This window comes from Streptomyces sp. NPDC002588 (assembly GCF_040295925.1).
Lineage (GTDB): Bacteria > Actinomycetota > Actinomycetes > Streptomycetales > Streptomycetaceae > Streptomyces.
This window is the reverse complement of sequence record NZ_JBEOWF010000018.1, coordinates 77300-134970: the sequence shown is the minus strand read 5'-3', so window position 1 is coordinate 134970 and position 57671 is coordinate 77300. Positions and strand designations below refer to the sequence as shown.

The following is a 57671-nucleotide window of genomic DNA, read 5'->3' as shown; positions in this document are numbered from 1 at the left end:
TCCGGCGGGGCTCGCCGTCCGGGCCGAGTCCGTCCGGGCCGAGTCCGTCTGCGCCGGGTGCGCGAGCCGTCCCGCCGCGGTCCCGGCGCCGGACCCCAGACCGAGGGCCGGCAAGGTGTCCGGGCGGACGCTGACGGCACGAGGCCACCCACGGCCGATCCACCGCTCGCCCTCGTGACGGACGCTCAGGTCGTCGTTGGCGACGAAGGCCGCGCCGTCCAGCATCGCCGCCAGCACGGTGGAGGTCTTGCCCGCCCGTTTGTCGCCCAGGACCGCGACGCCTCGGCCGTACCCGTGGCTCCCGGCGGCCACCAGGCCGCCGTGCAGGAAGAGCTCCTCGGCGCCGGCCGCGTGCGCCAGCCGCAGCAGGATCCGAACGTACCGGGCGACCAGGTGGACGGCGAGACCGGCCGGCGTGGCCGGGTCGATGTTCAGTTCGCGCCGGTCCCGGTCCAGCCACAGAGTACTTCGCGGCTCACCGGGAGAAACGGGTTCGATTCTCTCGTGGCCGGGTGGGTACGGGCTGTCCCCGGGGTCGTAGCGGATCGACCAGGCGACCCGCGGGAACCCGCTTTCGGGTGCGGGCAGGGTGGAGACGAACGGGGTGAGGAGCCTGGAGAGCCTCACCGAGGTGTCCGGTGTGACGGACACGCTCACCCGGTGGCGGCCGGTCCGGCAGGAGTACGGACGGACCGGGGAGTTCCCGGGCGGGTCCACCGCGACGAGAGGACTGGTCATGTCGTCACCGGCGACCGCAGCAGGTCGAGCACCGGCGCCAGCGTCGCCCGCACCCGGGAGGCCCCTCGGACGGTCCAGCCGACGTACCACTCCAGATGTTCCGGACCGTGCTCTGCCAGCTGCGAGAGATAGAGCGGGGTGGGGACGAAGTACAGTTCCAGAATCGGTGCCAGCGCGGCCGTTTCCGATGGGAGAAGCCGTCGCGCGGTCGTGGCCCGCCGCAGCACCCGGGCCGCCCGGCCGGCGTCCAGGTCGAAGCTCCCCCGCGCCTTGCGGCCCAGGAAGAGACAGGCCCTCGCGAGATCGTACGCCCGCGGCCGCAATTGCACTGCGTCCCAGTCCAGGACACAGCTCAGCGTGCCGTCCACCGGGTCGAACAGCAGGTTCGACCCGGCGATCTCCCCGTGCGTCAGGACCGGCTCCCAGCCGGGGTATCCCAGAGCCATGAGTTCCGCGCGGGCACGGTGACACGCTCCTCTGTAAGCGGACAGCGCCAGGTCCCGTTCGGCGGCCGGCACCACCCCGGTGAGCAGGCGGTGGAGCCGCTCGAGCTTCTCCTCGGAGTCGTCCTCCGCGGAGAGCCAGACCTCCAGATCCGGGGCCGGGCTGAGCACCGGGGACAAGCCGTCGGTGCTCAGGGCGTGCAGCGAGGCCAGGCAGTCGCCGACGCGGTCGAGGTCGGCGTCGGCCCCCGCAGCGAAGGCGCGCCCCTGGACGTAGGGACGCAGTTGCCATTGCCGGCCGTCCTCGAACAGCGTGGTGCTGCCGTCGGCGGCGGCGACCGGTTCCTGGACGGGTATGCCGGCGTCGGCGGCCAGCCGGACGGCGGCGGCCTGGAAGCCGAGCCACGGCCGGCCGGCGGTACGGCCCAGCTGTTTGAGGGTGTAGACGCCCTGGTCGGTTGTCAGCCGTCTGACGACGTTCACGCTCTCCCGGACCAGTCGTTCGCTCCTGCTCACCTTCAGGCCGTAGTGCTGCCCGAGCAAGCCGGCCACGAGGTCGTCCTGGCACTCCTGCCAGCCGGTCCGCGCGCTCACCGCGCGCACCCTCGACAGCCGTGCCGCGGACCGCCGCCGTGCCTATCCATCGCCGAGCTTCCGGTGAACCAGATCGACGATGCCGCTGACGGTGACGAAGTTCTCGAAGGCGAGTTCCTCGTCCTCGAAGACGATGCCGAAACGGTCCTCCAGAGTGAGGGTCAGTTCCACGCTCCTCAGCGAGTCCAGACCGTGGTCCGGCAGTAGATCGGTGTCCGTGAAGGAGGCGTCCGGGCCGAGCGCCGCGGTCACCTGGTCCCTGACGTCCTTGGCCACCTGGTCCCTGTCCATTCAGTTCTCGTTTCCGGTGGAAAGGCCGGCGGGTTCGTCCACCGCGGCCGACGGCGCCGGTTCTCCGGAGAGGGGCTGGGCCTTGGCGGCGAACTCCCGGAAGCTCTGCAGGCCTTCGGACTCTGGCATTCCGGTGCGCGGACTCTTGAACAGGAACCCGCACACGGGGTCGATCACCCCGTGCAGTCCCTGATCGGCGGCGGCACGGGCGGCCCTGACGGCGTTGGCCACCACCGCCGCGGCGTTGGGGCTGTCCTCGACCTCCAGCCGGATCTCCATCGCCACCGGGGCCCCGAGAAGGGAGTCCGCCTCGATCCGCAGGAAGCAGACCTTGCGGTCACCCAGGTACCTGACGTAACCGTTGGGACCGGCCGACACCTCGCTCGCGTCGATGCCCGCACTGGCCAGGGCCCGGCGCTTGGACTTCTGCTTGCTGGCCGAACGGACCGGATCGGAGAGATTGAGGAAGTCGGTGTTTCCGCCGACGTTCAGCTGATACGTGTCCTTGATGCGCAGGTTCCGGCTGAGCAGCAGTTCGAGCAGCGCGGTGTGCAGGGTGGTGGCGCCCAGGTGGCTCCGCAGGTCGTCGCCGAGCAGCGGAACACCACGCTCGGCGAAGAGGCGGGCGAGTCCGGGGTCGTTCGCCACCGCCTCGGGGGTGGCGTTCACAAAGGCCACCCCGGCTTCGGCGCAGGCCCTGGCATAGGCCTGCACGGCCATGACCGAGCCGGTGGGCAGGAAGCACACCAGTACCTGGGCGCCCGACCGGCGCAACGCCTCGACGAGGTCGTCGGTGGTGACGTGCGCACAGTCCGGATGCACCCGGACCACGTCCGCCAGCCGGCCGGCCACACCGTCCAGAGCCGGACCGGCCTCGACCACCACACCTGTCGGCGGGACCACGACGTGCCGCACGGCCACGGTGACGGGGGCGGCCAGCGCGTCGGCCAGATCCCGGCCGACCTTGTCGGCGTCGGCCTCGAAGACCTGCACGAACTCGATGTCGGCCAACGCGTATCCGCCGATCCGCTCGTGCGTGACACCGGTCAACGGCAGGCCTGGTCTCTGACGGGCCAGGACCACGGCCTGTACGAAACTCGACGCGCACGATCCCGCGCCGGCCAGGGCGACCCGGATTGACTGATTTTCCACTTCGTACCTCGTCGGAATGTCGTCAGGAGGAAAGGAGCGCGCAGGGGTGTGAGCGCGTCACAGCGGCACCTTGCGGGGTCTGCGTCGCTCGAAGACGTACCACTCGCGATAACCGAGTCCCCGAAGGTGCGCTCTGACCTCTTCGTGTTCCTCGCCGACCCGTTCGGGATCGTGCGCGTCGGAACCGAAGGTCATCCGGATGCCGAGGCGCCGCGCCCGGTCCAGTACGTCGTCCGCGGGATACCAGCCACCGCAGTCCTTGGTGCGGCCGGAGGTGTTCACTTCGACCACGACATCGGCGTCGGCCACGGCGCGCAGCATCCGGTCCACGGCAGGCGTGTCCACGGCCTCGAGACGCGGACAGTTGCCGCGCAGGGCATCGATGTGGCCGAGAACGTCGAAGAGCCCGGAACGGGCCGACTGCGCCACCAGATCGCAGTACCGCTCCTTCTCCCGCAGGAGGAACTCCTCCGTGGCGCCGGTCCAGCGGTCGCGGTGGAAGATGTCCGACTCACCGACCACGTGCACCGAACCGATGACGTAGTCCAGGTCGAGACCGGCGTAGACCGAGCGGTACAGTTCCGCGTGCTCGGGGAAGAAGTCCGACTCCACCCCGAGCAGGATGTCGATCCGGCCTCGGTACTCCGCACGGAGCGAGGCAGCCTCGGCGAGGTAGCCGGCGAACTGCGATCTGGCCATCGCGACCCATGGCCTGTGGTGGTCCTCCGTCTCGGCGAAGAACGGCGAGTGGTCGGAGAATCCGATGGTGTCCAGGCCGGCGGCCAGGGCCGCCTCGACGTAGTCCCGCAGTGTGCCGCGCGCGTGACCGCAGCGGTCGTGATGGGTGTGGAGATCGAATTTCATACCAGCTCTCACATCGCCGTGTAGCCGGCGTCGACCATCAGGTTCTCGCCGGTGATGTAACCGGCGTCGTCGGACAGCAGGAAGACCACCGTCGAAGCGATCTCCTCCGGGTCCGCGACTCTGCCGAGCATGTGCCGGCCGCCGATGTCCGCGTGGTTGTCGGCCTGTTCACGGGTGAGACCGAGTTCCTCACGGTGGTACCGCTCGTTGTTCTTGTTCCACACGGTTCCCGGGTTGACGGCGTTGACCCGGATACCGCTCCTGGCGAGGTCCATGGCCATACAGCGCGTCATGTTGGCGACGGCCGCCTTGGTGGCGTTGTACGTCAGGTAGCCGGGCTGGGCGATGTGACCGGAGATGGAGGCGATGTTCACGATGGATCCGCCCCGGGGCGAGGTCATCCGGGGAGCCGCGTGCTTGACGCACAGTGCCTGGCCCATGATGTTGACGTCCATGATGCGGCGCCACTCCTCGACGGTGGCCTCCAGTCCGCGCATGATGAACACAGCGGCGCAGTTGACCAGGAAGTCCAGCCCGCCGAGGGTCTCGACCGTCGTGTCGACAGCCCGTATCACCGATGCCTCGTCGGAGATGTCCGCCACGAAGTGACGGGCCGCCGCTCGGCCGGCGGTCGCGTTGATCTCCGTGACCGCGCTCTCGGCGTGCTCGGCACTGACGTCCACGATCATCACCGAGCCTCCCTCGGCCACGATCCGGTCCGCCGTGGCGCGTCCGATTCCCTGTGCCCCGCCGACGACGATCGCCCGCCGGCCGCTGATCCCACGCATGTGTCAGTGCCCTGTCTTCCAAGTCCTGGCCGCAGAACGGCTCACCACCCCGGACCGTCTTCCGAATGACCTTCCCGAACCTATGCGGCGCCGGCCGCACCTCCATCTGTCAGCTGACTGGCCGGTGACCGGCGCGGGGCGTCCACCGGTCAGGCGGCCCCCGCCGTCTCTCCCTCCAGCAGGCCCCGCAGCTGCGACCGAGCGGTGATGCCGAGTTTCGGAAACACCTGGTAGAGGTGGAACCCGACGGTTCGGGGGGACAGGAAGAGCCGGTTTCCGATCTGGCGGTTGGTCATCCCCTGGGCCGCCAGCCCGACGATCTCCCGCTGCTGCGCGGTCAACTGGCTCAGCCGCCCGCCGTCGGCCGGTAAGGCGCCCAGTCCCGAGGCTCGCAGTTCCGCGCGGGCCCGCTCCGTCCAGGGCCGGCTGCCCAGCCGCTCGAAGACCTCGAGAGCCTGGGCGAGACAGGGTCGCGCTTCGCCGATACGCCGCCGTCTGCGCAACCACTCGCCGTATTCGAGTCTGGTCTGGGCGAGTTCGAAGGGCCAGCGTTCGTTCGCGGGATCATCCAGTACGGCGCGGAAGGCGGACTCGGCGGTCGAGGGGTCGGCAGGATCCGCCAGCAGAGCGCCGGCGCGGAGCGTCACCAGTCGCAGTCTGGTGGACGCGGCGCCCGCCAGCCGGTCCTCGGCCAGCGACAGAATCTCCCGCGCCTCGTCCGTGCGGCCGGTCCGTACCGCGGCCGTGGCCAGTTCCGCCAGTCCGTAGTCGGACGCATGATGATGGATCGGTGCTCCCTCTTCGGTGAACAGCAGCCGGAAGGAGCGGTACGCCTCGTCATGGTTGCCCTCGGCGGCGGCAGCGGCTCCCGCGGCCCGTCTGGCCCACACCGCCACGGAGCGGACCCCTTGCGTCTCAGCCAGAGCCAGCGCGCGCCCCGCCCGATTCCGGGCCGCCGCTGTCTCCCCGCGCAGCGCCGCCAGGGTGGCGCTGAGGGCCAGAACCCACGCGTCGGACAGCTGAGCCTCGCCGTCGCGCACGTCTCCGCACGCCGACGAGGTGGTCTCCTCCGCCGCCGTCCAGCGGCCCAGTTGGAACTGGGCCCAGCCGAGCATGGTGGCGACCTCGTTGGGGGGCCGCGCACCGGCATCCCCGGACGGCGGGTCGGACAGCCGGCCCAGCAGGCGCACCGCCAGGTGGGGTTCGTCGAGAATGAGGGCCGCCGTGCCCAGACACAGGGTGCCGAGATGGCCGTGGTCGGACCTTTCGGCGGCTTCCCGCAGCGCCGTCAGCACCGGGGCATCCAGGGTGTGGGCCTCGGTGGCCGCCCGCGTCAGCAGATCGAAGGGCCTCAGATCCTCGCTGTGCGTGGACATCCGGCGCCGGAGCCCGATGATGTGTTCGCGGTCGGACGGGTGACCGGAGTGGTAGGCGGCGCCGGCGCCGACAGCCAGGGCCAGGTGAGCGACCTCGGGCGCCGTGTGACTCATCGACATCGCGATCGGTGCGAGCAGGGCGACGGCGTCGTGGTGCCGGTTCGCGGTCGACGCGGCCCAGCCCTCGAGGATCGAAGCCTGCGCCAGGACGACGGGGTCATCGGTCAGCGCGGAGAGTCGGGAGGCGAGTTCGACGGCACGCGCGGTGCCGCTCGCGAGCATGGCGACATGGACGGCTCTGACGTATCGCCCCGCCTTGGCGGCACCGTCGGGGGTGAGCTCGGCCGCTCGTTCCATCGCCGCCAGGGCCTCGACGTGGGCCTGGCGTTGCAGAGCGCGATCGGCCGTGGACTCGAGGGCTTGTGCCACGTCCTCGTCGGGAGCCAGGGCCGCGGCGGAAAGGTGCCAGGCCCGCCGGTCCGCGGGGCAGGCCGGGACCGCGGCCAGGGCAAGGTGGACGTCACGGCGCCGGCGCGGGGGCGCGGCCTGGTACACGGCCGCACCCACCAGCGGATGCCGGAAGTGGATCCGGCCTGCGCGCAGTCGCACCAGTCCTGCCTCTTCGACGGACCGCCAGGCTGCCAGGTCGTTCGCGGCGGCGGGGAGTGCGGTGAGGTCGGTGGTCCCCGAAGCGGCCGCGCACAGCAGCACCCGTCTGCTGTCGTCCGGGAGCTTGTCGAGCAAGGGGGCGAAGAGGCTTTCCAAGCGGTCGGTCAGCAGCAGTGTGCCCGCCGCCGAGTCCTGGTAGTGGCCCAGGGCGGCTGACTTCGTGAGCTCGATCAGCGCGAGCGGATTGCCGGCCGCCTGGTCGAGTACGCGCCGCCGGGCCTCTCCCGTGGGCGGGAGGGGCTGGGCGTCCAGCAGAGCCTGCGCGGCGGCGGGGTCCAGCGGTTCGAGGTGCAGTTCCTCCACGTGGTCGGCGGGCCCCATCGGGTTTCCGCCGCGGGCCGCGACGATCAGGGCGATCGGCTCCCCCTCGATCCGGCGGCCGATGAACGTCAGCACATCCAGTGAGGACCGGTCCATCTCATGGGCGTCATCGACCACCAACAGCAGGGGACCTCCGTCGGCGTGGTCGACCAGCAGGGCGAGCGTGGCAAGGCACAGGAGAAACCTGTCCACCGGTGCCGGATCGTCCTCGATCCCGAACACCCGCAGCAGGCAGGCCCGTTGCCGATCGGGAAGGCGGTCCGCCCCGGGCAGGGCGGTGCGCAGCAACTGGTGCAGTCCGGCGAAGGCCAGGTCGCGTTCGTCGGCGCTGCCCCGCGCTCGCAGGACCGTCGCGCCGCGCTCCAGGGCGAGGGAGGTCACGGCGTCCAGCAACGCGGTCTTGCCCACGCCGAGTTCCCCGTGCACCGACACCATGTGGGGATCGGACCGGGCGGGAGCGATGAGGCGGCCGAGCCGGGCGAGGGCTTCGGCCCGCCCGATGACCGTCTCCGCGGTCTGCGCGGTGCTCTCGTCGGCAGCGTCCGGCTGTGAGCAGTTGTTCACGTCGCCCCATATCTCTTTCGTGCGCGGTGCTGGGAGGCCCGGTGCACGAGTGGGAGGGTGTGCGGCACCGGGCGGAAACGGCGCCGGCCGCCGCCTGACCAAGAAAACCGGCGAGGTGTGGACGGCCTGTTGACGGCCACTTCACGGATCGTTTACGCCCGCTTCGACACGTATCCCGCGATACGGGCGGCAGGGTCAGGGACCGCGGGTCCCTGGGGTCAGACGGCCGTGCGGGCCTCGGCCGGGGGCGGCCGTACCGAGGTGAGCGGCACGAGCCGCCGCCACGCAGGCCGAGGAAGACGAAGCGCCGGCCGGGCCGGGCACGGTGACTGAGGTCGGACCGGTGACAAGTGTTGGTGTTGACATGAGGGCGGAACTCCAGCGCAGTTGCTGTTCGACATTCGACCGGACCAGGGGGCGGCGGAGTTGGCTTCTGTCCGTGGTGCCGCCCACGAGCGACATCCGGTGCCGGTCACCGCCTTACACCGCCGAGACGGTGAAGGCACCTTGGCGGGCATGCCCGTCGGACATGCCGGTTCCTGCGACCGCAGATGCCTGTGTGTCAGTGTCGACGCGTGACAAAGCCATGTGCAACGTGCACAGGACCAACATGATCACCATTCTTTGGGCACCCGCACAACGACCTTGCCGGTAGCGTGCGATCACCGATCACGGGCCCTGCATGCAGGGGACACACACTGTGCCGCCCCGAGTCGTCCGACATCCCGAACGCAAGGGGGTTCTTCCGTGCCGCTCCCCCTGACGCGGAACCTCTCGCCGCCCTGGCCGCAGGTGGAGACCCGGCTTCGCTGAACGCCCTGCTGCAGGCGATCCGTCCCGAAGTACTGCGTCGCTGCGGACGGTTCCTGCCCAACCGCGAGGACGCCGAGGAAGCCGCGCAGGACGTGCTTTCTGCAAGTGGCCCAGAACATCACCTCGTTCGAGAGGCGCAGCCTCTTCAGCACCTGGCTGCACACCGTGGTCACCAACTGTGCTCGTCAGAAGTGACTATCCTTCTCTGGCTCTGCCGCTGGTCTACCGGGACATCTGCCACATGAGCTACGCGGAGATCGCCGAGCGCGTCCAGCTGCCGTTGGGCACCGTCAAGTCCCGTATCAGCGCCGCGCGCCGCCATGTGCGCCACCACCGACCCGGTGTCCCGGCGGTGAACATGACCACGCGACCGCCGGGAGAACGCGGCTCAAGACCCCGCCGCGAACCCCACGAACCGCGTCCAACCATCGCGGCCGACCGCGAAGTGAGGACGCGTCACGTCCTTGGAGTCCCTTACGCAGATGGCCTGTTCAGTGACGGCGACCTCAACACAGTCGTCGCCCTGGGTGCCGCTGTAGCTGGACTTGTACCAGGTGAGTTCCGTCGTGCTCATAGCTCTCCTCGTAGTCGCTCCAGCAGGCCCCGGGAGTCTTGGGGGTTCAGAGCCTGCGAGCGCAGTGTGTCATAGCACTGGTAGAGGAGGCTCACCTCTTTGCGTCGCTGATCAGACGCCCGTTCTGCTGTCCTTCCGAGTACGCGAGCCGCCGACGCTCCGGCGTCTCCAGAAGCCGTACAGGGCCATCCAGGCACGCATGGAACTCAGCATCCAGAGGCACGATCTGAAGTGTCACGTTGCGCGGAGCGGTGAGTCCCAGCACGTGGTCGAGCAGACCCTGCGTGACCTTGGTCCCGCCGAGCCGCCGCCGGAAGATGTGCTCCTCCAGGATGAAGCTGAACGGGACATTCGGCCGCTTGCGCAACAACTGCTGCCGCTCCAGTCGCGCAGAGACCTGGGCCTCCAACTGCTCGTTCGACAACGGCGGAATGCTGTTGTCGAACACCGCCCGCGCATACCCCTCCGACTGCAACAACCCCGGCACCAGCCGACACTCATACGTACACAGACTGACCGCCACCTTCTCCAGCTTCGCCCACCTCCGGAACCAAGCCGCCAGCCCCGCCTCCCCCCGTGTCAGGAACTTCGCCGACCTCCGCAACGCCCCGGTGTTACCCGTCGCCTCCTCCCCCAGCTCCACGAAGGACTCGTCCGGCATGCGGCGTCCCAACTCCACGGACTGCACCGTGTGTTTGGAGAACCGGACCAGCTCCCCGAACTCGGCCCGGCTCAGCCCGGCATGCTCGCGCAAGGCCTGGACGACAGCCCCGAACGTCCGCAGACTGTCGGAGGGGTCGGGCTCGCGCTCCTCCTCGTACCCCGTCAGCTCGTCACTGCTGTCCGTCGTCATGCCCGGCCACCTCCAGGTGCGTACGTGCGGCTGCTCCCCGCGATCGACTCACCCAGAGTGATGGCAAGATCGGCGTACCGTCCACAGAACGTCCCCGTACGCTGACGCACCGTACGGACCGTACCCTGGAGCGCGCCCCCGCGCGCCCGCCACGGTGGCCCCATGAACGCCCCCACGCCCCAAATCCCTATGATCGTACGTACTTTCGCCCAGCGACTGTCGTCCACCCGCCGAGGGGCCCGCCTCGCCCGGTTGCTCGCCTTCGAGCGGCTCCAGGCCTGGCAGGTGTCACCCGCCGTAACCGAACGCGTCGAACAGGTCGTCGCCGAACTTGCCGCCAACGCGGCGCTCCACGGCCGCGTACAGGGCCGCGACTTCCTGGTCGCCCTCACGTTCGACGAGGCGACCGGCACCGTACGCGTCTCGGTCACCGACGCACGCGGCGAGCAACTCCCCACCCCGCGTGAGGACCCGGCGCACAGCGAGTCGGGCCGCGGCCTGCTCCTGGTCACCGCCCTCGCCGACCGCTGGGGCACGGAGCCCTACCCACCGAGCGGCAAGACGGTTTGGGCGGAGGTGAGTCCATCGTCCGGCTGACGCCCCCTCCTCCACAAGGCAGTTGAGGCCTCTTCCTCATTCCGCCCATCCCGCGCGTCCTCCCCGCGATACGGTCCCGACCAGGGGACACAAGTGCGACACGACGGGGGCACCAGTGGCGGACAACTCGACGACCGGCGCGGACAACCGAGGCCTCTTCGATGACTTCGGAACCTTCCGGACCCCGACGCACACGGACTTCAGTACCGTACTGACCCGCGGTCTCGTCGCCCCCGACGCCAACGTACTGCTGAACCTTTACCGATACACCGAGCAGGCGCGCGGCGACCTGCTGCGCGCCCTCGGCGGGCTGGAGAACCGGCTGTGGGTGCCGCACCAGGTCCTCCTGGAGTTCTGGCGGAACCGTGAGGGCACCCTCAGCGAAGCGCGGTCGTCTGGTGCGCAGGCCGCCGAGGACATGGCCGGTCATGCGGCGCAGGCTGAGCGGACCCTGCGTACCTGGGCCAATCGTGTCGCCCTCCCCGAGAACGAGACCGACCGTCTCCGGGACCAGCTGAACAAGGTCTTCGGCGACGTGCAGGAGGCGATCGTCAAGGTCGGCAAGGGCGAGTGGCAGAACATCACCCAGGACACGAGCACCGACCCGGTCATCGCGAAGCTGGAACCCGCTCTCGTCGGCCGGGTCGGTGCGCCCCTGAGCCCGGAGGACTACGGCAAGGCGGTCGCGGAGGGAATGCGTCGCGTCGAGAAGCGTCTGCCTCCCGGCTACATGGACAAGCCGAAGGACGGTGTGGGGGCGGCCGGCGACTACCTCGTCTGGGAGCAGATCCTGCGGGAGGCCGCCCGCCGCCAGTGCGACGTGCTGTTCGTGACGGCGGACGGCAAGGAGGACTGGTGGCGCAAGGAGCAGGGCTTCAACCGCGGTCCCCGACCGGAACTGACCGAGGAACTGAGGACCCGCGGCGGCGGCCGGCTCTTCATGCTCACGCCCAAGCAGTTCCTCAAAGTCGCCGCGTCGATCCTCAAGTTCAACCTCCAGGAGGGGTCCGTCGAGGACATCGAACGGGTCGAGCGGATCGAGACCGACGAGGAGACGTACGGGGGCTGGACGGCCGGCGCGCTCCGGGAACTCTTCGACCGGCTGGCCTACGAGGGCTACGCGGACCGCGTCGCCGTGATCAGGTACGCCGCCGAAAGGGATGGCGTCGCGGACGCCGCCGGTATCTACGGCATCTGCAAGTACCCCGAGGACCGCTCGCTCAGGGGCTTCACCAAACCAGTCACCCGTCTCGCGGGCCAGCTCAGGGATCTGGGGAAGATTCCGGAGTCGGCCGTCTATGTCCTGAAGGCCAAGTACGACGCGGGCCCGGGTCCCGCCTCCGGGTTCTCCGTTCACCCGCTCCTCGTCCCGCTGATCAACGACCTGCCGGACAAGGACGAGCTTTAGCGCAGCAGGTCCTCCGGTCTGTCCGGAACGCCTCGCAGGTGGCGGCCGGTCTGTTCCATCTCCAGGAGGAGGCTGTGCCCTGCGTCCGCCAGGACCAAGCCGTCCACGACGGCTTCGCGCATGATGTCGACCGTGTCCTTGACGCTGATGCCCTTGCGGCGCGCGTACCGGCCCGCTTCGCCGTCGTCCGTGATCCACACCGAGCTTGCGAATCCGTCGCGATGCTCAATGATCACAAGTGTCTCCGCCTCACCCAGGTGTTGCAGGGGCCGGGACGAGGCGCCACCGAAGACGACACGGCGGATCCGGTCCACGAGGGCGGTCTCGGCGGGGTCGTCGATCTCGATGGGTTCGCCGAGCCATCCGCCGGCCGTCAGCTGGCCCAGACTCGGCAAGTACCGCCTCGACTGCTCGGCCTCGGCCGCGACGGCCTGCGTCCAGCGGCCGCGGCCGTCGAGGACCTTCTCCAGCAGGCTCAGACGGTCGACGGCGGCGAAGTTGCAGAGCACGGTGTTGTCAGGGAACCAGCAGTGGCGCGTCATGGCTGGTAGACCAGGTCCCCTTCGTCCACATCGGTGCCGGCTGACGTGCCCTCCTGCGGAGCCGGTTCAGGTTCGAGCGCCTCGCGGATCCTGTCGACGTCCATGCCGGTGTACGCGGCCAGCGGGCGCAGGGTGGTGTCCCCCGCGAGGTAGGCCTGGTACAGCAACTGAGCCGGACGGAAGGGCAGGCGCTTGGCTCGCGACCAGGTGGCGTGGGCCTCGAACAGGTCGCTCTGTCCGGTCAGCCAGTGGCAGTCCTGCGTGGTGAGCCCGCGCAGTCTCGCCGCGGTCTTCGGGGCGATGACACCCAACTGCACAAGTCGTGCGGCAAGAGCGCTGGGAGAGACCTGGAAGCGCACTACGAGTGAGGTGAGTTGCTCGTCCGTGACGTCGCTCTGCTTGACCGCCGTCCTGATTTCGTCCCTCGGCATGAGGAGATTCGCGGCGAACACATTGGCGCGTACCTCAGTCAGGTCCTTCTGGCGTCCCGGGGACAGCTGAGTCTCCGTGAGAAGGTCCTGAGCGTCCTTGGCCAGAATGTGGCAGAGCTCGTGGGCGAGGGTGAACCGCTGACGGGTCGGCACCTTCGTTCGCGCGATCATGATGAGCCGGAATCCGTCCGCCTGCCAGGCGGCACCATCGATTGCATCCGGCAGATCGATCTTCGCCACGTCGACGCCGAAAGTGCGTTCCAGCGCCTGGAGCAGACCGGCGGTGCCCAGGCCGCCTACCGCCGGTGTGCCTTCGGCCGCGAGCCGGGCGAGTGCGTCGTCCGCGAGAGCCACGCCCTGGTCGACGTAGCGCCCGAGGTCCGGGCGGACGGACGGCAGCTCCGGCAGTTCGGGCGACAGGTCCAGGAGATCCAGCACCTCGTGTGCCGTGGTGAACCTTTCGAGGAGATCGTGGAGCCTGTCGTGGCCTTGCTCACCGGCTGCCGGCGCGCTGGTGCGTGCCGCGACGGTGGGGCGCAGCGGCTCACGCCCCGTCAGCAGCCAGTCGACCGTGGTCTTCCCGAAGTCCGCGATCCGGGCGAGATCGAGAGACGTGAATCTGCGGACACCGCTCAGAGATTTGGACAACTTGTCGGGAGCCAGCCCGATGACCTCGGCGAACGCCGCCTGGTTGACCGAGGCCCCACCCATGACCTTCCGTACGCGATCCGTCACAGTTTCGCCCATGTATTCACGATACGAAGGAGTTGCGAAAATCGCAACACGGGCAATCCGGCCCAGGGCAGCCGCTACGGACGATCAGGCGATGAGCTCGTCCATCTCCTCGCTCTCGTCGTCCAGCGCATACGCCCCGATGTCGGCCTGCTGCCCGTCCGCGTGCCCCTGCCGGTATCCGCTGCCGGTGAAGCGCGTACGGCGCACCTTGCCCACCTTCGGGTAGCGGGAGGCGACCTCGACTTGGACCTGCGTGGTCCGGTCGGCAAGGACGAGCGCCACGCTGCGCCCCTGCGTGGCGGCCTCCGCGCGGTCGCGCTCGCTGTCTTCCCGAGCCGCCCGCTCGGCTTCCGCGATCCGCAGAGCGACCGCCCGGATGAAGCCGAGCATCCAGGAACGCTTGTAGGCGCGCGGGAGCTCCCCCGGCGGCCGGTGCCGCGCGTCCGCCCGTTCGGCGCCCTGCAGCATCTGCAGGCGCAGGCTGGCGTAAAGGATCTCGACGGAGTGCAGGTCCGAGGCGAAGCCGAACAGGTGGACCCGGTGCTTGTTGGCCTTGCCGCCGGGATAGATGGGGTGGCAGCGCATGGCGTAGGCGATGGCGGACAGGAGCCGCTTGCACTCGCCCATCCACGGTGCGACGACCTCGACCACCCGGTCCCCGGGCTGTTCCCGGATCGGATCGTCGCCCTGGAGCATGGCCTGCTCGATGCCGTACTTGGCCATCAGGGCGGTCGCCTTCTGCAGGAAGGCCTCCGCCTCGGCCTGCGTGGCCGCCGGATCCTCGGCCTGCCGCAGGATGGCCCTCACCTTGGTCAGCAGATCGTCGGACAGCCGCCCGGGACGGGACGGCGCAGGTGCCTCACGGGTGCCCGAGCCGCTCGCCGTGGAGGTGCGGTCCGGCTGCTCCCGCTCGTCCTGCTGCTCGTCCCGCTTCTCATCCTCCTCGTCGTCGTCCCACCCGTCTGCCCATTCGTCGTCCTGCTCGTCCGCGGGCCCTTGGGACGCGATGGCGTCCGCCAGGTCGTCGACGTTCGGCACCAGTTTCCGCAGGAGGTCCAGCGCGCCCCGTTGCCAGGCCGTGGCGTCGGCGTCCCGGATCCCGGCCCGCAGGGAGCGGAGCAGTACGAACCTGCCGTCCGCGTCCTGTATCACGAACTCCAGTCGAGCGTGGCCGAGTTGGGCGAGGGCCAGGAGTTCGCACAGATCGGTGGCGCTGTGCCCGGAGTAGCGCAGCTCGATACCGGGCTCGGGGTACCAGTCCTCCGGTCCGTCCAGCCCCAGCCCCGCGAACAGGCTCTCCTGACGGGCCATGACGACATCGACCTCCACCCGGATCGCGGAGGACGAGGCCGCTCCCGAGAAGGCCAGCGCGGCGGCCCGCTCCTGCGGGGAGCCGACGATGTGGTACCAGACCGGCACGGAGCCACGCATGGCGTGCCAGGTGAGCTCCCCCCGCGCCTGGCGTTCGGCGGCTTCCTCGGCGATACCTGGGGCGAGCGCACCGTCCGTCCACGCGCTTTCAGAAGCTCCTGCCGTCACGCAGTCGAGGAACTCGCCCAGGTACTCGTGCCGAGCGCGCCGGTCGGGAGACGTGGCGGTGTGGAACAGGGTCCGCTCGCAGGGCGAGAGCGAGACGATCAGCGGATCGAGTTCCTCGCTGACATACCTCTCGGCGCACTCGTGCAGCTCCGCCAGGAAGTCTTCCGTGGCCTGGGACGCGCGGCGCGCGTGCTCGTCACACCACTCCTCCAACTGCTGCACGTAAAGCTGCTGTTCAGCGATGTACGCGAGGTGTCCGGCGCTCTGGAGACCCTCCTCGTACCCGGCCAGCGAGTTCTCTACCGCCTCGGCCGCCCGGGGCTGCGACAGGACCGCCTGCGCGAGCAGCCGCTGGGGCTCCTCGGCCTCGTCCTCCAGATGATCGACCAAGGACGTGAGCGACAGCCCCCGCTCGTCGTGCCGTGTCCACCCGGGGTGCGGGAGTCCTGCGGTGCCCGCCTCTCGGAAACCCCAACGGGATACGAGCTCGTCGTCGGCCCGGCCTTGCCCGACAGCCCCGGCCCGATCACGCCTCCAGAGCGCGAGGACGAGTTCCTCCCACGCTCGCGCGTGCCAGGACCACAGCGCGGGGTCCTCGGCCGCGGTGAGGTCGGACCTGAGCTGACGTACGGCGCCCGCCAGGTCGTGCCGGTGGCCGTGCGGGATCAGCAGCTCAAGCCAGGCGACCGTCTCCGCCACGGGCTGGGCGCGCGCCTCGTCGGCCGCGACCCGGCACAGGACCAGGGCGTTCACCAGCCGCCGGTCACCCAGATCCGTGGGAATCAGCGCACGCAACTGCGGACCGAAGTCGCACAGCGCCTCGCTCAGCTCGGTGACCCGCGCCCGCAGCCAGTCCTTCCGGGCCGAGCCGAACCCCGAACTCGCGGCTAATGCATGATCCGTGCTCTGCTCCGTCATGATGTTCATGCCCTCCCCGTGGGCCAACCGCACCGGGGCGGCCCGCCGCGCCCCGCGATCAAAACGAGCTCACATCCTAGGTGCCCTCGGCACTGGCCGGATCAAGGGGCCGTGTCAGTGCCTCCCAGTACGCTGCAAGACAAGATCGGGCCAGTGGTGTGAGGGGGACGTTCCATGGCCGAGGGGTACCCGGAGTTTCTGCTGCGGTTGCCGAACGGCGGGCCGGTGGCTCGCGGGCGGCACACCGACGAGAAGGGGACCAACGGCAGCCGGAAGTTCGTCGTCGGTCCGGGGCAGCCGGTACGGCCCGAGGTGGTGCCGTCGTTCGCGACGCGTGTGGCTTCCGCCCACCGGCTCCGTGAGGAGCTGATCGGGGCGGGGCGGATCGTGCCGTCGACGACCTGGCCGACCTGGCTGGAGACCGCCGACACCATCACGTTCAATTCCTCCTCCGAGGCCGCGGCGGTGCTGACCGGCCGCAGTGCCAACGGCTGGGTCGACTGGAAGGCCGAGGACAACCGACCCCTGGGTGACTTCATGCCCGGTGTGTGGATGGGCCCCAACCGCCCCTGGCTCATCCGCGGCTCGAACGTCACCGGGCTCGATCTGGTCCAGCGCCTGTGGCTCCCCGAGGGCCTCGTCACCCTCGCCGCGGCCCACCTGCGGCAGGGCGTGACGCAAGGCACGAGCAAGGACGACCTGCGCACCTTCGTCCAGGAGGACTACGAGTCGACGGCCACGTACGGCCAGAAGCAGCAGCTCGTCGAGGAGCTGCACGCCTTCCTCTCCCGTATGAAGCCAGGCGACACGGTGTGCACGATCTCCGGCGGGGAGCTGTACGTCGGTGAGGTCACCGGCGAGGCGGAGCAGACGGAGTCGGAGGACCGGCGGTCCAATCTGCGCCGGCCGGTGGACTGGCAGCCGGCCGGATACCCGTATGACGATCTCCCGGAGGAACTTCAGCAGAAACTGTCGATCCAGCACGATGTCGTCGACCTCCTTGCGGTCCAGGCCCTCGTCGAAGGACTCGGCCTGAGCGACGAGGAGTTGGTGGAGGAGGCCGAGGCCATAGAGCGCGATCCGAGCGGGGAGATCCCCGCCCTGGTCGCCCGTCGCGAGCTGGAGCTGCCGGATCCCACGGACGAGTTGGCGGCGGAACTGCTGGTGCACAAAACGGAGTGGCTGCGCGAGGTGCGCGATCTGCTCGCGGACGAACGGCAGTTGGTTTTCTACGGCCCGCCGGGAACCGGCAAGACCTATCTGTCGCTCAAACTGGCGGAGTTCCTGGGCGGCGGACCCGAGCAGGTGAAACTCATCCAGTTTCACCCCGCTTACGCGTACGAGGACTTCGTCGAGGGGTTCCGGCCGAAGGAGGACCCGAAGACCAAGGATGTTGCGTTCAGGATCACCGCGGGCCCACTGCGTGAGCTGGCCGCTCTCGCGGGCCGCGAGGGCAACCGGCATGTCCCGCACTTCCTGGTCATCGACGAAATCAACCGCGCCAACCTGGCCAAGGTCTTCGGCGAGCTGTACTTCCTCCTCGAATACCGGAACAAGTCCGTGCAACTCCCCTACTCGGGCGACGACTTCGCGCTGCCGCCGAATCTCTTCGTGATCGGCACCATGAACACGGCCGACCGGTCGATCGCGCTCGTGGACACGGCGATGCGTCGCCGCTTCGCGTTCGTCGAGCTGTCGCCACGCACCGAGCCGACGAGCGGGCTGCTGCGCCGCTGGCTGACCAGGGAGGGCAAGGACAGCGAACCCGCCCATCTGCTCGACGCGCTCAACTCCCGCATCGACGACGCCGACTTCCGCATCGGGCCCTCGTATCTGATGAAGAAGGGCGTGTACCGGGAGGGCGGCCTGGAGCGGACCTGGCGGACGAAGATCCTGCCCCTGCTCGAGGAGCACCACTACGGGGAAGGCGTGGACATCGAGAAGCGGTACGGGCTTGCGGCACTGCGGGAGTCCCTGGCGTGACCGCCGGCACCGCGCCTGTACCGGCCGTCGAGTCCGTGCATCTCGTCGAACACGCACCGGCCGTCTCGGTTCCTCTCCCCGATGTCGTCGGACGGGCGCTCGCCGCCGCACGCATCGTGGACGCCGCCCCGGACCCGTACACCCCGGGCCGCTGGTCGCTGCGGGCCGGCAGCAAGGTCGGCGCTGTGTCCGTCGCCGTACCGGGTGGCGGAGAGCCGGTCACCGTCCGTATCACGCCGAAGGTGCCTGTCGCCCGGCTCTTCTTCCTGCTCGGTCACAGTTTTGACCCCAAGGGTGCCTGGCGTGACGGGCAGGTGTCGGTCGCCGAGCACCGGGACGTGCTGCCCGCACTCGCCCACGCCGTGGAGCGGCAGGTGGACCGAGCTCTTCGGCAAGGCCTGTTGCAGGGATACCGTGCGACGGAGGAGACCGCTCTCGTCGTCCGCGGACGTATCCGGGAAGCGGAGCAGATACGGCGACGCTTCGGCATGACACTGCCGGTGGAGGTGGCGTACGACGAGTTCACCACCGACATCGCGGAGAACCGCATCCTACGAGCCGCCGTCGAACGTCTGCTGCGTCTTCCGGGTGTTCCTCGCGAGGTGCGGCGCAGGCTGTCGCATCAGCGCGCCCGCCTGGCCGATGTCGCCACCATCGTGCGTGGACAGCCGCTCCCCGGCTGGCAGCCGACCCGCCTCAACTCCCGCTACCACCACGCCCTGCACCTCGCCCGCGCCGTCCTGGACGGAGCCTCCGCCGAACACGCGCCCGGTGGGCTTCGCGTCGACGGGTTCCTGTTCGACATGAACAAGCTCTTCGAGGACTTCGTGACGGTGGCACTGCGGGAGGCGTTCCGGGGCACCGGCCACACGGCCCGTCTCCAGGATCCGCACCACCTCGACTACGCGGCCGCGATCCGTATGAAGCCCGACTTCGTGCTGTACCGCGTGGACGGAACGCCGTGCGCGGTGGCGGACGCCAAGTACAAGGCGGAGAAGCGGGACGGCTATCCGGACTCGGATCTGTATCAGATGCTGGCGTACTGCACGGCTCTCGGCCTGCGCGAGGGGCACCTGGTGTACGCGAAGGGCAACGCCTTGCACGCCGCCCATCAGGTGCGTCACGCGGGCATCCTCCTGCACCAGCACGCCCTCGACCTGGACCAGGAACCCTCCGGACTGCTCACGGACATCGAGGAGGTGGCCCAGCGGCTGGTGAACACGCCGCGCGTATGATCGACCGCGGAGTGTCCGTCCAGGGTGGGGAGTGCAGGGAGATCATGGATGTCCATACGGTCGAGCCTGCGCAGCCTGGAGCGCCGGGCGGCGCCGCTGCCGCACGGCGCGGAGCTGTAACCCTCCAACAACGAGGCCAGAAATAAACCAAGAGAGCCGACGGTCTCGGCAACGGGCGATTCAGCCGTTGCCGACAATCCTGGCCCGGGCACGGCTCACCGGGGGAGGCACCATCGACATCGGACCGCTGTTGACGCCCGGAATGCCGAATATGCCGCACGCGTAGTGGACGGGGACGACGATACTTGCAGCCCGAATTCGCCCCGGATTCGGCCCGGAAAGTTTGTTCAGCGAGAAAACGTGGCCTCTGACCTGCGCAAATACAGAGCGGCAGACGAGTCGGGCTGTACGCCGGGTATTCCTGAGCACCCTTGTGACCTGCGCTTTTGTGAGCCGTATCGGTTGTGACCTGCTAGGACGGGTTGCAGAGGCGATCGGAGGCAGTCAGAGGAAACCGCTCTGATTCGACCCGGGTTCGACCCGAGCTGCTCGGAGCCAGCCAGAGGCAATCGCCATCTGCTTGGCCCCGAATCAGCCGAGGTCAGGATCGTGTCGAACCGGTGAGGACTCCTCTGGCGGCCCTCCGAGTCGTTCTCGGTCGAGCCGCGATGGGGACGTCTGCCCCTGATGCGGGGCCAGGCATACGAAGGCCTCCAGGACGGCAATCCTGGAGGCTTCGCTTGGCACCGATTGGAGGTCGGTTCCGGACACCACCCGTGGTTTTAGCGGGCCTGAGTGGCGTCCACGTCCTTGCGAGACGACCCCACAGTGCCACACCACACCCACCAGGCAGACCCATCCCAACGACCCATTCACCCGAGCGAGCGACTGGGGCTTCACCGGCTGTCTCCGGCTGCGGCTGACCTGGTTCTGCTCGGAGACCTCACCGGCCGCTACGCGGCGGGAAGCTACAGCAGGCTCGGCTCCGACCGCCGGAGCGTGGTCCTGCGCGCGGACCGTCAGGGCGCGGCCGAGCACGGTCACCGCATCACTGCGGCCATCGCCTGCCATGTCGCCCGCGCCGGCGGCAGCGTCGACCAGCTCACGCAGCTCCTGCTGCACCCCGACCACGAAGGCGGACGGCACACCCGGCACATCGCGCTGCGATCCGGGCAGTCGCGCGCCCTGGACTACATCCGCCGGTTGTGGGCCAGCGCCTCGGACGCAATCAGCAGCACCACGGCGCTGAGTTCCCGGCACGAGGCGTACGAAGTTCTCGCCGCACTGCGCGACCGGATCGAAACGACACCGTGGCGCGGGGAGCGTGGACGGACCGCGCTGCGGGTGCTGCGGGCGCACCTGAACTTCGCCGAGATCGCGGGCGGCCCCCTGCACCACGCCAGTGAGCGGCAGACCGCGGAGGAAGCCGGAGTCTCCCGCACGACACTGCGGGCCGTCTACGAGACGGTCCTCCGGCCACAGGGCTGGCTGCGGCGCCTGCGGGTCGGCCATGGCCGAGAGGGCTCCACCTGGTACCTGGGCGACGGCACCATCCCCGGACACGGCGACCACGCTCTACTGTCTCGTTTCCGGTCCACTCAGTTCCCCCCCGACCCGGCACTTGAGGAGTGGACCACCCCTGAGACGGCCACGACGGCCGACATCGACTCCACCGTCCTCAGCCACCTGATGGGCCACGACGCCTTCGCCCACCACGCCCTCGGCAGCGCCGCTCTCCTGATCATCAGTGCCCTGCACCTGCGCCCCGACCAGACCGTTGCCGAGCTCGTCGGTACTTCTTCGGTCTCCCGCGCCACCACCTACCGGACCCTGAAACGCCTCGCCGACCACGGTCTCGTCCAGCACACCGGAGAGACCTGGACCCTCGCGCCACGTGCTCTGGAGGGCTTCGGTATCCGGCTCCCGGACGACGCTGGCAACGGCCACACGCCGGCACAGGGCTGGGCCGACATCGCCGAGCAACACGGCACCTGGGGCATCGCGGCCCGGCGCAAGGCCCGGCACACGGCGGAACGAGCCGCCTACCAGCAGGCACTGGACCGGTTTGCGGAGCACCGCAGCAGGGCCGTGGTGCTGGTCCGCGACGGCCGTCAGGTCCTGGTACCCCTGCCGCGCCCCGACGAGATCCCGCCCACGTGGCACGCCCCGGACGGGCGCGTCCTCGACCCGGTCACCGGCCGTCCGGCCGCCGACTGGCGGGTCGCCACCGACGGCCGCCTGATCCTCATCACCCCATCCGACCAGCGCAGTTATGAAGAGCTGGCCGCCGCCCATGCCGAAGCCCTCAGCGAATGGGAGTCCGTCGCATGAACCCACCTCCCCCGGCCACCTCCGAAGCGAGCGATACGGTGACGCCCCAGTCCCTGCGCCAGCGGTACGAAGCCGGTGCCACGGTCGACGAACTCGTCACCGCCAGCGGCCTGTCCTACGGCACCGTCCTCAACCGGCTGCACGACGCCGGAACCGTCATGCGCACCTCCTGGCAGACCCGCCGGATGCGCCAGAACCCACAAGCCCGCAAGCGCCTCGCCGCCCATCTGCGCACCCTGTACGAGCAGCACGGCGCAACGCTCACCGAACTCGCCGCAGCCGCGGGAGAGACGAGGCGCTGTGCACGGCGCCTGCTGATCGAGGCCGGTGGCACCGTGCGCACCACCCAGCAGACCCTGCGGATGCGCGCCGCAGCCCGGGCCGCCGAACGGTACAAGGTCGCGCTGTCCCTGCGCGCACGGTACGAGGCCGGTGAAACGGTGCCGGAACTCGCCAGGGAGCACAGCTACTCCGTCGCCACCGTATACCGGCTCCTGCACCAGGCAGGCACCCGCATGCGGCCCCAGCACGCCCACGGACCCGCCCACACCCCGAGGAAGCGGCTATGAACCCCCACGTCCTCGTAGGTGCGCCCCACCCCGCCTGGCAGATCAAAAAGGCGGCCATGCGCCAATCCGGCCGCCACGTGGCAGCACGGGCACCCCCGTCGTCGGCCCGCTCGCCAACGCACGTACCAAACAACACCCCTTCCCGTTTCAGGAGATCAAGCACACGTGAACGAGAACACCCGTCACAAGACCTTGGCCGCAGCCACAGAACACGTCTGGGACGCCTTCGTCATCGTCGTCGGCATACTCAAGGGCGGCACCGGCAAGACCACCTCCGCCTGGTTCATCGCCCTCTACTACTCCGTCGTCCTCGACCTGCCCACCCTGCTGTTGGACGCGGACGCCACCAGTCAGTCCGCCTACGACTGGTTCAAGGTCGCCCAGGCCGCCGGCTTCGAGGTTCCCGAGAACCTGGTTGTCGAGCGGTACCCGTTCGACGACATCGCCGAGTACATCCGGGTCAAGCGCGCCGAGTTCGGCGCGATCGTGGTCGACGCCGGCGGCGGCAGCGCCCGCATCTTCCACGAGGCTGTCACCGAGGCGAACCTGCTGCTCGTGCCGGTCGCCCCCACCAAGATCGAGCGCCGCAAGCTCGTGGCCACCTTCGACGAGGCCGAGCGCGCCGCCGCCCGGAACGAGCACGGCGTCACCGCCCACGTGGTGATGGTCAAGGCCGACGACCGCACCAGCCTGCCCAGCCGGGCGAAGGAGCAGCTGCTGGAGCCCGCCGAGGGCGAGGGCATCGGCCCGGACCGCGACGAGGCGTTCCCGCTCGCCGAGACCACCATCCACTCCTGGGTGCACTACATGGAGGCCTTCGGCGAGATCCCGACCGAACTGAGCGAGTACGCCGAGCTGATGAAGGAGCTGACCCAGGCATGACCGAGAAGAACGAGAGGCCGAAGCCTCCGGCCCGCCGCACGGGCGGTCGCGCCCTGGGCGGGGCCAGGAAGACGACCCCGCCGCCCCCTCCCCCGGCTGCCGAGCTCACGCCCGAGCAGTTCGCCGCCGAACAAGCCGTCGCCCAAAGCGAAGTGGTTGCTGCTGGCGCACCGCGGGTTCAGCACACTCCTGCGGCCGCTGCCTTCGAGGCACCGGCTCAGGATCTGACAGAAGCTGTCGAGACTGCCGAGGCGGGGAAGGAATCTGCCGACGGACTGGCCGAGCGACAGCCGGCACCGGTGGCCTCGGCTCCCCCGTCTGGAGCGCTCGGGAGCCAGCCCAATCAGCCAGCCGAACTCGATGGTCAGCACAGCCCGCCCCACGCCACGTCCGCAGTTTCTGGCACGGCACCGACCGGCGAGGTGGCCATCCGCCCGCCGGTCCCTCCGGCGGCGACCAGTACGGCGTTCCCGTTCAGGCCCGACGGTCCTGCGCCCCACCAGGCACAGGACACTCGGCCACAGGAGGCGCCCAGTGAGGGGGCACCCTACGCCCACGGTCCCGGTCGTCCCGAGAACATCCCCGAGGCCGCCGTCGTCCTCAATCAGCGCATCATCACGCGCGAGAGTCTCGACTCGTCGGTCCCCACCGCGCTGAGGCTGAAGAAGCGGATCAAACGCTTCGCGCTGGACAACGAACTCGACCACCTGCCCATCGGCGACATCGTTTCCGTCGCGCTGGACGAGTGGCTCACCGCTCGCGGGTTTTGAACCCGACCGCAGTGCACAAGGCGGCCGCCCCCCCATACCGGGGCGCGGCCGCCCCTGCCGCCTATTCCAATAGCCCAATAGGCGGATAGCTATCCGCCTAGCCAGACCGACCGGAGCAGCTCTCGTGCCTGATCGCTCCCCCTATGCCGCCCGACTGCGCGAAATCGCCGACGCCCTCGACGCCGAGTTCCAGCCGTCCGACGACGTCCTCACGCCGCACGCCGACACCATGGACGTCATCAGTAACCGGCAGACAAAACGCGGGCAGCTCAACTACGCCGTCCCCGAGGTCCTCCAGTTCCAGCGCCGCATCCGCCGCTGCAACGCCGACACCGACATCCCTCACGGCGACATCGTCGCGCTCGCCCTCGACAGCTGGCTGCGCGCCAAGGGCTACCCGCCCGTTTCGAAGGACGAGCGACGAAAGGGGCTGGACGTCAGTGGACAGTGACAATCAGGTTGCTCCAGCTGCGTTCCCATGAGGACCGGTGTGACTTTCGCGCGGTTTTGGGAATTTAGGGCCGCCGTCTGTGTTCCAGCAGGGAGACCACTCGTCCGCTCGCCTGCTGGCGGCTGTCTGGCGACGGCGCGGGGGTAGGCGATTCACTGTCCGGCGTCCGGGCCGTCACCGTGCGGAACAGCTCCGTCGGCATGCGGCACTGCGTCACCAGTTGAGACTCGTCGATGCCTTCTTGCGTCAGCAGCTCCACAGCCCTGGGCAAGAGGGACGGCTGCTCGATAGCGCTGATCAAGCCCGGCTCGTTCCGGCGCCAACCACGGGCTGAAATGGTCGTCATGGCGTTGCGGTAGGACGTGTCGCTGAGTCTGCCGAGCCATCGCGCACGGTACAGAAGTGCCTGGATGCTGACGCCCCACTGCTCTTTCATCGGCGGCGTGCTGCGCGGCTGCCGTCAACAGGCCAGAGTTGATGGCGACCGAAATCTGGGCGTCGCGCAGCACCGTGCGCAGCAGGTCGTGAGCTGGCCGCCGCTTGTACTCCCGCTCGGTCAGGGCACCGCTCAAGACGAGGCTCTGCCACATGATGTGCTCCAAGCCGGCTGTCCCCATGATGATTCGGGGCTCGACGAAGTCTCGGCTCCGCAAGGCCGAGATCGCGTACATCATCTGGAATCGCAGGGGCGCGAGTTTGGCCGGGTCGAGGAAGGCGGCGATCGCCAGACGCAGGAAGTCGCCGAGCGATTCGTGATCTTGGTCGTACCACCAGCCATCGCTGTTCGAGCGTGCCGGGTCGCAGTGAGCGGCTCGCCACTGCTCCCAGCATGTGGTTGTTGTTGCCGGGAAAGCCCTCGGGGACCGACAGTTCGACCGTGCGGTCGGGGGCTCCGTCCAGGCACAGCGCGCTGGTGTCCGAAGGATCGGAGTCTGGGGAGAAACTCGGATCGAGGATCCGGTCGCCGGCGGTGCAGCGCCAAGCGTCCGTGCGCGTCGTGGATTCGGCGGTCCCGCCCGTTTCCCAGGTAACCGGTGTTCTGACGCGGCTCGCACCGGGGTCCACCCCAGTCCGTGGCGGCCGTCGGTGGGTGCGTCCCGCTGGGGTGGGGCCCCGGTGCGAACGCTGCTCACGCGGTGCTGTCCTGACGTGGTCGGCGATCACGGTGTGCGCGGCCAGGAGCGCTGGGCCGGCGGCAGCCATCCCGAGGGAGGGACCATGACATTCATGCCGGTGGCCGGCATCCGCGCAGGTGCTCCGGCGCAGCCCGCGGATCTTGTCCTGCGCAATGCGAAGATCTTCACGGGCGGCCCGAAGCGGCTGGCCGCGACCGCGCTCGCCGTGCGGAACGGTTCGGTGACCGTCGTCGGCGGGGACCGGGAGGTCGCCGCGCTGGTCGGTCCGCGGACTCGGGTGATCGATGCCTTGGGGCACCGCGTTGTGCCGGGCCTGAACGACTCGCACAACCACGTCGTCCGCGGCGGCCTGCATTTCGTCCTCGAACTCCGCTGGGACGGCGTGCGGACTCTGCGGCAGGGGCTGGCGACGGTGCGGGAGCAGGCCGCGCGGACTCCGCCCGGCCAGTGGCTCCGGGTCGCGGGCGGCTGGAGCGTCGAATCGGTGGCGGAGCACCGCATGCCGACGCCGGCGGAACTCAACGCCGCCGCGCCTGACACCCCGGTCGTCATCACGCACCTCTATCAGGCTGCGATCTCGAATCGCGCCGCGCTGCACGCCGCCGGGATCACCCGTGACAGCCCCGACCCCGCGGGCGGCCAGATCGTCCGCGGCCATGGCGGCGGTCGCGCCGCCGCCGGGCGCGATGCGCAGCCGTGGTCTGAACGTTGCCGCGGGAACGAACGCCACCCGGGGCTCGACCTGCAACCCCTGGGTCGCCCTGTACTGGCTGGTGTCCGGGTGCAACGTCGCCGGTGTGCCGCTGCGGTCGGGGCACAGCCGCATGGACCGGGCCGAAGCCCTCGCCTCGTACACCACCGGCGATGCCCGGCTGACGGGCGAACAGGACGTCAAGGGCATCCTCAGTCCTGGCTACTACGCGTACTTCGCGGTACCGAGCGACGACTTCTTCGCGATCCCCGAAGAGCGGATCCCCGAGATCGAGGTGCTGCTCACGGTCGTGGCGGTCGGGTCGTCCACGCCGTCGACTTCTTCGAAGGCGTGGCGCCGCCCGTGCCCCCTGTCCAGCCGGACTGGAGTCCGATCGCGCACCTGGGCGGCTATCAGGCGGGCCACGGCTCCGATCGTTCCGGGCTGCGCCAGGCCGAGTGCGTCCAGGACGCCGCCGCCGAATCCGCCGAACACCTCCGTTGGCGACAGCGGACCGGCCGGGCCACCGACGGTCACCGGCCACTCGACACCTTCGATCCCTGCTTCAGCTGAACACCTGTGTCCCCGAACCGAAAGGCGACCAGATTCCCATGTCTCCCGAACTCCTGCCTCCGACCGGCCGCCGCAGATTCCTCAAGGGCGCTGCCGGAGCCCTCTCCGTCCCGGCCGCCGCCGCCCTCGTCGGCGGGCTGGCCGAGCCCGCCCACGCCGACGACGGTGGTCTGCCCGACTTCGCGCCGATCCCGGCCGCCTCGGTCGGGCCCGAGGTGAACGCGGACGGCTACTACGTGGGCCGGATCGCCGGAAACCTCTACTGGGTCACGGACTCCTATTACCAGTCCATGTTCCTGACGACCACGCGGGGCGTCGTCCTCGTCGACGCACCGCCGACCATCGGGCACAACCTGCTCCGCGCGATCGACGAGATCACCCGGGCCAACGGTCGGCCGAGCAAGGTCACACACCTGGTGTACTCGCACTCGCACGCCGACCACATCGGCGCCGCCGGTCTGTTCGGAAAGGACGTCGTCCGGATCTCGCACGCCGCGACGGCCGGCCTGCTGGCCCGCGCGGCGGACCCCAACCGTCCGCTGCCGACGGTCACGTTCCGGGACAAGTACCAGCTCAACGTCGGCGGAGAATGCCTGCGCCTGGCGTACCACGGGCCCAACCACTCCCCCGACAACATCTTCATCCACGCGCCCGAATACGCCACCCTGATGCTGGTCGACGTCCTGTACCCGGGCTGGGTGCCGTTCAAGAACCTCGCGGTCTCCCAGGACATCCCCGACTGGATCAAGGCCCAGAGCATCGCGATGGACTACCCGTGGCAGACGTTCGTCGGCGGCCATCTCGGGCGGCTCGGAGTCCGCGCGGACGGCGCCCTGCAGATCCGGTACATGGACGATCTGGAGGCCAGCACCCGGTCCGCGATCGCCTCCGTCGACCCGAGCCCGTTCTTCGCCAAGTACGGCGCGCAGGGCAACTCGTGGGCGATCTTCAAGACCTTCCTCGACACGGTCGCGGACGCCGCGGCGGCTCCCGTGGCCGCGAAGTACACCGGAGTCCTCGCCGCCGCCGACGTCTTCACACGGGACAACGCGTGGACGCTCCTGGAGTCCCTGCGGATCGACGCGGGTGTCCTGGGGCCGTTCGGCGTCCACCCGTGAACCACTGGGGTGCCTCCCCGGTGCGAGAGCACCAAGGTTCCCGGTTTCTTGGGCACATGCCGGATCAGGACACCCACACACGAGAGGCCCCGCCATGACCGTCCCCCTTCCCGTGGTCTTCATCCACGGGCTCTGGCTGCACAGCACCTCCTGGCAGCCGTGGATCGATCTGTTCCGCGACGAGGGCTACGACCCGTCCGCGCCCGGGTGGCCCGGCGACCCCGACACCGTCGAGGAAGCGCGCCGGAACCCGGAGAGCGTCGCCGGCTACGGCATCGACGACGTCGTCGAGCACTACGCGGCCCTGATCGCGGCCCTGCCCGTGCGGCCCATCGTGATCGGGCACTCGTTCGGCGGGATGATCGCGCAGAAGCTGCTCGGCCAGGACCGCGCCGCCGCGGCGGTCGCGATCGACGCCGCGCAGATCAAAGGCGTTCTGCCCCTGCCGCTGTCCGCGCTGAAGGCGACGTTCCCGGTCTTCAAGAACCCGGCCAACAAGCGCCGGTCGGTCTCCCTGAGCGCGGAGCAGTTCCGGTTCGCGTTCGGCAACGCCATCGCGGAGGAGGAATCGGCAGCCCTGTACGAACGCTGGACCATCCCCGCGCCGGGCAAGCCGCTGTACGAGGCCGCCTCCGCCAACTTCAACCCCCACTCGCCGGCGAAGGTCGACACGGACAACAGCGGACGCGGCCCGCTGCTGCTCATCTCCGGCGGCAAGGATCACACGGTGCCCGAGGTCGTCACCCGGGCCACCCTCAAGCAGTACCGGCACTCCGAGGCCGTCACCGACATCACCAACTTCCCCGACCGCGGGCACTCCCTGACCATCGACGGCGGCTGGCGCGAGGTCGCGGACACCGTTCTCACCTGGCTGCGGCAGCAGAGCCTGGAGGCCGGGCGATGAACTCCCGTCCCCAGACCGCCGGAACGTCCGGTGCCGACGCGGGCCTGGCCGCCATCGACAACCCGTACATCACCGGCACCGTGCTGCACGTGGTCGGCGGCGGCCGGCTCGCCTGAAAGGGGACGACTGATGGATCTTCAACTCAACAATGCAGTCCTGGTGGTGACCGGCGCGTCCGCCGGGATCGGCGAGGCCACTGTAGGCGTGCTGGCGGCCGAGGGCGCCACCGTCGTCGCCGTGGCCCGCCACCCCAAGGGTGTCGAAGCCCTCGGCCAGCAGGTCAGCGGCCTGACGGCCGACCTCACCGAGCCCGGCGCGGCCCAGCGTGTGGTGGAGGAGGTGCTCGCCCGGCACGGGCGTCTGGACGGGCTCGTCAACAACGTCGGCGGACTGGACTCCCGCACCGGATTCCTGGACGTGAGTGACGAGCAGTGGCAGGCCACGTTCGAGCTCAACTTCCACTGCGCAGTGCGGATGACCCGGGCCGCGCTGCCCGCCCTGCTCATGCATGGCGGCTCCCTGGTCCACCTCACCAGCGAGGCGGCCAGGATGCCGGACGTGTCGATGGTGGACTACGCGGCCGCCAAAACCGCGCTGCTGTCACTGTCCAAGACACTGGCGGCCGAGTTCGGCCCGCGCGGGGTGCGTTCCAACGTCGTCGCACCGGGACCGACCCGGACCCGGCTGTGGGATGGCCCCGGCGGCTTCGCCGAGCAGCTCGCCGCTCAGTTCCACCTGGAACCGGAGGCGGCGATCGACCACTTCGTCCGCGAGGTGCGACGCCTGCCCACCGCCCGGCTCGGCAGCCCCGACGACGTCGCACGGGTCATCGCCTACCTGCTCTCCCCCCTCGCGCGCCAGATCACCGGTGCCGAGTGGGCCGTCGACGGCGGCGCGCTACGCCAGATCTGACCCTCCCTTGCAGAGGCTCCCTCTCGTGGCCCTGCGCAAGTTGATCGGCACCAGCGCCATCACCGGCGCGGACTTCGTCATCGACGGCGGCCTCGTCGAATCCCTCTGACCGACCGTCACGGCACGGCGGGCACCGAGCCCGCCGCGCCTCGCTTCCCCTCGCATCCCTTGGAGAGATCAGTGAAATTCCGCCTGCCCGGATCCCGCCGCCTGGTGGCCGCGGTCTTCGCCCTGGCCCTCGGCCTCGGCTCGGCCACCCTCACGGCCGCGGCCTCCGACAAGCCGGCATCGTCGGCCGGCGAGCAGATGCCCGCCGGCTTCAGCGAACACAAGACCCAGGTCGCCGGGATCGGCATCAACTACGTGATCGGCGGCCACGGCCCGACCCTGGTCCTGATCCACGGCTACCCGCAGACCTGGTACGAGTGGCGCGGCATCATGCCCGAGCTCGCCAAGCACTACACGGTCATCGCGCCGGACCTGCCCGGCGCGGGCCGGAGCGACGCCCCGGCGTCCGGCTACGACAAGAAGACCATGGCCGCCAAGCTGCACGCACTCCTGGTGTCGCTCGGCAAGGACCAGGACGTGAATGTCGTCGGCCACGACATCGGCACGATGGTCGCCTACTCCTACGCCGCGCAGTACCCGCGCAGCGTCAAGAAGCTCGTGCTCAGCGAGGCCCCGATCCCGGACCAGAGCGTCTACGCGTTCCCGGCGCTGACGGACAAGGGGCCCGGGGTGTGGAACTTCGGCTTCTTCTCCTTGCAGACCGGCCTCCCGGAGAGCCTGATCCGCGGCCGCGAGGAGACCTGGACGTCGGGCTTCATGCGGGGCATCGCAGTGCACAAGGACGCCCTGAGCACGGAGGACCTCACGGTCTTCGCCTCCTACCTGCGCGACTACGCGCACCTGGAGGCGAGCTTCGAGTGGTTCCGGACGTTCCCGCAGGACATCGCCGACAACGCGCGGTTCCAGAAGAAGCCCCTGACCATGCCGGTCCTCGCGATCGGCGCCGACGGCAGCCTCGGGTCGTCGGTCCCGAAGCAGGTGCGCCGCTACGCCACCCACGTCACCCCTGCTGTCATCGCCGACTCCGGCCACTGGATCTACGAGGAGCACCCGAAAGAGATGACCGACCTGCTGTTGAACTTCCTGGGCGGCCGACGATGACGTCAGGAGCGGACATGACCCGGTTCTTCCCGACCTTCGGCCCGACGGCCGAGCGCGAACCCTTCTGGTTCCTCGGCGGCCAGGCCAGGATTCTGCTTCCCGGCACCGCGACCGACAACCGGCTCAGTCTGATGGAGTTCGCCGACCCGGCCGGTCACGCGCCCCCGCACCACGTGCACGAGGACGAGGAGGAGGTCTGGTTCGTCCTCGACGGCGAGGTGACGTTCTTCGTCGGCGACCAGCGCCACGACCTGGTGCCCGGACAGGTCGCGTACGGGCCGCGCGGGGTTCCGCACAGCTATCTGGTGCGCTCGCCCGAGGGGGCACGGATGGCGGTGCTGTTCAGCCCGGCCTGCATCGAGGAGTACTTCAGGGCCAACGGCACCCCGGTGGCCGAGGCCGGGGACCTGCCACCGGAGTTCGATCTCACGGCGGTCGTGGCCTCCGCCGAGGCCTTCCACCTGCGCGTCACCGGACCGCCGCCGTCCTTGTAGGCGGGACCACCCCGAAAGAGCAGGGAAGACGAGGAGAACAGAGATGGCAGGCATCGAACCCGTGCGATTCCGCGAGGGTGGGAAACGCCGCAGAAAGCTCATGCTCACGGCGCTGGCGATCGGGACGCTGCTCGCGGTCCCGGCGCTGTCCGCCGCCACGCCCGCCGGGTCGGCGTCCGCCGCGGACGCCGCGAAGGCGTCGGCCGTACCGAGCACACCGAGGCCGACCGTGGTCCTGGTCCACGGTGCCTTCGCGGACTCGTCGAGCTGGGACGCGGTGACATCGCGGCTCCAGCGCCGGGGGTACCCCGTGATCGGCGTCGCGAACCCGCTCCGTGGCCTGGCCGGCGACTCGGCCTATGTGTCCAGTGTCCTGGACACCATTCCCGGGCCGGTCATCCTGGTCGGCCATTCCTACGGCGGCGCCGTCATCACCGACGCCGCCGTAGGCCACGCCAACGTCAAGGCCTTGGTGTACATCGCCGCGTTCGCTCCCGACCAGGGCGAGTCCGGCCTGGCGATCCTCGGAAAATACCCGGGCAGCCGGCTCCCGCCGGCGCTGACGGTCCGGCCGTTCCCGGGCGGGCAGGACGCCTACGTCAACCCCGCGGATTTCCGGCAGGCCTTCGCCGCCGACGTGCCGGCCGGCAAGGCCCGGCTGATGGCGGCCGGGCAACGGCCGGTGGCGCTGGCCGCGTTCGCGGAACCCAGCAGCACACCTGCGTGGAAGACCATTCCCTCCTGGTTCCTGGTCGCAGGCGCCGACCGCGCCATCCCACCGGCCGCAGAGCAGGCCATGGCGCTTCGTGCGGGTTCCCACACCGAGGTGATCCGAGGCGCCTCGCACGCGGTCCTCGTCTCGCATCCCGACGCCACCGCACACGTCATCGAGGCCGCCGCCCGCGCCACCTCCTGACCCAGCATCATCCGCGATGGCTGTGGCTCCAGTTGAGTGATACCCCGTGAGCAGGGCGAACAGCGATGACTTCGGCCCACGTCAGCCGGACGTCGGTCAAAGACCCACCGGCAGAACGCCTGAGCGTCACTCATCTCGAGCCACACCCGTCCGCGACACCCCGGCGCGGACGCGCCGGCTCCGCGGTCCCGGCGATCCGCGATCTGACGACCGCGGGACCGGCTGATCGGGCTGCGACCGCCTTCTCCCACCATCACCCGCGGCGCCCGTACGCCGTCCGCCTCACCGCCCCGGCGCCGCCGCCGCACGCCGATCCACCGAGCCCACGAAGGGAAACCGACATGCCGTACATCACCGTCGGCCAGGAGAACTCCGCCGACATCGAGTTGTACTACGAGGACCACGGGAGCGGGCAGCCCGTCGTGCTGATCCACGGCTACCCGCTGGACGGCCACTCGTGGGAGAAGCAGCTCCCGGCCCTGCTCGACGCGGGCCACCGGGTCATCACCTACGACCGGCGCGGCTTCGGCCGGTCGTCGCAGCCGACCACGGGCTACGACTACGACAGTTTCGCCGCCGATCTCCACACGGTGCTGACCGAGCTGGACCTCACCGACGCGGTACTCGTCGGGTTCTCCATGGGCACGGGGGAAGTCGGCCGTTACCTGGGTACGTACGGCTCGCGGCGCGTCGCCAAGGCCGCCTTCCTGGCCTCCCTCGAACCCTTCCTGGTCAAGACCGACGACAACCCGGGCGGCGTCGACCAGTCCGTCTTCGACGGCATCCTGGAGGCGGTCACGAAGGACCGCTACGCCTACTTCACCGGCTTCTACGAGGCGTTCTACAACCTCGACGAGACGCTCGGCAGCCGGATCAGCGAAGAGGCCGTGCGGGCCGGCTGGAACGTGGCGGCGGGCGCGTCGGCGTACGCGTCGGTGGCCTGCGTGCCCACCTGGATCACCGACTTCCGCGCCGACGTCGCCAAGATCGACGTACCGACACTGATCCTGCACGGCACGGCCGACCGGATCCTGCCCGTCGACGCCACCGGGCGGCCCTTCCACGCGCTGCTGCCCTCGGCCGAGTACGTCGAGATCGAGGGCGCCCCGCACGGCCTGCTGTGGACGCACGCCGAAGAGGTCAACGCCGCGCTGCTGGCCTTCCTGGCCAAGTAATCGCTCAGCTCGGCCACGCACCGAGTGCCTGGTCCGTGACCGGGTGAAGGTACTCGCGGCTCGCCCCGCCGATGGCCTGTGCAGCTACGCCTCCTTGTTGCCGTGGGCGGCGTAGCTGCCGCGTCTCCTGATGCCCACGGCCTCGGACAGCTCCACGACAGGGGCGCCCTCGCGACTCCCGGCGCGGAACAGACGCACAGAGGACCACGCCATGCCCAGCGGAATCATCGCGGCCGGGGCCAACGGAACCGCTCTGGCCCAGCGCCACGTCGCCGTCGGCGAACAGGTGCTCAGCACTAACAGCCGCGGCCCCGAAACGGTACGGCGGCCGGTAGCCGTCACCGGCCCCGGCCTGACCCCGGAGCCGGTTCCGGACTGCCCTCGGAGGGGCTGGCCGCAAGCTGCGCACCGGACTCCCCCACATGGTCGGAACGGCCTGTGCGAGCAGCATCGACGGGCAGAACCTGACCCCGACGGGCTCGACATGACCCGCGCGGCCGGTCCGAGTGAGTCTGTGGCCGCACGCTGCGGGCACCTTCTGCGGATACTGGCAACCGACCACGCCAGACCACTCCTCGCCTACGTCGAACGCATACTGGGCGACCGCCACATGGCAGAGGACATCGTGCAGGAGACCCTGATACGCGCCTGGCACCACTCCGACCGGCTCTGTACCAACGACGGCTCCGTACGCGGCTGGCTGCTCACCGTCGCCCGCAACCTCGCCATCGACCGCATACGCAGCGCCTACTCCCGCCACGAGTCCCCAGGCACCGACCACCCGGACACACTCCAGAACGACCACGCCGACCCCGTCGCAACCTCGGTCGACACCATGGCCCTGCTGCGGCATCTCTCACCGGAGCACCAGGAAGTCCTCGTGCACACCTACCTGCACGACAGAACCGTGCAGGAAACCGCCCGGATCCTCGGCATCCCCCCAGGCACCGTCAAATCCCGGCAGCACTACGCACTGCGCCAGCTCCGCCACCGCATCCACACCCGCATGACGGCCGAGACGGCAGCCGCCTGAACCTACTCCCACCACGCCCCGTCACCCCTCCGAGCCGGCTCTCCACTCACTCGGCGAGGTGCCGTACGCCGCCCGAAACGCCCGGCTGAAATGTGCGGCGTTCGTGAAGCCCCAGCGGCGTGCCACCGCGGCGACGGTGGGGGTGACCGGGGAACGGCGGGACAGTTCGCCACGGCATGCGTCCAGGCGGCGGCGCTGGATCCAGCGGGCTGCTGTGGTGGACTCGCTCTCGAAGAGCCTATGGAGGTAGCGGACCGAGATGCGGTGTTCGCGGGCGATGAAGGCGAGGGTCAGATCGGGGTTCGCGAGGTGACGGTCGATGAACGCCTTGATACGGAGCAGGAGTGCGAGGCTGCCGCCGGGGGTGTCCTGGGTATCGCGGCCGAGCCGCTCGGCGAGGAGCGTTCCGACGAGGTCCACGGCACTGGCCGCCAGCCGTTCGGCTGCCGTGGGGGTGATGTCGGGGGCGTGGTCGGCCAGGCCCTGCAGGAAGGGCAGGACCACCTGGCCCAGCCCGTCGTCGTGGTGCAGCGCTGTCGCCGTGACACGCTGAAGGTCTCCCTCGGACTGCGGCAGCAGGGGGCGTGGCACCTGCAGCGCCTGCATCCGGAATCGCTGCGGGAAGCGCAGGGTGTAGGGCCGGGTCGTGTCGTACAACGCCACGTTGCCCGGGCGTAGTTCGGCGCTCCGGGCATCCTGGTCCACGTGGGCGAGGCCGTTGCGTTGCAGGCCGACGTACACGTAGTCGGCGCTGTCCCGGGCGATCAGCTGCGGCGTGCGGTCGACCCGGCCACGATCGCAGTCGATGGTGGTCGCCAAGAGCGGACCGAGCAGGTCGGTGCTGATCGTCCCGTTGAAGGGCTCGTCCTTGGGGAGGGTGATCCGCAGCGGGACGAAGGTACGGAAAACCTCTTCCTGCCAGTGCTCCAGAGGCTCACTACCGGGCGTCGACCGCACCGAGAACACAACGCTCATGTCCACTTCCCCAGGCTTCACGACGCAAGCATCGACAAGCGACGCCCAGCACCAGGACGTCCGAAGACGCAGACGCCCTGGCATGAAGTATCGGTTCTTCTGAAGTGCGGACGCTGAGGTTCCGGTCCGGTCGCCCGCAGCGAGTGCACGATGCGCACAGCACCGGTGCACGTTGGGCAAAGGCCGCCGCCGCCCGGCCTCCTACAGTGCGATGCGTCACAGCCCGACGCGCGGGCCCCGATCCGGGAGAATCGCCCATGTCGTCGTACACCGCATCGCAAGGGATCGTTCTGGAGCCGGTGGTCGAGGCGTTCACCCACTCCGCCTCCCCCGTCGAACGGGACGTACTCGGTGGCCGCAGGGCCGTCGAGCGGGCGCAGTCCGGCCGGGTCGCCCTACCGGAGACCGACGAGGAGTGGGTGACGGTCCCGGGCGGCCCGACCGGTGGCGTGCCGGTGCGGATCGTCCGCCCGCGCGGCACCACCGCCGTACTGCCCGTCGTCCTGTATCTGCACGGGCCCGGCTGGGTGTTCGGCGGCGCCGGCACGCACGACCGGCTGGTGCGTGAACTGGCGGTGGGTGCCGACGCCGCCGTGGTCTTCCCCGAGTACACGCGCTCGCCCGAGGCCCGCTACCCGGTCGCCATCGAGCAGGCCTACGCGGTTGCCCGGTGGCTGGCCGGCGAGGACGGACCGCGCGGGCTCGACGGTACCCGGATGGCCGTCGCGGGGGACTCCGCCGGGGGAAACCTGGCCGCGGCGCTGACTCTGCTGGCCAAGGAACGCGGCGATGTCCACTTCGCCCACCAGGTGCTCTTCTGCCCGGTCACCGACGCGGGCTGCGACAGCGGTTCGCACGACCAGTTCGCCTCCGGCTACCACGTGCACCGCGACACCATGCGGTGGTGCTGGGAGCAGTACGCACCCGACGCGGTCGAGCGTGCGCACAGCACGGTCTCGCCGCTGCGTGCCCGACTCGACGAGTTGGCCGGACTGCCGCCGGGCCTCGTCATCACCGCCGAGGCGGACGTGGTGCGCGACGAGGGCGAGGCGTACGCGGCCAGACTCCGGGCGGCCGGTGTGCCGGTCACCGCCGTCCGTTACCTCGGAGTCATCCACGACTTCGTCATGCTCAACGCCCTGCGCGGCTCCCAGGCCGCCGCGTCGGCCATCGCCCTGGCCTGCGACACCCTCCACAGCGCCCTGCACGACGCCCTGCCGACGGCTTCCCCTTCGTAGGCCCCTGCACACCGGGCCTCGCCCTGATGGACCACACCTCGCCGTAGGAGCCAGACGTGCTCACCCCACTCGTCCCCGTCGTCCTCGACCACGGCTCACGGATACCACCGTCCCGTCGGCAGAGGCGGATCGAGCTGCTCGAAGAGGCCGGTCACGCGGCGTCGACGGGCGCCGCCGTGATGCGGCGCCCGGTTCTGCCTTGCGCACCGGGCTGTCGGCTCCCGCCTCTCCCGGATCTTCTCCGGACTCGGCGTCGTCTCCTGTGACGCTCGCTTGCCTATTGGGGCGCGCCCGCGCCCGAGCTGGTCGGAACATTGCGAAGGGGAATCTCATGGTGTGGTCTACCGCTCATGAGGCGGCCGGGCCGCCGATGGTCGGCCGGCAGGCGGAGCGTGCGGCGATCGGAAGTCTGCTCGAATCGGTCCGTGACGGCTTCAGCGGAGTCCTGGTGCTCACCGGCGACGCGGGGGTCGGCAAATCCCGGCTTCTGGAGTACGCCGCCGAGGCCGCCCAGGACCTGACGGTCGTCAGGCTGGTCGGTGTGGAGGCCGAGACCCGACTGGGCTACGGCGCTCTGCACCGGCTCCTGCGGCCCTACCTCGGCCGGCTGTCGGCTCTGCCGCAGCGCCAGCGTGAGGCCCTGAGCGCCGTGTTCGGGCTGACCGATGCCGCGCCGTCCGACCGCCATCTGGTCGGGTTGGCCGCGCTGACGTTGCTCTCGGACGCGGCCACGGCGGCGCCGATGCTCTGCCTGGTCGACGATGTGCAGTGGCTGGACCGCGAGTCGGCGGAGACCCTGGCGTTCGTGGGCCGACGCCTGTACGCGGACTGCCTCGGGCTGCTGTTCGCCGGGCGCGACGGGACCGGCGACCACGACGTCTTCGATGCCCTGCCCGCACTCCGGCTGGAGGGACTCGCGGACGTGGAGGCCAGGGATCTGCTGACCGCCGGCGTGACCGGACACCTGGACCAGGCGGTCGCCGAGCAGCTCGTGGTCGGCACCGGAGGCAACCCGCTCGCGCTCCTGGAGCTCGCGGTGAGCCTGGGCTCGGAACAACTGGCCGGGGTGACGCCACTTCCCGAGCCGCTGCCGGTGAACCGGCAGCTGGAAGAACACTTCCGGCAGGCGGCGGCGCTGCTGCCCGCTGACACCCAGACGCTGCTGCTGCTCATGGCCACGACGCCGACGGACGACCAGGCGGCACTGTGGCGCGCCGCCGGCGCCCTGGGACTGTCCATCCGGTCCGCCACGCCCGCGGTCGCCGCAGGGATACTGAAACGCGGGACCATCGTCGAGTTCCGCCACCCGCTGATCCGATCGGCGGTCCACTCGGCCGCGTCCGCCGAGGAGCGACGCAGTGTCCAGGCGGCACTCGCCGCCACGAGCGCCCCCGAGCGCCGGGCCTGGCATCTGGCTGAGGCGACCGACGGTCCGGACGACAGCGTGGCCGCTGAGCTGGAAGCAGCCTCCGAACGAGCTCAGGCGCGTGGCGGATACTCCGAACAGGCCCTGGTCCTCACCCGGGCGGCGGAGATGACCGCGCATCCGGGCAAGCGGGCCGAGCGGTATCTCGCCGCAGCGGCAGCACACCTCACCTCCGGCAATCCGGCGGAGGTCCAGGCGCTGCTCGATGTCGCCACTCCCGACCTCACCGGGCCGGCCGCCCGGGTTCACGCGACACGACTGCGGGCGTCCATCGAGATGTTCTACGCCCGTCCCCGCGAGGTACCCGCGATGCTGCTCGACGCGGTGGCCGACCTGGGCTCCACCGATCCCGTGGCGAGCTGGGACCTGCTGCGCGAGGCGACGTACGCCGCGATCGTCGGCGGCCGGATGATCACGGGGACGACTACCCACGAGGTCGCCAAGGCCACCGCCGACGCCTGGCGTGAATCGGCGTTGCCCGCCTGGAGTCCCGATCCGCTGATGGCGGCCGTGGCACGCTCGATCGCCTACGGCTACGCCGCGGGAGCCCCGGCCCTGGCTGCGGCACTGGCCCAGCTGCGCACCGCCGACGATCTCCAGGAGCAGAATGCGTTCAGTGTCATGGTCAGCATGGCGAGCGACGAGTTGTGGGACATCGAGGCCAAGCGGGAGATCCTCGGGAAGCTGGTGACGTCGGACCGCGCTCGCGGAGCGCTCCACGGGCTCAGCCTGGCGTTGCTCGCCCTCGCCACCGCGGAGATCTGGGACGGCCGGTTCGCCGCCGCCCAGAGCTGCTACATCGCGGCGGACGACTACATGGCCGCGACCGGATACGTCGGGTCGGGAGACTTCAACAAGGCCCTGCTGTACGCCTGGACCGGCCGGGAAACCGAGCTGCGGGCCGCGGTCGCGACGATCAACGCCATGGCCGAGAACATGGGAATCGGATGGACGTACCGGTGGTCCGGCCAGGCCCTGAGCATCTTCGAGATCGGTCGCGGGCGGTACCAGGAGGCGCTCGACGCCCTGCTCATGGTGTTCGCCGAGCGCTCGGTGGTCCTCGGTGACGTCAACCTCGCCGGAATGGTCGAGGCCGGGCTGCGGGCCGGCGACCGGGAGGCCGCCGCCATGGCCATGGAACGCATGGAGGAGCGCGCTCCTGTGGCCGGAACCCCCTGGGCGCTCGGGCTGCTCGCGCGCTGCCGGGCCCTGATGACCGACGACGACGGAGCCGAGCAGCTGTACCAGGAATCGATCGCGCAGCTCGGGAAGGTCCCGGTGGCCGTGGAGCTGGCATGGTCGCGCCTGCTGTACGGCGAGTGGCTGCGCCGGCGCAGACGTCGTGCCGACGCCAGGGTCCAGCTGCGGGCCGCGTACGAGTCCTTCGCGTCCTGGGGAGCCGCGCCCTTCGCCGAGCGGGCGAGGGTGGAGCTCCTGGCCACAGGAGAGAGGGCACGCAAACGAACGGTCGACACCCAGTTCGACCTCACCCCTCAGGAACGTCATGTGGCGATGCTGGCCGCGTCGGGGCTGACCAACACGGAGATCGCCACCCAGTTGTTCGTCACCACCTCGACCATCGAGTTCCATCTGAGCAGGTTGTTCCGCAAGCTCGGGATCACGTCACGCAAGCAGATCGGGAGCAGGCTGGGTGACACCGGTTCCGGCGTATGACCGCGGGTCGTCGGCAGGCGCGCTCCGCCCGGCTCAGTCGGGTTACCCGGCCCGGAACGTCCATGGCCGCGCCCTTCTGAATCGTCCGCCCCCGTCTGTGCGGACCGGCTCAGCACCGGTCGGCGCGCCCTGGAACCGGGGTGACTCCCCAGTGCGAGCGGAACGTCGACCGGTGTGGAATACGACCGATCGGCCCCTTGGTGCCGGCGGGAACCGGTTACGAGGAGGCGGCGATGACGGGATCCGGAGCACTGAGGATGACGGATCACGCCGGCGTCCCGCTCACCCACGGCCGGCCACGGGTCAACGGGGTTGATCTGCACTGTGCGACGGGTGGCAGTGGCGACCCGGTCGTCCTGATCCACGGCGTGCCGAAGACCATGTTCTTCTGGCGCCACGTCATCCCACTGCTCACACCGCACTACACGGTCGTCGCCGTGGATCTGCGGGGATTCGGCGGCTCCGGACGTCCGACGACCGGGTACGACACGCGAACCCTGGCCGCCGACATCGCCGCGCTCATGGCAACGCTGGGACACGACCGATACCGCGTGGTGGGCGAGGACTGGGGTGCGGCCGTCGCCTACGCCGTGGCGGCCTTCCACCGCTCGAAGGTCGTCCAACTCGTCTTCCAGGAGACGAGACTGCCCGGCCTCCCGGTCCCCGACCTCGGGCCGCTCGCCGCCGAGGATCCCCGCGCCGGCTGGCATCGCTCGTTGTTCGGCCTGCCGCACTACCCCGAACTGCTGATCGCCGGCCGGGAGCGAGCCTTCTGGACGTACTTCATGCGGCGGATCATGTGGAACCCGAGCGCGTACACGGACGTCGACGAGGACGAATACACCCGAGGGCTCGAAGAACCGGGCGGCAACCACGCGGTGTTCGAGCTGTATCGGGCGACCGAGACCGACGCCGACCAGAACCGGCCGCAGTTCGCCGTCCCGCTGGAATGCCCGGTGCTGGCCGTCGGAGGGCGCGCCTACCTCGCCGCGGAGCCTGGGGAGCAGATGGCTCAAGTCGCGGTGAACGTCACGCCTGTGGTGATCGAGCAGGCGGGGCACAACATCCCGTTGGAGGCACCCGTCGAACTCGGGCGCTGCTACCTCGATTTCTTCGCGACCGCGGAGGAATGACAGTTCAGCGAGGACGATCGCAGCGCTGCGCCGACTCCCGCCGCACGCGCAGCCCTCCCCTGCACAGCCCCTGTGTCAAAAGCGCCGGATCCATGCCCGGTGCCCGAAAACCAATGGAATCAGCCGGCAATGCGTTTTCAGATCCTTGGACCCGTCCGGGTCTGGCAGGGCACCACCGACGTGAAGCTGGGCCCGCCCAAACAGCGGGCTCTGCTGGCCCTGCTCCTGGCGCACGCGGGCCAGCCCGTCCCCCTGCACGGGGTCGTGGACGCGCTGTGGCACGAGGATCCACCGGCCACCGCGGTGAACGTGATCCACCGCCACGTCGCAGCGCTGCGCCGGCTGCTCGAACCCGGGCTGCTCTCCGGCACCGCCTCGCACCGCCTGGTCCGCGATTCCGGTGGCTACCGCGTCGACGTGGCACCGCACGAACTGGACCTGCTGCGCTTCAGAACGCTGCGCCAGGACGCGCGCCGTTCGGCGCAGCGGGGCGACCGGGCTAAGGCCGTGGAGTTGCTGGTCGAAGCACTGGATCTGTGGCGGGGCCCGGCGGGCTCCGGCATTCCGCCCGAGGTCCGGGCTCTCCCGGTCTTCACCGCCGTGGACGACGAGCATGTCGCCGCCGTCAAGGAAGCGGCCGGGTACGTGCCCATCGCGGGTGCCGTGCTCACCGAGCACGTCCTTGTCACTCTCCGCCAAGCCGCCTCCCACCACCCGCTCGACGAAAGTCTGCAGGCCCGGCTCATCGAGGTGCTCGCCGCCGCGGGCCGTCAGGCCGAGGCCCTGGAGACCTACCAGGTCGTACGGGCGCGGATCGCCGACGAGATCGGCCTCGACCCCGGTCCCGAGCTGCAGGAGGCACAACTCACCGCGCTGAACCAGCCCCGGCAGCCCCCTGCGCAGGCACCCGCGGAGCCCGGCCCTGCCCCGGCGGCCACCGGCGCCCCGAGTCCCGCGCAACTGCCACGGGACCTGGGCGCCTTCACCGGCCGCAGCAGCGAACTCGGCCTCTTGGACACGCTGGTGCCCGAACCCGAAGATCCTGCCCAGGCCGTCGTCATCAGCGGTATGGCCGGGGTCGGCAAGACCGCCCTGGCCGTGCACTGGGCGAACCGGCTCGCCGACCGCTTCCCCGACGGACAGCTCTACGTCGACCTTCGGGGCTTCCACCTGACAGGGCCTGCTCTGAGCGGCCCCGAGGCGATGCGTGCGCTGCTCGACGCCTTCGGCGTGCCGGTGAGCCGCATCCCGGCGGGGCCGCAGGCACAGACCGCGCTGTATCGCAGCCTCCTGGCCGGTCGCCGGGTCCTGGTCGTCCTGGACAACGCCCGCGACTCCGAGCAGGTGCGTCCCCTGCTTCCCGCCCCGCCCGGCTGTCTCGCCATCGTCACCAGCCGCCACCAACTGCAGGGGCTCATGACCGTCGAGGATGCGCATTCGGTCACCTTGAGTCCGCTCGGCGAGGACGAGGCCCTCGCCCTCGTCTCCCGTCGGCTCGGCAGCTCGAGGGTCACCCGGGAGGCCTCAGCGGCGGCCGAGATCGTCGCCCTGTGCGGGCGGCTTCCGCTGGCACTGGCCATCGTCAGCGCGCGGGCCGCGCTCAACCCCGGATACCCGCTGGCCGCCATCGCCGACGAGCTGCGGGCGAGCCACGGCAGCCTCGACGCCTTCATGGGCGAGCCTCCCTTCGCCGACGCACGCTGCGTCTTCTCCTGGTCCTACCGGGCACTGACACCACGGGCGGCCGAGCTGTTCCGGCTGCTCGCCCTGCACCCGGGCCCCCACTGCTCCTCGGCCGCCGCGGCAAGCCTGGCGGCCATCAGCACCAGGGAGATCCGGTCCTGTATCGCGGAGCTGGTCAGGGCTCATCTGCTCTTCGAGAACGAGCCCGGCCGCTTCACCTCGCACAGTCTGCTCCGGGCCTACGCGGCGGAGCTGGTCGGCGAGTTCGAGACCTCGCACGATGTGGAGGCGGCCACCACTCGCGTCCTCGACCACTACCTGCACAGCGCCCACGCCGCGGAAACCGTCCTCGCCCCCCACCGCGAACGGATCACCCTGCGCCGCCCGGCCGCACACACCCTGCCCGAGCGGTTTTCCGACCAGCGCGGCGCGGCCGACTGGTTCGAGCGTGAACGGCCCGTGCTGCTGGCCGCCGTCGCGCAGGACGGCCGACACGGTGCCGGCGCCTTCAGCTGGCAGCTGGCCTCCGTGCTTGAGCTGTACCTGGACCGCAACGGACGCTGGCAACAGCAGCGGACGGTGCAGAGCATGGCCATCACCGCGGCGCAGCGGGGAGGCGACCTGCTGGGACAGGCGCACGGGCACCGCGCCCTGGGCTTCGCCCTGAGCCGGCTCGGGCAGTGGGAAGGCGCCCACGAACACCTCGACCGCGCCCTGCGGTTGTTCAGGGACCTCGGCGACATGTGCGGCCAGGCGCGCGTCCATCGCTACGAAGCCTTCATCGCCAACCGGCACAGCCGCCATACCGAGGCGTTGGAGCACTACCACCTCGCCGGTGAACTGTACCGAGAGGCCGGACATCCCAACGGCGAGGCGAGCGTGCACAACGAAGTCGGGTGGACGTACCTGCTGCTCGGCGAGTACGACAAGGCCGTCGACGAGTGCGGCCGCTCCCTCGCGATCCACCGGGAGACCGGCGACCGCAACGGCGAGGCCGCGGCGTGGGACAGCCTGGGGGTCGCCTACCGGCAACTGGGCCGGCACGACCAGGCTCTCGACGGTTTCCGCCGCGCTCTCGGCATGTATCGGCAGCTCCGCGACTCCTATCTGGTGGCGGACACCCTGATCCACATCGCGGACACACACCTCGCCGCGGGCCGGACGGACAGAGCGGCAGAGGCTCTGCGGCAGGCGCTGGACATCCTTGAGGACATCGGTCACCCCGACGCCGAGGGTGTCCGCGCGAGACTTCTCAAGACCGACTGAACCCCGAAGCAGCGCAGGAGCGTGTATCGCGCAGGGGCCGACCGCCGCTGTGGCATGCCCTCCGTCAGAATCTCGTCAGATTTTGGGCTTCGGCGTCTGCCTACGATCCCCGAACGCGTTGCTTCCGAGAGGAACTTCGCCGAAGCAGGCACGAAATGCGTCGTGCCCGTCGGCCGCCGGCTGCACACCCGGCTCGGCCGGTGTACCGCCTTGCCCGTCCTTCGGCGATCCCGCGAACCGTCCGTGCGAGCAGCGTCGACGGGCACAACCCGGCCTGAATGGGATCGAGATGACTTGCGCAGCTGTACCGAGTGAGTCTGTGGCCGCACGCTGCGGGCACCTTCTGCGGATACTGGCAACCGACCACGCCAGACCACTCCTCGCCTACGTCGAACGCATACTGGGCGACCGCCACATGGCAGAGGACATCGTGCAGGAGACCCTGATACGCGCCTGGCACCACTCCGACCGGCTCTGTACCAACGACGGCTCCGTACGCGGCTGGCTGCTCACCGTCGCCCGCAACCTCGCCATCGACCGCATACGCAGCGCCTACTCCCGCCACGAATCCCCAGGCACCGACCACCCGGGCACACTCCAGAACGACCACGCCGACCCCGTCGCAACCTCGGTCGACACCATGGCCCTGCTGCGGCATCTCTCACCGGAGCATCAGGAAGTCCTCGTGCACACCTACCTGCACGACAGAACCGTGCAGGAAACCGCCCGGATCCTCGGCATCCCCCCAGGCACCGTCAAATCCCGGCAGCACTACGCACTGCGCCAGCTCCGCCACCGCATCCACACCCGCATGACGGCCGAGACAGCAGCCACCTGAACCAGTTGCTTGTTCAGTCCTCGGTCACAGGGTCCGGTTCGCCGATCGCGCGGGGGATCTGCTTGCGGGAGGTGATGCCGAGCTTGCGGAACACCTTGTTCAGATGGAACTCGACGGTCGAGGCGGTGACGAACAACCGCGTCGCGATCTCCCCGTTGGTCAGCCCCGAGGCGGCCATGGAGGCCACCTGCCGTTCCCGCGGGGTGAGATCGAACCCGGTCTCCACCGTCCGTCGGCGGGCCGTCTCGCCGGTGGCCAGCAGTTCGGCACGGGCCCGCTCGGCGTACGGCACCGCCCCGAAGGCGTCGAAGCTCTGGTACGCGGCGCGCAGTTGCTTCCTGGCATCGGAACGCCGCCTGGCGCGGCGCAGCCACTCGCCGAACAGCAGCCGGGAGCGGGCCTGTTCCAGGGCCAGCGGCCCCTGGCCCAGCAGTTCGACCGACTCCTGGTAGAACTTCTCGGCGTCGTCGCCGTCCGCCGTCAGCGCCCGGCCGAGGGCCAGGGTGCCCAGGGCCCAGGGAGTCCCGGCGAGCGGGGCGCGTTCCTCCAGCCGAGCCAGGGCTCTGTCCGTGCCGACTCGGTCGCCGGTGCGTACACCGGCCTCGATGAGCAGCGGCAGAACGAGGTTGCCACAGGTCGGAGGGTCCTCCTCGAAAACCGCCCGTGCGTGCTTCATCGCCTCCCGATAGTGGCACTGCCCCACCTCGAACGAGGCCAGCGCGTGCTGCGCCATCAGGTGGTGCAAGCCCAGGCCTATGCTCCTCATCTCCGCGGTCCGCCGCACCGCCGCTCGCAGCTCGGCCTCCCGGCCGGTCAGGGCGAACAGGTGGAGCCTGTTGATGTCTCCGCCGCCGGGGAACCCGGTGGCAGCCACGATGTCTTCGAACTCGGCGTAGCGGACCTCCGCCTCCGTGAACCGTCCGTCCAAGAGTTCGTAGCGCGCCTCGACGAGCAGCGCGATGCTCAGCGCGTGCAGCGCGCCGGCGTCGCGCTCCGCCGCCGCCAGGCGGCTGGTGAGTTCACGCGCGGCGTGGACGTCCCACAGATCATCGCAGGCCATCAACAGCAACACCGCGAACGGACTGTTCGAGTCCCCGATCCCACCGCCGCCCAGCAACTCGTCCAGGGCGGTACGGACCACGGGCACGCCGTGCTCGTAGCCCTCGGCCACGCGACGGGCCAGACCCTCCATCAGCAGCTCCCGGCCGCGTACTGGGGAGTCCGGGGCGTGCTGCGCGGCGACGACGGCCGCCGCGACCTCGGTCAGCGACGTGCCCCGCGTACAGTCGTGGGCGACCAGTGCGGCGTGCAGCGCCTCGCAGAGCAGCTCCCAGGTCAGCCGCGGGTCCTGTGGGCCGAGCCTGGTCACGGCGTCCATCAGCATCGCCGGGACGTCACCGATGACGATCTTGAACATCTGCGCGGTCGCCCGCATCCGCAGCTCGCGGGCGCGCATCACCGGGCCACGGATGTCGGCGCCGGCCAGGTCCAGCGCGGTCCCTGCCGCCGGCGCGTCGCCGGACATCAGATGCGCCTGGGCCGCGTCGAGCAGCCGCTCGGCCCGTTTGTCCGGGTTGCCGGTGAAATCGGCGGCGCGCGACAGGAACAGGGCCTGCTGGGAGTAGCCGCCGCGGGAGCGGGCTCGCTCGGAGGCGGCATCCAGGTCGTCGGCGACGGCGTCGTCCATGCCCTCGGCGGCCTCGGCCCGGTGCCAGGCGCGGCGGTCGGCATCCCGCACGGCGTCGCAGACGGCGGCCAGTGCCGCGTGCACCCGGCGGCGCTCGCCGGGTTCGGCTCCGGCGTAGACCGTCGAGCCGATCAGGGGATGCCGGAAGGCCCTCGGCGTGTCCCGGCCGAGGATTCCCGCGGCGACTGCCGGCTGGACGGCGCGGGCGGACAGGCCCAGCCGCCCGGCGGCCCGCCACATCATTCCCGTGTCGTCCGAGGGTGCCGCCGCGAGCAGCAGCAACAGGGTTCCCGACTCGGGCGGCAGGGCTCGGATCAAGCGCCGGAAGTGGCTCTCAAGGAGCCGGCTCACTGGCAGCGGGTCGGGCAACGGGGCGATGCCGGACAGTTGCTCGGCGGTCAGGGCGTCGGCCAGTTCCAGCAGCGCGAGCGGATTGCCGCCGGTGCCGGCGACGATCCGGCCGGCCACGTCCGCGTCCACCCGCCGGGGGACGGAGGAGAGCAGGACCTCGGCCTCCGGCTCGGGCAGACCAGTCACGGTGTGCACGGTCAGTGCGTCGAACAGGCCGCTGTCCCCGAGCCCGTCGCGGACGGCGATGATCAGGCCCAGGGAGTCGGCATGCAGCCGGCGGGCGGTGAACGCGAGCGCCTCCGCCGACTCCCGGTCCAGCCACTGCGCGTCGTCCAGCAGGAACAGCAGCGGCTGATCGGCGGCGGCCTCGGACAGCAGTGTCAGCGTCGCCAGCCCGACCAGATAGCGGTCCGCGGGCGGCCCCGGCACGAGGCCCAGGGCCGCGTCCAGCGCGGCCCGCTGCGGGCCGGGCAACCGGCCCGTCCGGTTCAGGAACGGCCGCAGCAACCGGTGCAGGGCGCCGAAGCCGAGACCGGTCTCGGGCTCGACCGCGGTCAGCCGGACCACGCGCAGTTCCGCGGCCCGGGCCGCGGCGTACTCCAGCAGTCGGGTCTTGCCGATCCCGGGTTCGCCGGTCAGGACCAGTGCTCCGCTGAGGCCGTCGCGCACCGCGTCGAGCAGTCGTCCGATGGCTTCGCGTTCGGCGTGGCGGCCGACCATCGGCGGCCCGGATGCGTGCTGGACGCCGTTCCACACCATGGGATCGCTCCCCTCTTGTCGATGTCCTGACATGGGGAACGCTAGGAACGCCGAGCGGGCGGAAGCGAGCGTCATGTGACGGTGGTCAACGCAGTGCGCCGACCACCGTGCGCAGCTCGGCGCGCGAAACCACGCCCAGCTTGGGGAAGATCCGGTGGAGATGCGAGCTGACGGTACGGTGCGACAGGTAGAGCCGCTGGCCTATCTCGCGGTTGGTCAGCCCGTCGGCGGCGAGGGCCACGATCTGCAGTTCGTGGGCCGTCAGCTGGTCCCGGGCGTCCGGGGCCCGACGGCGGCTGGTCTCGCCCGCGGCGCGCAGTTCCCGGCGGGCCCTCTCCCCCCAGGGGATCGCACCGAGCGCATCGAACATGTCGCGGGCGGCACGCAGGTGGTCGCGGGACTCGACACTGCGCCGCCGACGCCGGAGCCATTCGCCGTAGGCCAGGTGGGTACGGGCCCGGATCAGCGGCCAGGCGCTGAGGTCGGCGCTCAACGCGAGCGCGAAGAGCGGGTCGGCGTCCTCGTCGGCGGCCAGCAGCGCCCGGGCCAGACGCAGTTCGGCGTGCAGCACCGGCGCGGAGGTCACCGTGGCGACCTCCTCGAGCTCCGTCACGATCGGGAGCACGGCCTCCGGCCGGCCGCAGTGCATCGCCGCGTCGACGAGATCACCGACGGCCGTGAGCCGCAGGGCGACCTGGAACGCGGGATCCGCCGGATCGTGCAGCCGGCGGAAATGGCCGAGGGCCTCCTCGAACCGCCCCGCGCCCAACGCGGCCAGTCCGCGTGCCATCGACGCGGTGGCCAGCACCGGACGTGCCCCGGCCGGCAACCCGATCTCCTCCGCCTCCTCAGCCAGCTCCAGAACGGAATCCGTCTCACCGCGCAACGCGGCCAGCTTGGCCGCGGTGGCGGTCATCAACGCGTACATCATCGTCTGGCTGGTCTCGCGCGCCAGCCTTCGTGACTCCTCGGTCGCGGCGATCGCCGCGCCGAGGTCACCGACCACGAGAGCGCTCCACGCGTCCGCGCCGACCGTCCGGGCCAGCAGCCCCAAGCGTCCCTGGGCACGCAGCGGCGCGCCACCGGCCGCCGAGAACGCGCGCGCCAGGTCGAATCCGCCGACGAGGAGCGAGGCGGTGCTGAGCATGCGGTAGGCACGGCCGTCGTCGCCCTCTTTCAGGGCGACGTGCCGGGCACGCTCCAGGACGAAGGTGCCGCGGTCGACCGGTGCGACGTAGGCGCAGATGGCCAGCCGCCACGGATCGAGTTCGTCGAGCTCCATCCGCTCCACGGCCTGCAGGACCGTGCGGCGGCCCTGCGGGCCCGGGTCGGACCAGAAGCACAACTGCGCGGCGCTCCACAGGATCCGCAGCGCCAGCGCACGGTCCTCCGCGGCCATCTCCTCGGCAAGTGCCGTCAGGGAGTTGGCTCCTGACGAGTGGCTGTGCAGTCCCTCGTCGAAGCTGCCGCGCAGCCAGACGACCGTGGCGTGCTGCCGCCGCGACAGCGGCCCGGTGAGCGCCTGGTCCAGCAGCCGGGTCACGGTCTCGGGCCGGCCGAGCTCGACGGCGAAGTCGGCGGCACGCAAAAGCCGTTCCGCTCGTCGGTCGGCGTCCTCGCTGAGCGCGGCGGCCTGTTCGAGGGCTGTGACGGCCGCCGCGATGCCGCCGCGGCGGGCGGCCCGGTGAGCGGCGTCCTCCAACGCGGCGGCGACCGACTCCTCCGGGTCGTCGGCCGCGGCGGCCCGGTGACGCAGCTGCCGGTCCGGATGTTCGTCGAGCACGGCGGCGAGTGCGGCGTGCGCGGCGTGGCGAACGCCGGTGGGCATGGTCTGGTGGATCGCCGACCGCATCAGCGGATGCCCGAACCGCAGGTCGCTACCCACGACTTGGACGAGCCGGGCGCGCACCGCCGGATCGAGTTCCGCGGTTCCGGCCGTCGCGCCGGTGAGCTGCCGGGTCGCGCGGTAGATCTCGGTGAGCGACGAACTGTCGTCGAGGGCCGCGATCCGCAGCAGACTGCGGGTGATGTCGGGCAGGGTCTCCAGACGGTCGGTGAAGGCCCGTTCGAGCCGCTCGGTGAGGGGCAGTCGGGCGATGTGCGGATCGGCCGACGCGCCGAGGGTGCGGGAGAGCTCGGTCAGGGCCAGGGGGTTCCCGGCAGCCTCGGCCAGCAGTCGGCGATGCGCGGTCGGCCGCAGCTCCGGGGCGCGGTCCGCCAGGAGCTCCGCGGCCTGGCCGTCCGTGAGCGGGCCCAGAGGCATGGAGGTGAGTTCGTCGGAGTTCAGACGCGACCGGTAGCCGTCGCGTGCGGCTCCCACGATGACCACCGGCTCGGTGTCGACCCTGCGCGCCACGAAGGCCAGGACACTGGCGGTGGCGTCGTCGAGCCACTGGGCGTCGTCGACCAGGACCAGCACTGGCGCGACCGCGGCCGCGTCGGCCAGGAGGTTGAGCACCGCCAGACCGACCAGGAAGACGTCGGGGACGCCGGCGTCGGCGAGTCCGAGAGCGGTGTCCAGGGCCTGCCGGTGCGGGGCGGCGAGCTCAGCGGCTCCTGCGGCCAAAGGACGGAGGACGAGCTGCAGACCGGCGTAGGGGATGTCGCTCTCGGCCTCGACACCGCTGGTGCGCAGGACCCGGTAACCGAGACCCTCGGCGAGGGCGGCGGTCTCGGCGAGCAACGCCGTCTTCCCGATGCCGGGCGCCCCGCGGACCAGCACCGCACTCCCGTGGCTCCGCGGCTCGGCCAGCAGCCGGCGCAACAGATCCAGCTGATCATCCCGACCGATGAGCTCCACGTTCCCCCCATCAGCCGGGTCCCCGGACTCGGTCTTTATGGAGGTCAGGATACTGCGCCGCGGCCGACGACCCCAACGGGAGACCAGGATGCGATGGACGCCCGCTTCGCCTCGGCCCCACGACCAGGCGGTGTCCGCCGGCTCTTCCGCTCGGCCGCCAGGGAGCAGCCGCCCAGCAGCCCGGCGCCGGACTCCAACCGCGGTGCCTCGTCGGCGTGTTGCGGCAGCAGCCCGCCGGCCGGCGCGCCGGCTGTCATCGCCAGGACCGAGACCACGCGGCACACCCTGACCCGGTTCGAGGCCCGGCCGGCGACCAGGACGACGTCAGCACGGGCCGCCTGGCCGACCGGCAACAGCATCGTCCCCTCCGGCCCGCGCAGGAGGACGCATGGCGCTCCGGGATGTTGCGCCCACCAGTGAGCGGTGTCAGCGCACCGCCTTCTGCCCCGTAGGACCGACAGCGAACCACTTGCCGTCGAGGCCCTGCCCGTTCAGGTCACCGGCCCCGGCATCGCCGGAGAAGCGGTAGACGGGCCAGCCCCCCACCGTGACCTGGACCTGGCCGTCCTGCCGGCGGATGGCCCCGACCTCCTTCGGGTTCACACCCGCCAGGTAGACGTTGCCGCCGTCCTTGATGATCACCGGGGGCCACTTCGAGGCGCAGGCGTCATTGCAGTTCGACTGGGACGGAGCGGCGGTGTCGCCGTCGAAGCGGTAGAGCGCCGCCTGGTTGATGTTGATCAGGTGGGCCACCGGCAGCTGCGGCGAGGTCACCGCCGACAGCTGCACCCACTTGGGCGGAGTCTCCTGCACCGCCGCGCCGACCACCGTGCCGCCGGTGCCGTTGAGGCCCGCGTCCCGCGCCGTGGAGTCCACCACTTGCAGCGCCGAGTTGTCGGCGCCGCCCTGGCCAGGCGCGGCAGTCGTGGGGGCCGCCGAGGACGTGGCCGGGGCGGGAGCCGGGGTGGACGGACCCTTGCTGTCACCGATCTGGATCGTCTTGCCGCAGGCGGTCAGGCTCGCCACACCGCACACCGCGAGGGCGGTGACGACGGTGACACGGCGCTTGGCGGTGCCGGGGGACAGCAGGCCACTGAGAAACGAGGTCATGCGAGAGACACGACACAGCAGCCGCCGAGGGTTCAATGCCGTGCCCGGATCGCCTCGCGCCCGGCCCGGTTGAACGATCCGGCGCTGTGGCCTCGTGTCCCTCGCAGAGACGGATGGCCAGCGCACAGGAACGGGAGCCGGCAGTGACAGACATCCACATCCCCGATGACGCACTCAAGGACGGCGCGAAGAGAATGCGCCTCGTGCAGGACAACATCGACATCGGACGCACCACGTTCGACTTCGATGCCGCCTTCGGACGCGAGCTGTCCAGCGGCGCCGCACGGAACTTCGAGGACCGGTGGAACGACGGCAAGCACCAGCTGCAGAAGCAGGTGGGGGGCATCATCGACGCCATCACCCAGATCTCCGACGCCTTCGCCGAGGCGGACCGGCGCTCGGCGGCGAGTCTCGACGACGGCCAGGGCAAGTGACCTCCCCGACGGACACGGTGAAGGGTGACCGATGAGCACGGCACAGCGATTCCTGCTGGAGATCCCCGACGGGTGGGACCAGGTCGATCTGAGCGGCGAGGAGATGGCGCGGGTCCGCGCACAAGCTCTCGCCGCGACCGACGACCCGCGGCAGAAGGCCGAGATCAACGACATGTTCCGTCAGGGCCGTGAGGTGACCCGCGCCGCTCGCCGCTACGGAGCGCTGCTGGCCTCGGGCACGGCGACCATGTACCCGGACGGACTCTTCATGGCGTACGGCATGGTCTTCGCCGTCACCACACCCGAAGGCCAGGAGCTGACGCTGCCCGTGCTGTCCGCGCAACTGGGTGTCTCCTCCGGCACCGGTGCGGCACCGAAGGACCGCGTGATCACCTCGGTGGAGGTGCCCCATGTCGGCCCGGCGGCGCGCGTGACCGGCACCGAGGTGACACGGGTGACCGCGGACATCTCCGTCAGGCTGCTGACGATGCACACGATGATGCCGGTGCCCGGCACCACCCGGGACTTCCTCGCGGTCTCCCTCGCCAGCCCCAACCTGCCGTTGAAGGACGAGGTGTACGACCTCTTCGACGCCATCACGAGCACGTTCCGGTTCATCACCGACGACGGAGTCCAGGTCCCCGCGGGAGCGAGCAGCACCGGCGAGAGCCCCTCCGGCTGAATCCCCGGAAGGGCCCTGTACGTCACTGCGGGGGGGGACCGTCGTACGGACGGCCGCCCCGCAGTGGACGTGAGGATCACCCCCGCCCTCTACCGGTCCGACTCCAGGTATGGCACCTGCACGGTCCTCAGCACCCCGTCGCCCAGGTGCAGCAGACCACGCCCCGGCTGCGGGGCCTGGCCGACGACACCGCGGCTCAGCTTCACGCCGATGACCTCGCCGTCGCTCAGTCCCTGCGGGGAGAGGAGCATGCCGGTGCGGTTGCGCTTCACCTGGCCCATCCATCCGGCCAGGCTCAGCGACAGCGACTCGGCGTTGCCGGCCGCGAGCACGCCCCAGCCGGTTCCGGCGCCGCCGCGGGCGAGCAGCGCGAGGTCGGAGTCGATCTCGGCGCCCATGAAGAGTTCGGCGTCGTCGACGACGATCACGCCATACTCCTGCGAGACGTTGTTGAGTGCCTGCCGGAAGTCACCCACCGGCACCTCCGCGTCGGTGATGACGGTGACCACGCCCGGCCGTCCCTGCAGATTGCGCAGAGGTGAGCGCCGCGGGGCCAGCACGATCAGGCCGGTGCCGGCCGCCAGCAGCGACTCCGCCGCCGTGAGCAGGGTGGTGCTGCGTCCGGTGCGCGGCGGCCCGGCGATCACGAAGGTCGGCACGTCCGTGAGGTCGGGACCGAGCGAGGTGAGGGTATCCCCGCCGACGGCCACCAGTGGACGCATCGGTCCCCCCGCGATGTGCAGGGCGAGGGCGTCGGCGTACGTGATCCGGTCGGGCAGGACGTCCAGCCGGAGCGCGCGGCGGGCGTCGGGGACCGCGGCCTCACGCTCGGTCAGCTGCCGGCCCAGCGCGGCCAGGACATCGGCCTGCGCGGTGCCCGCCAGGTCCTCGCCGAGCACGGCGATCTGGGCCTCACTGAGGTCCTGGGGGCGGATGCCCCGGCCGGGCGCGGGGTCGGACGGCGCGGACTTGGTGGGGATTCCCACGCCGGAGTAGTCCTGGCGGTCGTTGAGCCTGAGGACGATCTTGTCCTCGGTAGTGCCGGAGAAGCGGCTGCTGCCGAGCACCCGGTCTCCGGCCAGTACGACGTGGATGCCCACGCCCGCACCGTCGCGCAGCAGGCGCAGCATGCGCTCCATGTAGCTGCCGTTGTCGTACGAGGTGAACTCGCGCTCGAAGACCTCGAACCGGTCGACCAGCAGCACGATGTGCGCGAGCCGCTCGTGCCGTGGCTGGCTGCTGCGCAGTTCGGTCAGGTCCGCCGTGCCGCGCGCGCCCAGAATGCTCTGGCGCCCGGTGAGTTCGGCGGCGAGGCGGTCCAGCAGCCGGCCCAGCCGCTCGATCTGGGTACGGTCGACGACGGCACCGCAGTGCGGCAGTTCGGTGAGCACGTTGAGCGCGCCGTTGCCGCAGTCGATGCCGTACAGGTGCACGTCGTCGGCCCCGTGGGCCTGGCCGAGCGCCGCGGACAGGGTGCGCAGAGTCTGGGAGCGCCCGCTGCGGGGCGAGCCGATGATGTGCAGATGGCCCGTCCGGTCGAGATCGAACGTCAGCGGCGCCCGGCTCTGCTGGGCGGGCAGGTCGACAATGCCGTACGCGACCGGAGGCAGCGCTGCCTCGCGTTCGGCGGCCGGCTTCGGCGCGGGTGCCGCGGTCCACGGCAGCAGTGCGGGCAGGGGCGGCAGCCACGGGCTGGGCTGGCGCGGCACCCCGGCCAGCGTGGCGGCCTCGGCGACGGCGCCGACGAGCACGGCGAGGTCGGTGACGGCCTCGGTCTGCGCCGCGGAGGAACCGCCGCGTGCGCGCAGATTCGGCAGCGGGCCCCCGAGAGCGTTCCAGGACACCGGCGTCGCGCTGACGGCCACCTCCGTCCCCGCGGCGGGCAGGCCGCCCGGACGGCGGCCGCCGACGCGCCCGGACTGGAACGGCAGCAGCGCCGAGGGACCCAGCCGGGCATAGGCACGGCCGGGGTTGGCCGGGGAGATGTCACCGGAGTCGGGAGCGTCGATGATGTCCCGGCTCTCGCCGGTGTCGGTGGTGCGCAGCGCGATCCGCAGGTTGGTGTTGGCACGGATGTCGGGGGTGACCGCGCCGCCGGGCCGCTGGGTGGCCAGCACCAGATGGATGCCCAGGGACCGGCCGCGCTGCGCGATGTTCACCAGGCCCGAGATGAAGTCGGGCAGTTCGCGCACCATGGAGGCGAACTCGTCGATGACGAGCAGCAGTCGGGGCAGTGGCGGCAGGATGTTGCCGCCCCGCGAGCGCTTGTCGAGGTAGTCCTCGATGTCCTTGGCGCCCGCCTGGGCCAGCTGCGTCTCACGGCGGCGCAGTTCGGCACCGAGCGAGACCAGGGCCCGCTCCACCAGCCGGGTGTCCAGGTCGGTCACCAGACCGACGGTGTGCGGCAGGTCGGCACATTCGGCGAATGCGCTGCCGCCCTTGTAGTCGACGAGGACGAACGTCATCTCGTCGGGCCGGTTGACCACGGCGAGGGTGGCGACGAGGGTCTGCAGCAGCTCGGACTTGCCGGAGCCGGTGGTGCCGGCGATGAGGGCGTGCGGGCCGTCGCGCACCAGGTCGACGGCGAACTCCCCGTCATAGCCGACGCCGAGGACCGCCTTCGTGGACCGGCCGCCCAGGGACCAGCCCGCCGCCAGTGCCTGTGCGGTGGGCGGCTCGATCTGCAGCAGATCCAGCAGCCGTACGGATCCGGGCAGCGCGCTCTCGTCGCTGTCACCCACACCTCGCAACGGGGCGAGCGCCCGCGCGAAGTCCTCGTACCAGGCGGGCTCCGGGGAGTCGCCGCGCACGTTCTCCAGCGCGGCGGCGGAACCGGTGCGTACCTTGGCGATGCCCGTGCCGGCCTCGGTGACGACGACGGCGCCGCACTCCTCGGGCAGCAGCCGCTCCTCTCGGTCGATGCAGAGGGTGTGGACTCCCACCGCCGGCCCGTCGCGCAGCAGGGCGATCACGCCGGGCAGTGAACGGGCCCGGCGCGCCTCCTCCAGGACGACGAGGATGTCGGGGTAGCCGTTGGCACCGCCCCGCGTGATGTCCGGTCCGGCCGCGCCACGGGCGGCGACGATCTGGCCGAGTTCACCGACGCGGCGGGCCAGCGAATCCGCGGTGCTGCCGATCAGGGCGTAGGCGTCCTCGCCCTGCGCCTGGGTGTGCGGCAGCCAGCGGGTCCAGGACCAGTCGCGTTCGCCGGACGGCCCGGCGAGGACGACGATGCGCAGGTCGGTGGGGCTGTGCAGGGCGGCGGCCTGAGCGGTCAGCCATCCCGCCAGCCGGGTCGCGCCCGATCCGGCGGCACCCGCGACACCGACCCGGCGCAGGGGAAGGGCAACCGGCACCTGGTACAGCCACGGCACGGTGTTGCGGCGGTGCTCGTCCTGCTCCGGGTCGTCGACGCCGACCGACGACGGCAGATCGGCGGTGCCCGCGCGCACGGACAGGAAGTCCGGGTCCTGCCAGCGGCGTTCCCACAGCCGTTCCGACGGCTGGACCGCCATCTGCAGCAGCGTGGCCGGATCGGGCAGGGAGAGACGGAGGTTGTGCTGTTCGTCCAGGACGGCGGCGTCTATGTCGGCGCGGACGCCGGCCACCGCCCGGTCGTACTCCTCCTTCTTCTCCAGGTACTTCAGCATCGCCTGCTTGCGCCCGCCGAACTGGGTGACCAGGGCGGCGATCGGTGAGAGCAGGGCGATGAAGACGAACGACCACCGGTGCGTGACGAAGATGGCGATCACGGCGCTGCCGGCCGGCAGCAGCAGGATCGGCAGCAGTGGGATGGGCCGCTTGTCAGGCTTGACGGGAGGCGTGGGCAGCCGGAACTTCGCCCCCGCCGCGGGCGGCAGGAACCTCGGCGGCCGGTTGAACTCCAGGCCGAGCCCGTCCTCCGCCGCGACCAGTGGTGCGCGCGCCGTTCGCCTGGAGGTGAGCTCGAGCAGGATGGTGCCGACGGCGAGCTGGCTGCCCTCGCGCCAGGGGGACTGGGGGCGCGTGGGCTTGCCGTCGAGCAGAGCGTTCTCGGTCTTGAGAAGATCGGCGCGGCCGTCGAGGTGGACGCGTACCCGTGCCGCGAGCGCCGGGGCGCCCTCGGCCAGGCGGATACGGCAGCCCGGGGCGGTGCCGATGTCGTAGTCGCCGGGGACCAGGCGGTAGGTAATGCCCGCGCCAGGCCCGGAGACGATGCGGACCTCGGTGCGGCCCTCGGGCTCGGCCTCCCCGGAAACGGGAGCGCCGAGCCCCAGGTCCATGCCGTCCCGCACGCCCGCGACCTGCAGAGTTCTGCGCGGGTCGACGCGCGTCGAGCCGATGTACAGGGCCGGCTCCGGCGGCGCGGTGCCGTCGGCCCCCGCGTACCCGACGGCGCGTGCCAGTTCGGACGCGAACCTGCCCGCGGTGGCGGTGGGTTCGGTCTGCACGGAGACGGTGGTGGACGCCTCCTCGGCCCGCGGGTCACGAACGCTGACGGTCAGTCGCACTGCACATCGTCCTTCTCGAATAGCGGTGGGTCGGCCCCGCACGCCGAGGCGGCGAGCCGGGCCGGATGGGTCAGGACAGGGCGGAACCGAGCTGGCTGTCGGTCTGGTCGAAGGCCTCGCCGACGGTCTTCACGTACTGGCCGATGCCCTGCAGACCCTGGTTGACCTGCTCGAAGCCCTTGGCGAACTCGTCGAAGAACGGCGAGAACTTCTGCTGGGCGGCCGGGGTGCTGTAACCGTCGGCGAGCAGGGTGGTGATCTTGCCCCTGACCTCGTTCAGCTTGTCCTGGAGTTGGGAGAAGTCGTTGAGCAGAGCCTGCGACGTCGACGCGGTGGTGTCGGAGTTGACGCTGTAGTTGGGCACGGAAGTACTCCTTGCTGGTGGTTGGTGCCGTCCATCCGTTCAGGGATGGAGAACTGGTAGGCGTGGGGCCTAGCCGCCTTGGCCGTCGGTCGGCGGGGCGACGGGTCGCGCCGCCGACGCACCGTCCGGGACGGTGGGCGAGGGCGGCAGCGGGACGTCCACAGGGTTCACCGGGACCGGGGTTGCGGGCCGCGGATCAACCGGAGAC

At 70.5% G+C, this 57671-nt stretch carries 44 protein-coding genes and 4 pseudogenes (1 of these 48 cut by a window edge); 27 read left to right on the top strand and 21 right to left on the bottom strand.

Annotated features, from left to right (window positions below):
* The 7 genes from ABT057_RS22090 to ABT057_RS22060 form a co-directional block, all read right to left on the bottom strand.
* A protein-coding gene (locus ABT057_RS22090) for a phosphoenolpyruvate carboxykinase (ATP) (RefSeq protein ID WP_352344958.1) crosses the window boundary here: on the bottom strand, positions 1–738 show its 5' portion. Its footprint begins 360 nt before the window's first position; the window shows 738 of its 1098 coding nt (coding positions 1–738); it begins with the start codon at positions 736–738; the stop codon falls past the left edge of the window.
* Positions 735–1775: a phosphotransferase gene (locus tag ABT057_RS22085; protein ID WP_352344956.1), complete on the bottom strand. Its 1041-nt coding sequence runs from the start codon at positions 1773–1775 to the stop codon at positions 735–737. Before ABT057_RS22085 ends, ABT057_RS22090 begins: the two co-directional genes overlap by 4 nt.
* Positions 1776–1817: 42 nt before the next feature.
* On the bottom strand, positions 1818–2066 hold the full coding sequence (locus tag ABT057_RS22080) for an acyl carrier protein (protein WP_352344954.1): 249 nt from the start codon (positions 2064–2066) through the stop codon (positions 1818–1820).
* Entirely contained in the window at positions 2067–3218 is a 1152-nt protein-coding gene (locus tag ABT057_RS22075; protein ID WP_352344952.1) for an inositol-3-phosphate synthase, read from the bottom strand. It abuts the gene before it with no gap.
* Positions 3219–3275: 57 nt separating this feature from the next.
* Complete coding sequence (locus tag ABT057_RS22070; RefSeq protein ID WP_352344950.1) at positions 3276–4082, bottom strand: histidinol-phosphatase; 807 nt, start codon at positions 4080–4082, stop codon at positions 3276–3278.
* 8 nt (positions 4083–4090) lie between these two features.
* Positions 4091–4870 carry an SDR family NAD(P)-dependent oxidoreductase gene (locus ABT057_RS22065; RefSeq protein ID WP_352344948.1) on the bottom strand — a complete coding sequence of 260 codons (780 nt, stop codon included), beginning with the start codon at positions 4868–4870 and terminating at the stop codon, positions 4091–4093.
* 149 nt (positions 4871–5019) lie between these two features.
* Positions 5020–7800 carry a helix-turn-helix transcriptional regulator gene (locus tag ABT057_RS22060; RefSeq protein WP_352344946.1) on the bottom strand — a complete coding sequence of 927 codons (2781 nt, stop codon included), beginning with the start codon at positions 7798–7800 and terminating at the stop codon, positions 5020–5022.
* A gap of 722 nt (positions 7801–8522) precedes the next feature.
* On the opposite strand from ABT057_RS22060, the pseudogene ABT057_RS22055 reads away from it, so the two are divergent.
* Positions 8523–8941 (top strand): annotated as a pseudogene (locus ABT057_RS22055) (RNA polymerase sigma factor); the annotation flags it as partial.
* A 60-nt stretch (positions 8942–9001) separates the two neighbouring features.
* Here the strand turns inward: ABT057_RS22055 and ABT057_RS22050 are convergent.
* Both ABT057_RS22050 and ABT057_RS22045 read right to left on the bottom strand, forming a co-directional pair.
* On the bottom strand, positions 9002–9187 hold the full coding sequence (locus ABT057_RS22050; protein ID WP_352344944.1) for a DUF397 domain-containing protein: 186 nt from the start codon (positions 9185–9187) through the stop codon (positions 9002–9004).
* Positions 9184–10040, bottom strand: a pseudogene (locus tag ABT057_RS22045) (helix-turn-helix domain-containing protein). Before ABT057_RS22045 ends, ABT057_RS22050 begins: the two are co-directional and overlap by 4 nt.
* A gap of 162 nt (positions 10041–10202) precedes the next feature.
* Here ABT057_RS22045 and ABT057_RS22040 point away from each other — a divergent pair.
* Positions 10203–10637, top strand: coding sequence for an ATP-binding protein (locus ABT057_RS22040; protein ID WP_352344942.1), 435 nt, complete (start codon positions 10203–10205; stop codon positions 10635–10637).
* Between the two features lie 115 nt (positions 10638–10752).
* Positions 10753–12045 carry a PIN-like domain-containing protein gene (locus ABT057_RS22035; RefSeq protein ID WP_352344940.1) on the top strand — a complete coding sequence of 431 codons (1293 nt, stop codon included), beginning with the start codon at positions 10753–10755 and terminating at the stop codon, positions 12043–12045.
* Here the strand turns inward: ABT057_RS22035 and ABT057_RS22030 are convergent.
* The 3 genes from ABT057_RS22030 to ABT057_RS22020 all read right to left on the bottom strand — a co-directional run bounded on the left by ABT057_RS22030 (position 12042) and on the right by ABT057_RS22020 (position 16219).
* The gene (locus ABT057_RS22030) at positions 12042–12587 is read right to left on the bottom strand and encodes a PIN domain-containing protein (protein WP_352344938.1); all 546 of its coding nucleotides are present in this window, start codon (positions 12585–12587) and stop codon (positions 12042–12044) included. The two genes, ABT057_RS22035 and ABT057_RS22030, sit on opposite strands and share 4 nt — an antisense overlap.
* A complete protein-coding gene (locus ABT057_RS22025; protein WP_352344936.1) occupies positions 12584–13765 on the bottom strand; it encodes an ImmA/IrrE family metallo-endopeptidase in 1182 nt (393 codons plus the stop codon). The genes ABT057_RS22030 and ABT057_RS22025 overlap by 4 nt, the downstream gene beginning before the upstream one ends.
* Positions 13766–13837: 72 nt before the next feature.
* Complete coding sequence (locus ABT057_RS22020; protein ID WP_352344934.1) at positions 13838–16219, bottom strand: DUF2786 domain-containing protein; 2382 nt, start codon at positions 16217–16219, stop codon at positions 13838–13840.
* A 165-nt stretch (positions 16220–16384) separates the two neighbouring features.
* Here ABT057_RS22020 and ABT057_RS22015 point away from each other — a divergent pair, with 165 nt between their 5' ends.
* From ABT057_RS22015 to ABT057_RS21985, 7 genes are all read left to right on the top strand, one after another.
* Positions 16385–18193 carry a DUF4357 domain-containing protein gene (locus tag ABT057_RS22015; protein ID WP_352344932.1) on the top strand — a complete coding sequence of 603 codons (1809 nt, stop codon included), beginning with the start codon at positions 16385–16387 and terminating at the stop codon, positions 18191–18193.
* Positions 18190–19428: an McrC family protein gene (locus ABT057_RS22010; protein WP_352344930.1), complete on the top strand. Its 1239-nt coding sequence runs from the start codon at positions 18190–18192 to the stop codon at positions 19426–19428. Before ABT057_RS22015 ends, ABT057_RS22010 begins: the two co-directional genes overlap by 4 nt.
* Before the next feature lie 999 nt (positions 19429–20427).
* The gene (locus ABT057_RS22005; RefSeq protein ID WP_352344928.1) at positions 20428–21759 is read left to right on the top strand and encodes a transcriptional regulator; all 1332 of its coding nucleotides are present in this window, start codon (positions 20428–20430) and stop codon (positions 21757–21759) included.
* Positions 21756–22328 (top strand): helix-turn-helix domain-containing protein, encoded by a 573-nt coding sequence (locus ABT057_RS22000; RefSeq protein ID WP_352344926.1) that lies wholly within the window; start codon positions 21756–21758, stop codon positions 22326–22328. The genes ABT057_RS22005 and ABT057_RS22000 overlap by 4 nt, the downstream gene beginning before the upstream one ends.
* A 165-nt stretch (positions 22329–22493) precedes the next feature.
* Complete coding sequence (locus tag ABT057_RS21995) at positions 22494–23210, top strand: ParA family protein (RefSeq protein ID WP_352344924.1); 717 nt, start codon at positions 22494–22496, stop codon at positions 23208–23210.
* On the top strand, positions 23207–23980 hold the full coding sequence (locus tag ABT057_RS21990) for a hypothetical protein (RefSeq protein ID WP_352344922.1): 774 nt from the start codon (positions 23207–23209) through the stop codon (positions 23978–23980). The genes ABT057_RS21995 and ABT057_RS21990 overlap by 4 nt, the downstream gene beginning before the upstream one ends.
* A 124-nt stretch (positions 23981–24104) precedes the next feature.
* Entirely contained in the window at positions 24105–24431 is a 327-nt protein-coding gene (locus ABT057_RS21985; protein WP_352344920.1) for a hypothetical protein, read from the top strand.
* 64 nt (positions 24432–24495) lie between these two features.
* On the opposite strand, the gene ABT057_RS21980 is transcribed toward ABT057_RS21985, so the two are convergent.
* Positions 24496–24867 carry an ImmA/IrrE family metallo-endopeptidase gene (locus ABT057_RS21980; protein ID WP_352344918.1) on the bottom strand — a complete coding sequence of 124 codons (372 nt, stop codon included), beginning with the start codon at positions 24865–24867 and terminating at the stop codon, positions 24496–24498.
* A 782-nt stretch (positions 24868–25649) separates the two neighbouring features.
* Here ABT057_RS21980 and ABT057_RS21975 point away from each other — a divergent pair.
* The 9 genes and pseudogenes from ABT057_RS21975 to ABT057_RS21935 form a co-directional block, all read left to right on the top strand.
* Positions 25650–26219, top strand: a pseudogene (locus ABT057_RS21975) (amidohydrolase family protein); the annotation flags it as partial.
* Between the two features lie 4 nt (positions 26220–26223).
* Positions 26224–26514, top strand: a pseudogene (locus ABT057_RS21970) (amidohydrolase family protein); the annotation flags it as partial.
* Between the two features lie 355 nt (positions 26515–26869).
* On the top strand, positions 26870–27949 hold the full coding sequence (locus ABT057_RS21965; protein WP_352344916.1) for an MBL fold metallo-hydrolase: 1080 nt from the start codon (positions 26870–26872) through the stop codon (positions 27947–27949).
* A gap of 94 nt (positions 27950–28043) precedes the next feature.
* Positions 28044–28853 (top strand): alpha/beta hydrolase, encoded by an 810-nt coding sequence (locus tag ABT057_RS21960; protein ID WP_352344914.1) that lies wholly within the window; start codon positions 28044–28046, stop codon positions 28851–28853.
* 129 nt (positions 28854–28982) lie between these two features.
* Positions 28983–29765: an SDR family NAD(P)-dependent oxidoreductase gene (locus ABT057_RS21955; RefSeq protein ID WP_352344912.1), complete on the top strand. Its 783-nt coding sequence runs from the start codon at positions 28983–28985 to the stop codon at positions 29763–29765.
* A 180-nt stretch (positions 29766–29945) separates the two neighbouring features.
* The gene (locus tag ABT057_RS21950; protein WP_352344910.1) at positions 29946–30935 is read left to right on the top strand and encodes an alpha/beta fold hydrolase; all 990 of its coding nucleotides are present in this window, start codon (positions 29946–29948) and stop codon (positions 30933–30935) included.
* Positions 30936–30949: 14 nt separating this feature from the next.
* Positions 30950–31429 (top strand): cupin domain-containing protein, encoded by a 480-nt coding sequence (locus ABT057_RS21945; protein ID WP_352344908.1) that lies wholly within the window; start codon positions 30950–30952, stop codon positions 31427–31429.
* Positions 31430–31472: 43 nt separating this feature from the next.
* The gene (locus ABT057_RS21940) at positions 31473–32345 is read left to right on the top strand and encodes an alpha/beta fold hydrolase (RefSeq protein ID WP_352344906.1); all 873 of its coding nucleotides are present in this window, start codon (positions 31473–31475) and stop codon (positions 32343–32345) included.
* Between the two features lie 341 nt (positions 32346–32686).
* Positions 32687–33520 (top strand): alpha/beta fold hydrolase, encoded by an 834-nt coding sequence (locus ABT057_RS21935; protein WP_352344904.1) that lies wholly within the window; start codon positions 32687–32689, stop codon positions 33518–33520.
* An 84-nt stretch (positions 33521–33604) separates the two neighbouring features.
* Here the strand turns inward: ABT057_RS21935 and ABT057_RS21930 are convergent, their stop codons facing one another.
* A complete protein-coding gene (locus ABT057_RS21930; RefSeq protein ID WP_352344902.1) occupies positions 33605–33733 on the bottom strand; it encodes a hypothetical protein in 129 nt (42 codons plus the stop codon).
* Positions 33734–34004: 271 nt separating this feature from the next.
* On the opposite strand from ABT057_RS21930, the gene ABT057_RS21925 reads away from it, so the two are divergent.
* Entirely contained in the window at positions 34005–34553 is a 549-nt protein-coding gene (locus tag ABT057_RS21925; protein ID WP_352344900.1) for a sigma-70 family RNA polymerase sigma factor, read from the top strand.
* A gap of 21 nt (positions 34554–34574) precedes the next feature.
* On the opposite strand, the gene ABT057_RS21920 is transcribed toward ABT057_RS21925, so the two are convergent.
* Positions 34575–35528: an AraC-like ligand-binding domain-containing protein gene (locus ABT057_RS21920; RefSeq protein ID WP_352344898.1), complete on the bottom strand. Its 954-nt coding sequence runs from the start codon at positions 35526–35528 to the stop codon at positions 34575–34577.
* 257 nt (positions 35529–35785) lie between these two features.
* On the opposite strand from ABT057_RS21920, the gene ABT057_RS21915 reads away from it, so the two are divergent.
* The 5 genes from ABT057_RS21915 (at position 35786) to ABT057_RS21895 (ending at position 44786) form a co-directional block, all read left to right on the top strand.
* Positions 35786–36766 (top strand): alpha/beta hydrolase, encoded by a 981-nt coding sequence (locus tag ABT057_RS21915; protein ID WP_352344896.1) that lies wholly within the window; start codon positions 35786–35788, stop codon positions 36764–36766.
* 331 nt (positions 36767–37097) lie between these two features.
* Positions 37098–39866, top strand: a complete 2769-nt coding sequence (locus tag ABT057_RS21910) for a helix-turn-helix transcriptional regulator (RefSeq protein ID WP_352344894.1) — start codon at positions 37098–37100, stop codon at positions 39864–39866.
* Between the two features lie 233 nt (positions 39867–40099).
* Positions 40100–40999, top strand: coding sequence for an alpha/beta fold hydrolase (locus tag ABT057_RS21905; protein WP_352344892.1), 900 nt, complete (start codon positions 40100–40102; stop codon positions 40997–40999).
* Between the two features lie 129 nt (positions 41000–41128).
* The gene (locus tag ABT057_RS21900; RefSeq protein ID WP_352344890.1) at positions 41129–43948 is read left to right on the top strand and encodes an AfsR/SARP family transcriptional regulator; all 2820 of its coding nucleotides are present in this window, start codon (positions 41129–41131) and stop codon (positions 43946–43948) included.
* Positions 43949–44237: 289 nt separating this feature from the next.
* Complete coding sequence (locus ABT057_RS21895; RefSeq protein ID WP_352344888.1) at positions 44238–44786, top strand: sigma-70 family RNA polymerase sigma factor; 549 nt, start codon at positions 44238–44240, stop codon at positions 44784–44786.
* A 13-nt stretch (positions 44787–44799) separates the two neighbouring features.
* Here the strand turns inward: ABT057_RS21895 and ABT057_RS21890 are convergent, their stop codons facing one another.
* The 4 genes from ABT057_RS21890 to ABT057_RS21875 form a co-directional block, all read right to left on the bottom strand.
* On the bottom strand, positions 44800–47583 hold the full coding sequence (locus tag ABT057_RS21890) for a helix-turn-helix transcriptional regulator (RefSeq protein ID WP_352344886.1): 2784 nt from the start codon (positions 47581–47583) through the stop codon (positions 44800–44802).
* Positions 47584–47668: 85 nt separating this feature from the next.
* Complete coding sequence (locus tag ABT057_RS21885) at positions 47669–50383, bottom strand: ATP-binding protein (RefSeq protein ID WP_352344884.1); 2715 nt, start codon at positions 50381–50383, stop codon at positions 47669–47671.
* A 44-nt stretch (positions 50384–50427) separates the two neighbouring features.
* Positions 50428–50742 carry a hypothetical protein gene (locus ABT057_RS21880; protein ID WP_352344882.1) on the bottom strand — a complete coding sequence of 105 codons (315 nt, stop codon included), beginning with the start codon at positions 50740–50742 and terminating at the stop codon, positions 50428–50430.
* Between the two features lie 67 nt (positions 50743–50809).
* Entirely contained in the window at positions 50810–51493 is a 684-nt protein-coding gene (locus tag ABT057_RS21875) for a hypothetical protein (RefSeq protein WP_352344880.1), read from the bottom strand.
* Between the two features lie 143 nt (positions 51494–51636).
* Between ABT057_RS21875 and ABT057_RS21870 the strand changes: the two genes are divergently transcribed.
* Positions 51637–51927: a hypothetical protein gene (locus tag ABT057_RS21870; RefSeq protein ID WP_352344878.1), complete on the top strand. Its 291-nt coding sequence runs from the start codon at positions 51637–51639 to the stop codon at positions 51925–51927.
* 31 nt (positions 51928–51958) lie between these two features.
* A complete protein-coding gene (locus ABT057_RS21865; protein WP_352344876.1) occupies positions 51959–52609 on the top strand; it encodes a hypothetical protein in 651 nt (216 codons plus the stop codon).
* A gap of 89 nt (positions 52610–52698) precedes the next feature.
* Here the strand turns inward: ABT057_RS21865 and ABT057_RS21860 are convergent, their stop codons facing one another.
* Both ABT057_RS21860 and ABT057_RS21855 read right to left on the bottom strand, forming a co-directional pair.
* Positions 52699–57099 (bottom strand): FtsK/SpoIIIE domain-containing protein, encoded by a 4401-nt coding sequence (locus ABT057_RS21860; protein ID WP_352344874.1) that lies wholly within the window; start codon positions 57097–57099, stop codon positions 52699–52701.
* Between the two features lie 70 nt (positions 57100–57169).
* Positions 57170–57463, bottom strand: coding sequence for a WXG100 family type VII secretion target (locus tag ABT057_RS21855; protein WP_352344872.1), 294 nt, complete (start codon positions 57461–57463; stop codon positions 57170–57172).
* Between the last annotated feature and the right edge of the window lie 208 nt (positions 57464–57671).

Coding starts and splice junctions, on each gene's coding strand:
- ABT057_RS21960 (WP_352344914.1), top strand. CDS start 28,044: ATGACCGTCCCCCTTCCCGTGGTCTTCATCCACGGGCTCTGGCTGCAC.
- ABT057_RS22050 (WP_352344944.1), bottom strand. CDS start 9,187: ATGAGCACGACGGAACTCACCTGGTACAAGTCCAGCTACAGCGGCACC.
- ABT057_RS21910 (WP_352344894.1), top strand. CDS start 37,098: ATGGTGTGGTCTACCGCTCATGAGGCGGCCGGGCCGCCGATGGTCGGC.
- ABT057_RS22040 (WP_352344942.1), top strand. CDS start 10,203: ATGAACGCCCCCACGCCCCAAATCCCTATGATCGTACGTACTTTCGCC.
- ABT057_RS22020 (WP_352344934.1), bottom strand. CDS start 16,219: ATGAACATCATGACGGAGCAGAGCACGGATCATGCATTAGCCGCGAGT.
- ABT057_RS21955 (WP_352344912.1), top strand. CDS start 28,983: ATGGATCTTCAACTCAACAATGCAGTCCTGGTGGTGACCGGCGCGTCC.
- ABT057_RS21875 (WP_352344880.1), bottom strand. CDS start 51,493: ATGACCTCGTTTCTCAGTGGCCTGCTGTCCCCCGGCACCGCCAAGCGC.
- ABT057_RS21990 (WP_352344922.1), top strand. CDS start 23,207: ATGACCGAGAAGAACGAGAGGCCGAAGCCTCCGGCCCGCCGCACGGGC.
- ABT057_RS21915 (WP_352344896.1), top strand. CDS start 35,786: ATGTCGTCGTACACCGCATCGCAAGGGATCGTTCTGGAGCCGGTGGTC.
- ABT057_RS22070 (WP_352344950.1), bottom strand. CDS start 4,082: ATGAAATTCGATCTCCACACCCATCACGACCGCTGCGGTCACGCGCGC.
- ABT057_RS21945 (WP_352344908.1), top strand. CDS start 30,950: ATGACCCGGTTCTTCCCGACCTTCGGCCCGACGGCCGAGCGCGAACCC.
- ABT057_RS22025 (WP_352344936.1), bottom strand. CDS start 13,765: ATGGGCGAAACTGTGACGGATCGCGTACGGAAGGTCATGGGTGGGGCC.
- ABT057_RS22030 (WP_352344938.1), bottom strand. CDS start 12,587: ATGACGCGCCACTGCTGGTTCCCTGACAACACCGTGCTCTGCAACTTC.
- ABT057_RS21865 (WP_352344876.1), top strand. CDS start 51,959: ATGAGCACGGCACAGCGATTCCTGCTGGAGATCCCCGACGGGTGGGAC.
- ABT057_RS22015 (WP_352344932.1), top strand. CDS start 16,385: ATGGCCGAGGGGTACCCGGAGTTTCTGCTGCGGTTGCCGAACGGCGGG.
- ABT057_RS21940 (WP_352344906.1), top strand. CDS start 31,473: ATGGCAGGCATCGAACCCGTGCGATTCCGCGAGGGTGGGAAACGCCGC.
- ABT057_RS21880 (WP_352344882.1), bottom strand. CDS start 50,742: ATGCTGTTGCCGGTCGGCCAGGCGGCCCGTGCTGACGTCGTCCTGGTC.
- ABT057_RS22000 (WP_352344926.1), top strand. CDS start 21,756: ATGAACCCACCTCCCCCGGCCACCTCCGAAGCGAGCGATACGGTGACG.
- ABT057_RS21965 (WP_352344916.1), top strand. CDS start 26,870: ATGTCTCCCGAACTCCTGCCTCCGACCGGCCGCCGCAGATTCCTCAAG.
- ABT057_RS21895 (WP_352344888.1), top strand. CDS start 44,238: ATGACTTGCGCAGCTGTACCGAGTGAGTCTGTGGCCGCACGCTGCGGG.
- ABT057_RS21920 (WP_352344898.1), bottom strand. CDS start 35,528: ATGAGCGTTGTGTTCTCGGTGCGGTCGACGCCCGGTAGTGAGCCTCTG.
- ABT057_RS21905 (WP_352344892.1), top strand. CDS start 40,100: ATGACGGGATCCGGAGCACTGAGGATGACGGATCACGCCGGCGTCCCG.
- ABT057_RS22065 (WP_352344948.1), bottom strand. CDS start 4,870: ATGCGTGGGATCAGCGGCCGGCGGGCGATCGTCGTCGGCGGGGCACAG.
- ABT057_RS21925 (WP_352344900.1), top strand. CDS start 34,005: ATGACCCGCGCGGCCGGTCCGAGTGAGTCTGTGGCCGCACGCTGCGGG.
- ABT057_RS21890 (WP_352344886.1), bottom strand. CDS start 47,583: ATGGTGTGGAACGGCGTCCAGCACGCATCCGGGCCGCCGATGGTCGGC.
- ABT057_RS21930 (WP_352344902.1), bottom strand. CDS start 33,733: ATGGCGTGGTCCTCTGTGCGTCTGTTCCGCGCCGGGAGTCGCGAGGGC.
- ABT057_RS21900 (WP_352344890.1), top strand. CDS start 41,129: ATGCGTTTTCAGATCCTTGGACCCGTCCGGGTCTGGCAGGGCACCACC.
- ABT057_RS22080 (WP_352344954.1), bottom strand. CDS start 2,066: ATGGACAGGGACCAGGTGGCCAAGGACGTCAGGGACCAGGTGACCGCG.
- ABT057_RS21980 (WP_352344918.1), bottom strand. CDS start 24,867: ATGAAAGAGCAGTGGGGCGTCAGCATCCAGGCACTTCTGTACCGTGCG.
- ABT057_RS21935 (WP_352344904.1), top strand. CDS start 32,687: ATGCCGTACATCACCGTCGGCCAGGAGAACTCCGCCGACATCGAGTTG.